The 56,939-nt window shown below is 42.1% G+C and carries 73 protein-coding genes (1 of these 73 running past the window's edge); 61 read left to right on the top strand and 12 right to left on the bottom strand.

Annotated features, from left to right (window positions below; all coding sequences use genetic code 11):
- Positions 1-394, top strand: the end of a protein-coding gene (locus FC07_RS10475; RefSeq protein WP_057905059.1) for a peptide chain release factor 3. It extends 1,199 nt beyond the left edge of the window; only the last 394 of its 1,593 coding nucleotides appear in the window; its start codon lies beyond the left edge, outside the window; it ends in the stop codon at positions 392-394.
- 66 nt (positions 395-460) lie between these two features.
- Positions 461-1,351: a DMT family transporter gene (locus tag FC07_RS10470; protein ID WP_057905058.1), complete on the top strand. Its 891-nt coding sequence runs from the start codon at positions 461-463 to the stop codon at positions 1,349-1,351.
- Between the two features lie 42 nt (positions 1,352-1,393).
- Here the strand turns inward: FC07_RS10470 and FC07_RS10465 are convergent, their stop codons facing one another.
- From FC07_RS10465 to FC07_RS10435, 7 genes are all read right to left on the bottom strand, one after another.
- Complete coding sequence (locus FC07_RS10465; protein WP_057905057.1) at positions 1,394-2,494, bottom strand: MucBP domain-containing protein; 1,101 nt, start codon at positions 2,492-2,494, stop codon at positions 1,394-1,396.
- A gap of 249 nt (positions 2,495-2,743) precedes the next feature.
- Positions 2,744-4,054 carry a tyrosine-type recombinase/integrase gene (locus FC07_RS10460; protein WP_155797774.1) on the bottom strand — a complete coding sequence of 437 codons (1,311 nt, stop codon included), beginning with the start codon at positions 4,052-4,054 and terminating at the stop codon, positions 2,744-2,746.
- Between the two features lie 454 nt (positions 4,055-4,508).
- Positions 4,509-4,697 (bottom strand): hypothetical protein, encoded by a 189-nt coding sequence (locus FC07_RS15915; protein ID WP_155797772.1) that lies wholly within the window; start codon positions 4,695-4,697, stop codon positions 4,509-4,511.
- Positions 4,698-4,794: 97 nt separating this feature from the next.
- Complete coding sequence (locus tag FC07_RS10450; protein WP_057905054.1) at positions 4,795-5,229, bottom strand: hypothetical protein; 435 nt, start codon at positions 5,227-5,229, stop codon at positions 4,795-4,797.
- 44 nt (positions 5,230-5,273) lie between these two features.
- Positions 5,274-6,176 carry a DUF5067 domain-containing protein gene (locus tag FC07_RS10445; RefSeq protein WP_057905053.1) on the bottom strand — a complete coding sequence of 301 codons (903 nt, stop codon included), beginning with the start codon at positions 6,174-6,176 and terminating at the stop codon, positions 5,274-5,276.
- A gap of 15 nt (positions 6,177-6,191) precedes the next feature.
- Positions 6,192-6,590, bottom strand: coding sequence for a hypothetical protein (locus FC07_RS10440; RefSeq protein WP_057905052.1), 399 nt, complete (start codon positions 6,588-6,590; stop codon positions 6,192-6,194).
- 5 nt (positions 6,591-6,595) lie between these two features.
- On the bottom strand, positions 6,596-6,931 hold the full coding sequence (locus FC07_RS10435) for a helix-turn-helix domain-containing protein (RefSeq protein ID WP_057905051.1): 336 nt from the start codon (positions 6,929-6,931) through the stop codon (positions 6,596-6,598).
- A gap of 142 nt (positions 6,932-7,073) precedes the next feature.
- Here FC07_RS10435 and FC07_RS10430 point away from each other — a divergent pair, with 142 nt between their 5' ends.
- Entirely contained in the window at positions 7,074-7,310 is a 237-nt protein-coding gene (locus FC07_RS10430) for a helix-turn-helix domain-containing protein (RefSeq protein WP_057905050.1), read from the top strand.
- Between the two features lie 12 nt (positions 7,311-7,322).
- A complete protein-coding gene (locus tag FC07_RS10425; RefSeq protein WP_057905049.1) occupies positions 7,323-7,565 on the top strand; it encodes a hypothetical protein in 243 nt (80 codons plus the stop codon).
- Positions 7,566-7,701: 136 nt separating this feature from the next.
- Here FC07_RS10425 and FC07_RS10420 read toward each other — a convergent pair whose 3' ends face one another.
- Positions 7,702-8,265 (bottom strand): hypothetical protein, encoded by a 564-nt coding sequence (locus FC07_RS10420; protein ID WP_057905048.1) that lies wholly within the window; start codon positions 8,263-8,265, stop codon positions 7,702-7,704.
- 87 nt (positions 8,266-8,352) lie between these two features.
- On the opposite strand from FC07_RS10420, the gene FC07_RS10415 reads away from it, so the two are divergent.
- Positions 8,353-8,598: a hypothetical protein gene (locus FC07_RS10415; protein WP_057905047.1), complete on the top strand. Its 246-nt coding sequence runs from the start codon at positions 8,353-8,355 to the stop codon at positions 8,596-8,598.
- A gap of 4 nt (positions 8,599-8,602) precedes the next feature.
- Here the strand turns inward: FC07_RS10415 and FC07_RS10410 are convergent, their stop codons facing one another.
- A complete protein-coding gene (locus tag FC07_RS10410; protein ID WP_057905046.1) occupies positions 8,603-9,145 on the bottom strand; it encodes a hypothetical protein in 543 nt (180 codons plus the stop codon).
- Entirely contained in the window at positions 9,142-9,378 is a 237-nt protein-coding gene (locus FC07_RS10405) for a helix-turn-helix domain-containing protein (protein WP_057905045.1), read from the bottom strand. Before FC07_RS10405 ends, FC07_RS10410 begins: the two co-directional genes overlap by 4 nt.
- Positions 9,379-9,526: 148 nt before the next feature.
- Here FC07_RS10405 and FC07_RS10400 point away from each other — a divergent pair, with 148 nt between their 5' ends.
- The 48 genes from FC07_RS10400 to FC07_RS10185 all read left to right on the top strand — a co-directional run bounded on the left by FC07_RS10400 (position 9,527) and on the right by FC07_RS10185 (position 44,662).
- Positions 9,527-9,733, top strand: coding sequence for a helix-turn-helix domain-containing protein (locus tag FC07_RS10400; RefSeq protein WP_057905044.1), 207 nt, complete (start codon positions 9,527-9,529; stop codon positions 9,731-9,733).
- Positions 9,733-10,038: a hypothetical protein gene (locus tag FC07_RS10395; protein ID WP_057905043.1), complete on the top strand. Its 306-nt coding sequence runs from the start codon at positions 9,733-9,735 to the stop codon at positions 10,036-10,038. The genes FC07_RS10400 and FC07_RS10395 overlap by 1 nt, the downstream gene beginning before the upstream one ends.
- A 63-nt stretch (positions 10,039-10,101) precedes the next feature.
- A complete protein-coding gene (locus FC07_RS10390) occupies positions 10,102-10,635 on the top strand; it encodes a hypothetical protein (protein ID WP_057905042.1) in 534 nt (177 codons plus the stop codon).
- A gap of 5 nt (positions 10,636-10,640) precedes the next feature.
- A complete protein-coding gene (locus FC07_RS10385) occupies positions 10,641-10,949 on the top strand; it encodes a hypothetical protein (protein ID WP_057905041.1) in 309 nt (102 codons plus the stop codon).
- Between the two features lie 42 nt (positions 10,950-10,991).
- Positions 10,992-11,219, top strand: a complete 228-nt coding sequence (locus tag FC07_RS10380) for a hypothetical protein (RefSeq protein ID WP_057905040.1) — start codon at positions 10,992-10,994, stop codon at positions 11,217-11,219.
- 98 nt (positions 11,220-11,317) lie between these two features.
- A complete protein-coding gene (locus FC07_RS10375) occupies positions 11,318-11,497 on the top strand; it encodes a hypothetical protein (RefSeq protein ID WP_057905039.1) in 180 nt (59 codons plus the stop codon).
- Positions 11,494-12,372 (top strand): YqaJ viral recombinase family nuclease, encoded by an 879-nt coding sequence (locus FC07_RS10370; RefSeq protein ID WP_057905038.1) that lies wholly within the window; start codon positions 11,494-11,496, stop codon positions 12,370-12,372. The genes FC07_RS10375 and FC07_RS10370 overlap by 4 nt, the downstream gene beginning before the upstream one ends.
- Positions 12,362-13,234: a recombinase RecT gene (locus FC07_RS10365; protein ID WP_083483286.1), complete on the top strand. Its 873-nt coding sequence runs from the start codon at positions 12,362-12,364 to the stop codon at positions 13,232-13,234. Before FC07_RS10370 ends, FC07_RS10365 begins: the two co-directional genes overlap by 11 nt.
- Positions 13,235-13,285: 51 nt before the next feature.
- On the top strand, positions 13,286-14,146 hold the full coding sequence (locus FC07_RS10360; RefSeq protein WP_057905037.1) for a DnaD domain-containing protein: 861 nt from the start codon (positions 13,286-13,288) through the stop codon (positions 14,144-14,146).
- Between the two features lie 26 nt (positions 14,147-14,172).
- A complete protein-coding gene (locus FC07_RS10355) occupies positions 14,173-14,376 on the top strand; it encodes a hypothetical protein (protein WP_057905036.1) in 204 nt (67 codons plus the stop codon).
- A gap of 11 nt (positions 14,377-14,387) precedes the next feature.
- Positions 14,388-14,651, top strand: a complete 264-nt coding sequence (locus tag FC07_RS10350) for a hypothetical protein (protein ID WP_057905035.1) — start codon at positions 14,388-14,390, stop codon at positions 14,649-14,651.
- Positions 14,648-14,854 carry a hypothetical protein gene (locus FC07_RS15910; protein ID WP_155797771.1) on the top strand — a complete coding sequence of 69 codons (207 nt, stop codon included), beginning with the start codon at positions 14,648-14,650 and terminating at the stop codon, positions 14,852-14,854. Before FC07_RS10350 ends, FC07_RS15910 begins: the two co-directional genes overlap by 4 nt.
- Positions 14,823-15,011 (top strand): hypothetical protein, encoded by a 189-nt coding sequence (locus FC07_RS10345; protein WP_057905034.1) that lies wholly within the window; start codon positions 14,823-14,825, stop codon positions 15,009-15,011. Before FC07_RS15910 ends, FC07_RS10345 begins: the two co-directional genes overlap by 32 nt.
- 12 nt (positions 15,012-15,023) lie before the next feature.
- Positions 15,024-15,347, top strand: coding sequence for a hypothetical protein (locus FC07_RS10340; protein ID WP_057905033.1), 324 nt, complete (start codon positions 15,024-15,026; stop codon positions 15,345-15,347).
- Complete coding sequence (locus tag FC07_RS10335) at positions 15,347-16,075, top strand: ORF6N domain-containing protein (RefSeq protein WP_057905032.1); 729 nt, start codon at positions 15,347-15,349, stop codon at positions 16,073-16,075. The genes FC07_RS10340 and FC07_RS10335 overlap by 1 nt, the downstream gene beginning before the upstream one ends.
- Entirely contained in the window at positions 16,072-16,209 is a 138-nt protein-coding gene (locus FC07_RS15905) for a hypothetical protein (RefSeq protein WP_155797770.1), read from the top strand. The genes FC07_RS10335 and FC07_RS15905 overlap by 4 nt, the downstream gene beginning before the upstream one ends.
- Positions 16,210-16,281: 72 nt before the next feature.
- Positions 16,282-16,707: an ArpU family phage packaging/lysis transcriptional regulator gene (locus FC07_RS10330; RefSeq protein ID WP_057905031.1), complete on the top strand. Its 426-nt coding sequence runs from the start codon at positions 16,282-16,284 to the stop codon at positions 16,705-16,707.
- Positions 16,708-16,864: 157 nt separating this feature from the next.
- Positions 16,865-17,818, top strand: a complete 954-nt coding sequence (locus FC07_RS10325; RefSeq protein ID WP_057905030.1) for a terminase small subunit — start codon at positions 16,865-16,867, stop codon at positions 17,816-17,818.
- The gene (locus tag FC07_RS10320) at positions 17,802-19,133 is read left to right on the top strand and encodes a PBSX family phage terminase large subunit (protein WP_057905029.1); all 1,332 of its coding nucleotides are present in this window, start codon (positions 17,802-17,804) and stop codon (positions 19,131-19,133) included. Before FC07_RS10325 ends, FC07_RS10320 begins: the two co-directional genes overlap by 17 nt.
- Before the next feature lie 12 nt (positions 19,134-19,145).
- Positions 19,146-20,699, top strand: a complete 1,554-nt coding sequence (locus FC07_RS10315; protein ID WP_162255876.1) for a phage portal protein — start codon at positions 19,146-19,148, stop codon at positions 20,697-20,699.
- Positions 20,696-22,153, top strand: a complete 1,458-nt coding sequence (locus FC07_RS10310; RefSeq protein ID WP_057905027.1) for a phage minor capsid protein — start codon at positions 20,696-20,698, stop codon at positions 22,151-22,153. The genes FC07_RS10315 and FC07_RS10310 overlap by 4 nt, the downstream gene beginning before the upstream one ends.
- 5 nt (positions 22,154-22,158) lie before the next feature.
- A complete protein-coding gene (locus tag FC07_RS10305; protein ID WP_057905026.1) occupies positions 22,159-22,416 on the top strand; it encodes a hypothetical protein in 258 nt (85 codons plus the stop codon).
- A gap of 64 nt (positions 22,417-22,480) precedes the next feature.
- A complete protein-coding gene (locus FC07_RS10300; RefSeq protein WP_057905025.1) occupies positions 22,481-23,092 on the top strand; it encodes a hypothetical protein in 612 nt (203 codons plus the stop codon).
- A gap of 13 nt (positions 23,093-23,105) precedes the next feature.
- The gene (locus FC07_RS10295; protein ID WP_083483283.1) at positions 23,106-24,140 is read left to right on the top strand and encodes a phage major capsid protein; all 1,035 of its coding nucleotides are present in this window, start codon (positions 23,106-23,108) and stop codon (positions 24,138-24,140) included.
- 77 nt (positions 24,141-24,217) lie between these two features.
- Positions 24,218-24,625: a head-tail connector protein gene (locus FC07_RS10290; RefSeq protein ID WP_057905024.1), complete on the top strand. Its 408-nt coding sequence runs from the start codon at positions 24,218-24,220 to the stop codon at positions 24,623-24,625.
- A complete protein-coding gene (locus tag FC07_RS10285) occupies positions 24,618-25,022 on the top strand; it encodes a putative minor capsid protein (RefSeq protein WP_057905023.1) in 405 nt (134 codons plus the stop codon). Before FC07_RS10290 ends, FC07_RS10285 begins: the two co-directional genes overlap by 8 nt.
- Complete coding sequence (locus FC07_RS10280; RefSeq protein ID WP_057905022.1) at positions 25,019-25,435, top strand: minor capsid protein; 417 nt, start codon at positions 25,019-25,021, stop codon at positions 25,433-25,435. The genes FC07_RS10285 and FC07_RS10280 overlap by 4 nt, the downstream gene beginning before the upstream one ends.
- A 6-nt stretch (positions 25,436-25,441) precedes the next feature.
- Positions 25,442-25,876 carry a hypothetical protein gene (locus FC07_RS10275; RefSeq protein WP_057905021.1) on the top strand — a complete coding sequence of 145 codons (435 nt, stop codon included), beginning with the start codon at positions 25,442-25,444 and terminating at the stop codon, positions 25,874-25,876.
- A gap of 11 nt (positions 25,877-25,887) precedes the next feature.
- Positions 25,888-26,733 (top strand): phage tail tube protein, encoded by an 846-nt coding sequence (locus FC07_RS10270; RefSeq protein WP_057905020.1) that lies wholly within the window; start codon positions 25,888-25,890, stop codon positions 26,731-26,733.
- A gap of 92 nt (positions 26,734-26,825) precedes the next feature.
- On the top strand, positions 26,826-27,098 hold the full coding sequence (locus FC07_RS10265) for a hypothetical protein (protein WP_057905019.1): 273 nt from the start codon (positions 26,826-26,828) through the stop codon (positions 27,096-27,098).
- Positions 27,099-27,181: 83 nt separating this feature from the next.
- Positions 27,182-27,775, top strand: coding sequence for a hypothetical protein (locus tag FC07_RS10260; RefSeq protein WP_057905018.1), 594 nt, complete (start codon positions 27,182-27,184; stop codon positions 27,773-27,775).
- 9 nt (positions 27,776-27,784) lie between these two features.
- Positions 27,785-28,456, top strand: a complete 672-nt coding sequence (locus FC07_RS10255) for a Gp15 family bacteriophage protein (RefSeq protein WP_057905017.1) — start codon at positions 27,785-27,787, stop codon at positions 28,454-28,456.
- A 14-nt stretch (positions 28,457-28,470) separates the two neighbouring features.
- Positions 28,471-35,070: a phage tail tape measure protein gene (locus FC07_RS10250; RefSeq protein ID WP_057905016.1), complete on the top strand. Its 6,600-nt coding sequence runs from the start codon at positions 28,471-28,473 to the stop codon at positions 35,068-35,070.
- Between the two features lie 5 nt (positions 35,071-35,075).
- Positions 35,076-35,897 (top strand): phage tail domain-containing protein, encoded by an 822-nt coding sequence (locus tag FC07_RS10245; RefSeq protein ID WP_057905015.1) that lies wholly within the window; start codon positions 35,076-35,078, stop codon positions 35,895-35,897.
- An 18-nt stretch (positions 35,898-35,915) separates the two neighbouring features.
- Positions 35,916-37,100, top strand: coding sequence for a prophage endopeptidase tail family protein (locus FC07_RS10240; protein WP_235807500.1), 1,185 nt, complete (start codon positions 35,916-35,918; stop codon positions 37,098-37,100).
- Positions 37,063-37,734, top strand: a complete 672-nt coding sequence (locus tag FC07_RS16090) for a collagen-like protein (RefSeq protein ID WP_057905013.1) — start codon at positions 37,063-37,065, stop codon at positions 37,732-37,734. Before FC07_RS10240 ends, FC07_RS16090 begins: the two co-directional genes overlap by 38 nt.
- 13 nt (positions 37,735-37,747) lie before the next feature.
- On the top strand, positions 37,748-38,014 hold the full coding sequence (locus FC07_RS10230) for a hypothetical protein (RefSeq protein ID WP_057905012.1): 267 nt from the start codon (positions 37,748-37,750) through the stop codon (positions 38,012-38,014).
- Positions 38,015-38,017: 3 nt separating this feature from the next.
- Positions 38,018-39,109 carry a phage baseplate upper protein gene (locus FC07_RS10225; protein ID WP_057905011.1) on the top strand — a complete coding sequence of 364 codons (1,092 nt, stop codon included), beginning with the start codon at positions 38,018-38,020 and terminating at the stop codon, positions 39,107-39,109.
- Between the two features lie 113 nt (positions 39,110-39,222).
- Positions 39,223-39,675: a hypothetical protein gene (locus FC07_RS10220; protein WP_057905010.1), complete on the top strand. Its 453-nt coding sequence runs from the start codon at positions 39,223-39,225 to the stop codon at positions 39,673-39,675.
- A 33-nt stretch (positions 39,676-39,708) separates the two neighbouring features.
- Complete coding sequence (locus FC07_RS10215) at positions 39,709-40,164, top strand: hypothetical protein (protein WP_057905009.1); 456 nt, start codon at positions 39,709-39,711, stop codon at positions 40,162-40,164.
- An 18-nt stretch (positions 40,165-40,182) separates the two neighbouring features.
- Positions 40,183-40,557 (top strand): hypothetical protein, encoded by a 375-nt coding sequence (locus tag FC07_RS10210; RefSeq protein WP_057905008.1) that lies wholly within the window; start codon positions 40,183-40,185, stop codon positions 40,555-40,557.
- A complete protein-coding gene (locus tag FC07_RS15660) occupies positions 40,557-40,688 on the top strand; it encodes an XkdX family protein (protein WP_083483281.1) in 132 nt (43 codons plus the stop codon). Before FC07_RS10210 ends, FC07_RS15660 begins: the two co-directional genes overlap by 1 nt.
- 229 nt (positions 40,689-40,917) lie before the next feature.
- Positions 40,918-41,175 carry a hypothetical protein gene (locus FC07_RS15900; RefSeq protein WP_155797769.1) on the top strand — a complete coding sequence of 86 codons (258 nt, stop codon included), beginning with the start codon at positions 40,918-40,920 and terminating at the stop codon, positions 41,173-41,175.
- A 50-nt stretch (positions 41,176-41,225) separates the two neighbouring features.
- Positions 41,226-41,507 carry a mechanosensitive ion channel gene (locus FC07_RS10205; RefSeq protein WP_155797768.1) on the top strand — a complete coding sequence of 94 codons (282 nt, stop codon included), beginning with the start codon at positions 41,226-41,228 and terminating at the stop codon, positions 41,505-41,507.
- Complete coding sequence (locus FC07_RS10200) at positions 41,504-41,734, top strand: phage holin (protein ID WP_057905006.1); 231 nt, start codon at positions 41,504-41,506, stop codon at positions 41,732-41,734. The genes FC07_RS10205 and FC07_RS10200 overlap by 4 nt, the downstream gene beginning before the upstream one ends.
- Positions 41,734-42,675: a GH25 family lysozyme gene (locus FC07_RS10195; RefSeq protein WP_057905005.1), complete on the top strand. Its 942-nt coding sequence runs from the start codon at positions 41,734-41,736 to the stop codon at positions 42,673-42,675. The genes FC07_RS10200 and FC07_RS10195 overlap by 1 nt, the downstream gene beginning before the upstream one ends.
- A gap of 187 nt (positions 42,676-42,862) precedes the next feature.
- A complete protein-coding gene (locus FC07_RS10190; protein ID WP_057905004.1) occupies positions 42,863-43,561 on the top strand; it encodes a hypothetical protein in 699 nt (232 codons plus the stop codon).
- A gap of 12 nt (positions 43,562-43,573) precedes the next feature.
- Positions 43,574-44,662, top strand: a complete 1,089-nt coding sequence (locus tag FC07_RS10185; protein WP_057905003.1) for an XRE family transcriptional regulator — start codon at positions 43,574-43,576, stop codon at positions 44,660-44,662.
- A gap of 480 nt (positions 44,663-45,142) precedes the next feature.
- On the opposite strand, the gene FC07_RS10180 is transcribed toward FC07_RS10185, so the two are convergent.
- Positions 45,143-45,436 (bottom strand): DUF1827 family protein, encoded by a 294-nt coding sequence (locus FC07_RS10180; RefSeq protein ID WP_057905002.1) that lies wholly within the window; start codon positions 45,434-45,436, stop codon positions 45,143-45,145.
- 136 nt (positions 45,437-45,572) lie between these two features.
- The gene (locus tag FC07_RS10175) at positions 45,573-47,813 is read right to left on the bottom strand and encodes an ATP-dependent Clp protease ATP-binding subunit (RefSeq protein ID WP_057905001.1); all 2,241 of its coding nucleotides are present in this window, start codon (positions 47,811-47,813) and stop codon (positions 45,573-45,575) included.
- 206 nt (positions 47,814-48,019) lie between these two features.
- Here FC07_RS10175 and FC07_RS10170 point away from each other — a divergent pair, with 206 nt between their 5' ends.
- The 8 genes from FC07_RS10170 (at position 48,020) to FC07_RS10135 (ending at position 56,488) form a co-directional block, all read left to right on the top strand.
- Positions 48,020-48,199: a hypothetical protein gene (locus tag FC07_RS10170; protein WP_057905000.1), complete on the top strand. Its 180-nt coding sequence runs from the start codon at positions 48,020-48,022 to the stop codon at positions 48,197-48,199.
- A 196-nt stretch (positions 48,200-48,395) separates the two neighbouring features.
- Complete coding sequence (locus FC07_RS10165) at positions 48,396-48,662, top strand: phosphocarrier protein HPr (protein ID WP_057904999.1); 267 nt, start codon at positions 48,396-48,398, stop codon at positions 48,660-48,662.
- A complete protein-coding gene (ptsP, locus tag FC07_RS10160) occupies positions 48,662-50,389 on the top strand; it encodes a phosphoenolpyruvate--protein phosphotransferase (RefSeq protein ID WP_057904998.1) in 1,728 nt (575 codons plus the stop codon). The genes FC07_RS10165 and ptsP overlap by 1 nt, the downstream gene beginning before the upstream one ends.
- A 204-nt stretch (positions 50,390-50,593) precedes the next feature.
- A complete protein-coding gene (locus FC07_RS10155) occupies positions 50,594-51,772 on the top strand; it encodes a glycosyltransferase family 4 protein (RefSeq protein ID WP_057904997.1) in 1,179 nt (392 codons plus the stop codon).
- A 31-nt stretch (positions 51,773-51,803) separates the two neighbouring features.
- Complete coding sequence (locus tag FC07_RS10150) at positions 51,804-52,835, top strand: glycosyltransferase family 4 protein (protein WP_057904996.1); 1,032 nt, start codon at positions 51,804-51,806, stop codon at positions 52,833-52,835.
- Entirely contained in the window at positions 52,832-53,848 is a 1,017-nt protein-coding gene (locus FC07_RS10145; protein WP_057904995.1) for a lysylphosphatidylglycerol synthase transmembrane domain-containing protein, read from the top strand. The genes FC07_RS10150 and FC07_RS10145 overlap by 4 nt, the downstream gene beginning before the upstream one ends.
- Before the next feature lie 102 nt (positions 53,849-53,950).
- Complete coding sequence (locus FC07_RS10140; protein ID WP_057904994.1) at positions 53,951-54,187, top strand: YkuJ family protein; 237 nt, start codon at positions 53,951-53,953, stop codon at positions 54,185-54,187.
- 186 nt (positions 54,188-54,373) lie between these two features.
- Positions 54,374-56,488, top strand: coding sequence for an LTA synthase family protein (locus FC07_RS10135; protein WP_057904993.1), 2,115 nt, complete (start codon positions 54,374-54,376; stop codon positions 56,486-56,488).
- Positions 56,489-56,939 lie beyond the last annotated feature (451 nt).

Here is a 56,939-nt window from a genome sequence, read left to right as displayed (position 1 = left end):
TGTGAAGGTCACCGCTAAAAACGTGATGAAACAGAAATCCTTCCACAAAGGAATGGATCAACTGGTACAAGAAGGTGCGATTCAATTATATCGTACGGTGCTGACCAACGATTACGTTCTTGGCGCAGTTGGGCAATTGCAGTTTGAAGTGTTCCAATTCCGAATGAAAAATGAGTACAATTCCGATGTTGTCATGGAACCCATGGGCTCTAAAATTGCCCGTTGGATCAAACCAGAACAATTAGACGAAAAAATGTCGTCTTCGCGTAACTTGTTGGTACGCGATCGCAGTGGCGCACCCTTATTCTTATTTGAAAACACCTTTGCCGAACGGTGGTTCCAACAAAAGTATCCAGATGTCGAACTAACGGCAAAATTATCAACAGAATTGTAGAAACAGAAGTTGGCGGTCAATTCAAACGAATTGGGCGCTTTCTTTTTGGAAAAGGGGGATGTAAGCATGCGGTTATCAAAAATGCAGGCTAATTTAATGCTATTGGCCTGTGCCGTGATTTGGGGTTTTGGTTATGTGGTGGTGAAAGCAGCAATCAATGCCCATGTGCCGGCTGGGTTAATGGTTGGAATTCGTGGGTTGATCTATATGGGGCTCGCCTACTTGTGCTTCCATCAGGCAATCAACCACATGAAGAAACGTGACTTTTGGGTGGGCTTTATTGCAGGAGCAGTGAATTTTGTCGCCTATTTGGTGCAAACGATTGGGTTACAATATACCACACCGAGTAATAATGCGTTTTTAACGGCGATCTATGTGGTGATCGTCCCGTTTATCATGTGGCTTTGGCAACGGCAACGCCCGGAACGGCGCAGTTACATTGCCATTGCATTGTGCTTATTAGGCATGGTGTTTCTGACAAACATGATCAAGGTGGGACTGCACTTTCAATTAGGCGATTTGCTAACGGTGGTTTCGGCCTTTATCTATGCTGCACAAATTGTTTATTTTGGCTCTAGTGCGGCCGATGCCAGCCCGTGGGTGATTTCATTTATGCTAGGGTTGACGCAGGCGGTCGGCGGGCTCGCTTGGTCCGTTTGTTTTGAAATTCCCACGTATCATGCGATTAACTGGCCGCAAGCCATCATGCCATTACTGGTACTGGGCGTACTGTCCTCATTTGGGGCGCAAACCTTACAAGTGGTGGGCCAACGGTTTACAGATCCGACACCAGCAGGCTTGATTTTAATGACAGAGGCCATGTTTGGTAGTTTCTTCTCAGTCTTGTTAGGCTTTGAACCGATCACTGCGAATTTGGTGATTGGTGGCGCACTGATTATTAGTGCCTTATTATTGACACAACTTGATTTTAAAAAAATACAGCTACCACGACGCTAAAAAGCTCACGTTCAATTGCAAGTTGCAATGAACGTGAGCTTTTTAGGTTAGCGGAATCGGTGCTTGTAATTCACCAGTAGGTGGCAGCAGTCGTAAATAAGTTTCTTCCAGCCAACTGTCGTCTTCGAGCTGGTACCAAACCGTGTTGTTTTCTAAAATAACGCCTTTTACGATATTGACGATCTGACCATTGGCCAATCGGGTTCGGAAATCACCATAAGGACGACTCCAAGTTTGGACACGTTTGCCAGGTACAAAATCCACTGCGCCACGGCGTTGACCAGGAATCAAAGCGGTTTGTTGGTAAAGGGGTTTTGCACTCGGCAAGGCCTTAGGATTAAAGCGCGGCTGTTGTTGGACGCGCTTGGTGGCACTTGTGGTGATCCACTGGCCACCAAGGTCATACCAAAGACTGCCATCAGCGGCACAAACCTTACGAAAAACTTGCCAAATGGATTGGGCCGGTAGTGGCGCTGGTAGTGGCGTATCATTAGGGGCTTTAAAGGTTTGTTTCGTGGCCAGTACTTGGATCCGAGTTTTCAAGTAGCGGGTTTGCCACCGGAAAGTTAAATTCCGATAAAGATACACCACTGCCTGAACTTCCTGATTGAATTGCCCGGTGCGATTCACTGACGCACGTAAAATACGATATTGTGGTAAATCAAGTGAGTCGGTGGTATAAGCATCGCCAGGGCGGCCTAATAAATATTGTGGTGCCTTTAATAAATGGTGCTGTTCATCATAATGATAAACGATCACAGGGGCTGCCAACTGTGTTGCATAGACCAGTTGAATATTGGCGCGCGCATGTAAAAAATAACGGTGGTAGTTGACTAGCCGTGCTAAATAATGATTTGGAAATTCAGGAATCGTTAACTGAAAGGCCTGACCAACTTGCCCAGCAATCAAATCCGACTTCTTTAGCGTTGCGCCGGTTTCGTCTAGGTAGGACACAACCACCAGCGCATCTTCTTGATAGGGCTGAATGTCTTTTGGAATATAAACAGGTGGCAGGTAAGCCCACTGTGCTTGATCGGTGGCAGGGCGCGGTTGCGCCTTAGTGGTCTGGGGTCGAGCTTGATTTGAGTGTGGCAACTGATTTGGATTGAGTAATTGGCGTAATCGCTTTAAAAAATGCCACATAACGCTCACCATTCCTTCGCTAAATAATAATAGTTCTTGTTATCTAGTTTAGCAGGAAAAGCTTAAAGTGCAATTAAGCTAGCCCTACTTTTGACAGGAAACGACAAGAAGGGGCAAGAATCCATACGAACAAAAGTGCCATTAATCAGCAATAATCAATGGCACTTATGGGATTTATTTTCTTGTAGTTTCTTTTGCTTTCTCAAAGCATGGCGGACAAATGGCGGACTGTATACCGAAAATGGCGGACTATAAATCTAAGAAGTTGATCACTTTGCGTTGTCCTTCTTTTGTGCCGGTATCATAGGCCATGGTCATTTCTAAATTTTTATGACCTAAAATATTAGATACGTCTTTTTGATCGTCAGCGCCTGGCATGGCGAACGTTGCGAAAGCGTGACGCATCAAATGCGGATAAATGTAAAATCCTAATTTTTTTGAGATTCGTTGGAAGCATTTGTTGATCCAGCCATAACCGGCCGGATTACCAAAATCGTTGACAAAGATAAAACTGTTAGGGCTACATTCATGCTGCGTACTCTCACAGACCTTTTTAGAGTATTGCATGGCGGCAGCTAATATGTTGGCAGTCTTTAGTGATATTGGCACAACGCGACGCGATAAGTCGGTTTTTGTTTTCTCTTGCCCCTCACTAACAGCTTTGGTACGGGTCATTTTGACAAATACATGATCTTGATGGACGCTTTCAAACTGCATTCCTAAAATTTCAGAATGGCGTAAGCCGTATAAACTTAGGTAAAATGCGCCCAGTTCAAGCGGTGATAGCATTACTCTGGCCAAAGCAATGGCTTTGTCGTAATTTCCCTTTGAGATTTCAATATTGCGCTTGTGCTGACCGCTGGGAATCTGCATACGCTTGATCTTGTTGACGGCTACTATTTCATTTTGCACGGCGTCGTTGATCAATACCGAAAACATATTGTGTACTGTGTGCAGTGTTGATGATGAGTAGCCAATCAAACCGTTTGGACGTTCAACAGTGGCCAGCCAATTAAGATAGTTTTGAAATTCTTGGTGATTAATATCAATCAGTCTGATGTTTTTGTATCTGGGTAAAATGTACGTCCGAAAAATAAACCCATAGGTTCTTTCAGAATCTTTGGCCCAGCGACCAGTGCTGATATTCTTTTTTGACCAGGCTTCATAGTACTCTTGTACAGTTACATTTTTGGCCTTCCCATTCATCAGTATGGCCTGCCGTAAAGTCTCGTCTGCCCAAATAGCGGCATCTTCCTTGGTCTCAAATCCTTGACGCTCAAAACGGTTTACCACGCCCATAATGGTGCGCTTAAATGCCACTCGGTAAACTCGTTTCTTGGTTGCAGTCTCGTATGAATGAATGCGAGAATCCGACTTTAATTTTGTGTCGTTGATGTATTTCAATTTTGATATGATCCTTTCTCTTTTAACCGGGCTAGGATTTTTTAGGAGAAAGTGGGCAACACCTCCTTTCAAAATAGGGCAACTAACGTTCTTTTTAAGAGCTAAAGCAAAGCCTGGTGTTTTCCAGACTTTTGTGTGGTATTCTGTAAGAAACAAATGTTCGATTAAGGAGTGAGTTTATATGTTTTGGTTTGTTCTTTCTGTAGTCATCAACGTTATCGTGACTCTTGTTATTGTTGTTTTTGCAATGAAGATAAATAGTGATTTTATAACTAAATTTTTATCTGAGACGGAAGATAGATTTGACCGCAAACTAAACTTAAGAGAATCTATGGTAAAACAGCACCAATAAATTGTTTACCTATATTTATAAGGAGATGTTTTACATGGACAACCACTCGGAACAAGAATTAAGCTTACTAACACAAATATTATTTGAATTGCAGAAGATTCATTTCATTCTTGAGGGAAAAGACTATCATAGCCGTGGCATTCCTGGCGTGGCAGCAGATTCTTATAAAGAATTGCTAAACCGTAAGAAATAAATTGATTATTTTTGTAACGAGGCGAGTGCCCTTATTCCGTGGCGGCGGAGTGAGGGCACTTTTGCTTATTTGAAAAACAGGCCACTTAAAATAATTGTGATTACGATACCTAGGAACCAAACCTTCATATCAGAGAACTTGGTATTTATTGATTCAAATTTAGTATCAATATGGGCCTCTAACAGATCAATTCGATGGTTCAGTTTATCAGTAGCTTGGTCCAGTTCTTGATGCGTTACATAATCTTTTTTCATAGGTGGTTCACCTCCATTGCTATTATGGCCTATATTTGTCCTTGATGAAAGGTCAATAAGCGTAGAAGGTTCATGATTCTTGGGGGCATTCGGTGACTCATTCATTGTGTTCCTCCTGTCTAACTGCGGTGTAGCAGACAGCATCATCTAATTTAACAGTCTCTTTGTCCTGGGTCTCATCTAAATCCCAAAGTTCCATGACAATGCGAAATTGTCGGGCCGTTTCGATGATGCGAATGAACGGCGTGGCCAGCTGCTGAATAGCGCTGGCATAATCACCAAAACGTTGGTCTTCAGTAATAGTTTCAGAGAGGAGTTTATAGTGAACATCGAAATGATAGAATAGGGTTTCACTGTAATCAAAAAACTTATATTTTAGCAGGTATCCCTTATCTGGCACAAGATTGAAGAGGGTCGCGTTTAGAATCATTCGAATATCACTAGGAAATCTTGGTGCTGTGTAGTACACAAGATGTTCATCGGAACGATCAATACGTACTGGATAAAATGCAGCAATCTTTTCTTTATACATAGTGCACCCCCAAACTTACCCATTTTTTCATTGCGCGCCCCCGGTTAGTCGTTTGGATTCCAAATAGTTAATGAACCTATTTTGTTGAGATTCTCATCTTTGGCTGTCATTTTAACAACGTTATCCGAATTGTCTAGTTCATAATCGATAGCACATTGAACCGTAGCACCAGGCTTAACTTTTTGTTGAGACGCTTCTTCCAAAGATGCGAACGGATCACTGTTATCTGGGTTGCCAGTATTTAAAGTTACGATAGATGTGTCATTTTCTTGAGTGATTTCACCGTTCATGAATTCATCTTCTGGTTCAATATTTTGATCAGATGATGTGTTCTTAAAGTCGTAGTAAATTACAAGATCAGTGCCACTTTCAAAGTGAGGCGTAGTTTCTGTTTTCGTTATTGTAATCGTGTAATCCGGAGTTACAATTGAATTTTTAGTAGTATGTGGTTGATTAGAAGCGTACTTATGCCAACGCTTAATTGTCTTGTTAAAGTTTGCAGGGTGAGGAGCGTTAATTTCAGGTCGAACTTTGTTATTTACCTTAGTTTGGGCTTTAGCATCTTTATTAAATTCTTCACCATTATTATTTTTCAAATCAATTATGGTGTCAGCTCCAAAGTCGTTAAACTTTTTGAGGTCTCTGGCAGCCGATTTGTTTGTTGATGTTGCATCCAAATTTTCGTTTTGCTTATTAATTTTTTCGAGAGCTGTCTGCAATTTTGTTGAGTATTCTGAATCTGAAATTTTGTTCTCGGCATTGTCTAACATGGCATTATAAGCATTTGCTTGTGCATCACTTGTATTAGCATATTTGTCGCGTAAGTCTTGCTTAGTTAATTTAACGGCAGTATCTTTTGTGCTACCAGAATTGTTAGCAGAATTACTGCAACCAGCAAGTGAAAGTGAAACAATGCCCACGCCTAATAACCCCATAAGCTTCTTCATAATTAACTCCTCCAATTAGTAAGCTAAATGCTTATATTTATAGCCGTACACGGCCCCAATGTCATGTAGATAGCTAACTTTAACCCCAAGTTCATTAGCGACTTCGTAATCGCTATCAATATTTTGCGCCGAATATTTTTCCAACGTTTCCGGCGATAGATGTTGTTTCATACCCCAAACGCGGGCTGTACGCTCCTGTTTAGCACAGCCCAGACCATCTTTGATGATATTCCCGACGGTTGTCTTATAGTGGCCGATTTCCTCGTATAAAATTGCAATCAGTTCATCTTCAGACCTATTTTTATCTAGGAAGATAGTAGTACCGTAAATAAAGCCGCCGAGTTTATCCGGCATATCAACGTATTTAATTTGTAGTTCAGGATAATCCTTCATGATCGAATCGATTCGATCCATACGCATCAATCCTTTTTGTTATCTTCGTCAATCTTTTGCTTTTGAAATTCGATAAAGTCATAAATGGCTCTGCGCTGTTCAGGAGACATTTTATTAATGTCTTCGTCTAAGTGAGCAGCAGCCAAAATATCTTCATGGCGATTATCTGTTCGACCAAGCAAGTAGTCCGTTGTGACGTTAAAGAGGTCAGCAAGTTTAACAAGATCATCATCTTTAATGGCGCGATTATCTGTTTCCCACATTCCAATCGTGCTTGGGCTGACATGGATGGCCTTAGATAATTCACTTTGGCTCATTTTTTTACTTTTTCTTAATTCAGCAATGCGCTGTCCTTGAGTCATATTTTCACCACCTGTGTATAAATTTAATATACTATCACTAATAGTGAAAGTTAAGCGTATAGCGGAATTTACACTAAAAGTGTTGACTTTCACTCTATGTGGTTATAATATATACACGTAGAGTGAAAGGAGGACGTGAATAATGGTTTCTTTAAAGACGGAAAGAGAAGCGCGCAACTTGACTCAAAAGGAAGCTGCAAAACAGATTGGTGTTAGCTATTCTACACTGACCAAACTTGAAAGCGGCTATCGAGGAGCTTCGCACAATACGATGGAAAAGTTCTCACTTTTTTATCATAAGTCAGTAGATTCTCTTTTTTTCTCATCGCTAAACACGGAGAGTGAAAATGCTAAAACTGATGAAAAAGTAGTCCAGTAAGGAGGCGAAGAAGTGAACAGGTTTATTTCGATCGATACTGCTCAGCATCAATTCACTGTTACACATGGTAAGCATGGCAGTTCCATTATTGTTGATGGGCAGGATTGCTCATCAGGCGTTATCAGTTGCCATGTTCGGGTGTCGGCAACGCATGCAGTGTTGAATATGCGGATTAACGTTGAATCATTTTTAGAAGGCAATCTGTACGGCAAAGCGTTACTTAATGATCCAAGTACCAATCAGGGTTCCGAATAATAGCAAGGAGGCGACACAGATGGCTGGTTACATTGCATTTGGTTTAATCATTTTTCTGTTTGGTATTTTAGTTGGAACAGTAGTTACCTATAACATTATTCACGGTAAAGACGAAGATTAGACAAATTGGAAAGCATCAATCTTGAAGTTGCTGAGCAATGATATGTAATGCAGCGATTAATTCGTTGTAGCCCTTTGGCATATCACCCTTTGAAGCTTCGGCATAAACAAGAGTGTTCCCAAATCCGAAGTTAACATTGAAGGTTTCGCTGAATGCATTCCCTTGTAAATCTGAGTAGTCAACGTGGAATTTTACAGTGTTTTCAAATGCTGCATCGATATTACTGCGAACGGACATTCCTGGTGCGAGTACGAAATCATGCAGTGAAGTCAAATTACGGGACTGATTGTTGGTATCAAGCTCGCCGGTATAGGTGATTAATTTTACTTTTGCGGCCGATTTACCAAAGTTTTTAATAATAAGAAACTTGTGAAATGACATGACACCTGTATTAAGCCCGGTTGAGTAAATCGTAACGTATGGTCTTTCAGCATTAAAATTTGATACTTCAAGTGCCTTTGCAGATTTTTCTGCCCGGCTGAAAGATTTTAAAGCAATCCAAATAGAGGCAAACGACACAGTCAATGAAGCAATGATACTGATAATTTCAATCCAATTTGAAATGGTTAATTGATTCATATTTTCACATCCCTTTTTACAATGATTATTGCATTTTAAGGATGGAAAATACATTTAGATTTCAAGGAACGAAAGGAGGTGAATCGCATGGACATGACAGAGCAGCTCGTTAAGTTACGCACTGATAGCGTACAGCAACGTGCCTGGGACATTATTTGTAGCAAGCTCAAGCACCGCATGTTAAACGGCCATAATACAGCGACCTTTAATTTTGATATTGATCAGTTCCCAGAAATCAAAGCTAATCTTCAAGCGGCTGACTATGAAGTGATTCAAGTCAATACGCATTCCAGCACAATTGTGTGGAATATGCCGTTTGTTGAAGAAGCTTAAGATACTAATCAGTGACTTCATCCAGATGCTTTTGATTACTCCCAGCATCTGTAAATGAGAATCCATACTTCTTAAGTTGATTAACGTATTTGCATTTTTCTAAATGTCCATTGGGTAAACGACGCCACTGAATATTTTGAGAATCTGTAAATAATAATTTTGGAACTGTGTGTTCACCATCATCGGAAGTACTAAATCGTTTTGTAAAGTCTATATTTAGCGTTAGTTTTGGAAGCACTTCAATATACTCATATCCATAGATTGCAGGATTAAATTTACAATTCGTCAGGTCTTCTTGAAGAGGCAGTTGTTTGTTGTTTGAAACTCCCATAACAAAGACATTATAAATTGGAACGTTACTAGCATTTTCAAGAATAAATACGGCGTGATCGTTCAAATAACCGTAAATAGTAACGTTGGATGCTTGTTCACGTTCAAGACGCTTATTGGTTTGTCTTTGAGTATGAATATTGAAAGCTAGAGCTGCCAGAGATACAAGAGCGGTTATATTAGGCGCCAAGATTGCGAATAACGACCAGCCTTTCATTTTTCCACCTCATTATATGGTGCGAAATCAAAGAAGTCGTGGACAGAAATATCTAATGCAGCACAAACCGCTCTCACGGTTGAAACGCGAGCATTTTTGGTAGTCCCGCTAATTAGATCAACAAGAGTGGTATTAGGGATGCCAGCCTTAACAGCTGTTCGATGAATAGTGGTATCACGGGCATTAATGAATTCCATAATTCTGGCGCCAATGATCTTCGTATCGTTTTCCAAAAAAATCAATCCTTTGAATTATTTACTACTTCAAAGATATACGAATAACCGAAAAAAAGTTTCGGATTTCCGTTGACACATTTCGGATTTCCGATATAATAAAACTATAAATTATCGGAAATCCGATAAGTGAAAAGAAGGTGATTTTTTGATTGGATCTAGAATTCATGATTTTCGGCTAGAACGTAAGATGTCACAAAAAGATTTGGCCAGTTTAACAGGAGTTGCTCAATCCACACTCAGTGACATTGAGCACAATCGTTACGAACCTAAATCTAGTATTATTGCAGCATTTGCTCGGGCGTTGAACACAACAACTGATGAGTTGATCGGCACGCAGGAGGTGGCTAAATAATGGACAGACAGCAATTGCTCAGTCTCTTGTCAAATGACCCGGACGTCATTGAAGCTGTACGAGAGATTGCGCGCGATACACGATCATCCCGTGAGACTATGGCGGTTAGAACCTTTAAACGGGATGTTGCCAAGTGGACCAAGGAGATGGCAGCGGAGACGCATACGAATTTCACTGCAATTCAAAATGGTCTGTACGGTGTTTTAAGAACCAAGCTGAAGCTTAAGTCAATGAACGGACTAACTGATGATCAAGTTCCAGAAGCACGTGAGTTGTTTAATCAGTATAAGCAGTTTATGGCTTAACTTAATTTTACGGGCATCCCTTGTGGATTGCTCACGGGGATGTCCTCAATTGGAGGAATCACTATGAGTTTTGAAATTGGCAGTTTGATCACACAGACATTTGTTCGGCACCATATTACACAGGCTGAAGTTGCCCATGCATTGCATCGCAGTAAGTCATCAATTAATTCATACGCAACAGGGGCCCGTGATACGCCAGAAGACGTTATGACGGACTTAGCGAAGTTTGTGGATGACTACGACTTTAGCGCATCCCTGGCTAACAAGCAGTATGGGACGTTAAAGGGCATGGATAGTCCAATCTATGGGCAACGGCCCAGTGAGCTTCATGATGTGCAAGAGGCGGAAGAATTAGAACGTCAGCAGTCCATTAGCTCAGTTGAGCTCAATCGAATATTGGCAAGTACGCAGCGGCCTTTAAATCCGGAACAATATGATCGGATACAGGAGTATGTTTTCCAAATGCTTGATGAAATCATTACGGAAATCAAGTTAGTAACAGTCTTAGCTAGAACGTTTTTGCATGAGTCGCTAACCAAACTGATTAGGGAACGGCATCGTGCCTGGGTAAAGGCAGGCTTAATGAAACGGGAGTGAGAAATATGGCATTAACAGTGATCAATGGCAGTTCTGAAAAGGAATTGAAGCTAACAGCGCATGAAAAAGAATTTGCGCAGTTTATAATCAGCGAATTTAAACGAACCTTGGATCAGTCTAAGGACTCAGAAGACAGAATTCTAAATCAAACTCAGTTGGAATCGGAATTAAAAAAAGAGGGTCTGCAAATAGGCCATGAAAAAATGGCTCGTTTGGTTAGGACACCAGGTTTCCCAAAATATCAAATCGGTAAATACAAGAACCCACTGTTTTCGTTACAGGCAGTCAAGAAGTGGATTCGTGAACAATATTAAAAATTAACCGGGCTAGGTAATTTTTGATAGGAGGAATGAGTTATGTGGATTACAGGTGGCGGCAAAGCGGCTTATATACCCGTACCAGTGTTGATTATTAGTTTGATGATGGCGTTAGGTGTTTACGGTTATATCCGCTATAAGCAGTTAAAAGTAGCCGATAAACGGGCCCAAGAGATTCGACCAACAGCCAAGCAGAATCGTGTGTTTGATAGTTGGGTCGATCAGTGTAAAGCAGATGATCGTAATCAAAACAAAAACGCTGCATAGAAAAAAGCCGCTGATGTTGGCGCATCAACGACTTCGGTGTTAATTATTTTCGACGATATTTAACACCTCAATTCTACCAGAAATGAGAGGTATTTCAAATGCAACAGTTATCTAAACATGATTTAAAAATCAGTGATCAGGCCGCAGAAGCGACGTTTAAAGATGAGACGGTTAATTATGATGAGGTTTATCGCCAGTCCCATAAACGGATTGATCAAGAACGGGCTTTTGGTCAATTGATTTTGCAACAGTTAGAAATTGAGGTAGATACAAAATGAAACAACATATTATCCCAACCAAAGAGTTTTCGCGCGAGGAATGGCTTTTAAGCCGTCGTGGTGGTATCGGTGGCTCAGATGTAGCCGCAATCTTAGGAATGTCTCCTTGGCGGTCGCCGTATCAAGTTTGGGCTGATAAAACAGGCCGTTTGCCCATTGATGATACTGGCAACGAGTTTACGCATTGGGGCAACATTATGGAACCGATTCTGGCACGCGAGTTTGAGGATGCGACTGGTAAAAAAGTTTATCGTCAGAACAAAACGTACTGTCATTCTAAATATGATTTTTTAAGAGCAAATATTGATCGTGATATTGCTGGCGAGCCTGGCTTTCTAGAGATTAAGACGGCCATGGAATATAAAACAAGTGAGTGGGTTGAAGACGAAGTGCCAGCTCCTTATTTACTGCAAGTTCAGCATTACATGAATGTTTTAGATCGCCCATATTGTTATTTTGCAACCTTGATTGGCGGTCACCGTTTCATCTATAAGCGAGTGGATCGTAATCAAGAAGTGATTGATCAGGTTCAGACCAAACTTGTCAGATGGTGGCATGATCATATTGAAAAGGACGTTCCGCCAGCAGTTGATGGCAGTGATTGGACTAAGCAGACATTGCAGCTGCTTTATCCGGATAAACACATTGAAGTTGAGATACCAGATTATCTTGAACAGCAGCTGAAAATTCGTAAAAAAGTTATTCAGCAAATCAATGAATTGACTGACGATAAAAAGCGAATTGAAAATCAAGTTAGATCGGCCATGCGTAATGGTGATACCGCTAAGCTTGGCCAGTTCAAGGTTTTATACCGCACTAATAAACGTGGTGTACGCACATTAAATATCAAGGAGGTTGCAACTTATGGCAACTAATTCTAATTTAAGTAATCAAATTACAGCAGCAAGTCGTAGAGCGAAAATACCTAGCGCCTCATCTTTAATTAAGCAAGAATTGGGCAAGGATGCCATTCAACGACGGTTTAGAGAGATTCTTAAAGACAAGGCACCTCAATTTATGTCGTCAATTGTAAATGTAGTGAACTCTAATGCGAAACTCCAATCAGTTAATGCAATGTCCGTCATTTCATCAGCAATGGTTGCTGCCACGATGGACCTGCCCATTGATCAGAATCTTGGATATATGTGGATCGTGCCATATGGCAGTAACGCAACCCCTCAAATGGGGTATAAAGGCTACATTCAATTAGCACTTCGTTCAGGACAGTATAAGGCGCTGAATGCCGAGGTTGTCTATGAAGGTGAATTAAAGTCCTGGAATAGATTCACTGAAGAAATCGAATTGAATCCGGAAGGCAAACGATCAGATGAAGTTGTTGGTTATTTTGGCTATTTCAGATTGGTCAATGGTTTTGAAAAGAAAGTCTATTGGACGACTGATGAGATCAATGAGCATCGTCAAAAATTCAGCAAAATGTCGAGTGGCCATAATCCGAGCGGTGTTTGGAAATCTAACTTTGATGCAATGGCCAAAAAGACTGTTATTCGCAATATGCTGTCAAAATGGGGCATCTTATCTGTTCAAATGCAGAATGCCATTACCAAAGATGAAATGCCACAAACGTTTGATGAAGATGGTAATCCAATGACGGATTATGAAGCTGCTAAAGAAGTACAGGCCACCGAGGGTAACGAGGAACCAACTCCTAAAGACACCAGCGACAAGCCTAAAGGTACCAGTCCTGAAGATAAATTTTTACAGAATAATCTTAAGTAATAACTTGATGTGGTGGGTGGGTAGGAATAAGTAACAGAAAGGGGTGAGAAAATGATTGACTACTTTAAGCAAATGAATGCTTTCTTCGAGAATGATGTTGCCGAGTTGTACCAGCTAAACAACTCCGAGGTTGCTCTATGGTGCGCGTTAGCACACATAAACAATAAAGCGAGGGGTTTACAAGAGTTCAGAGTTGCATCATCTGTTCTTACAAGAAAGTCAGGACTTAAAGAAGCTAATTTTTTCAAAACCCGAAATAGCCTCAATCAGAAAGGCTTAGTGATCGTTAAATCTGGTAAAGGTTCCACGGCTGCTACTTATCAAATGAAGGTCTTATATGATTTGTCTATATATAGTGTAGACAACAGTAGTGACAACGGTATGGGAAACAGTAACGACAACAGTATAGGGAACGGTAGTGGAAACAGTAGTGCATTATCACTTAACTTAACTACACCTAACTTAACTAATAATAACAACAACGACCACGAGCGTGCACGAACGTTCTGGACTAAAAATGTCCAGATCATGGAAAGCCCAATTGTGCTCGAAAATATCGACAAGTGGGTCCAAGACTTTGCTGGCAATGATGAGCTGGTTATTTTAGCGATGAAAACTATGCTGGATAACAACGTTCGTAGTTATAAATACATGTCAAAAATCTTGCAAGACTGGGAGTCTAAAGGCTTCAAGTCTGTTAGTGATGTCAATATTTACGAACAGCAACGGCAAGCTAAAAAGCAGGCCAAACGTTCTAATTTTCAGGCACAGCAACCAGTTCAAAAGGAAACACTACCAGATTGGGCGCAGCCTGGTTATACACCAGAGCAAGACCCTGCAAGCAAACCTGATGGTGGGTTAAAGGCTTCGTTGGCGGGGTTAAAGAAATTGAGGCAAGAACATGGAATTTAGCGAACAAACAAAGGAGTTGCTAACGCATGATTGAAACAAAATTGAATTTGAACAGTCCGGAACTATTGGAACTGAAAGAGCGGCTGAAAGCTGATTCCCGTGGAATTATTAATTTGAGAACGCTGGGACGTATTACTCCGGTACAGGCCGAATATGCACTTAGGGGCTTAAGCGTGGCAATTGATGAAATTGAAAGTTTAGATCGGCCCTACAATGCCGGTTGGAATTAGGGGGACGGAAAATGAGTATGACTGAAAAAGAGCGTGTTGCAGTGCAGCGGTATATCACCGAAGATCTGCTAACTGATCCGGTGCTGGGTTTAAGCGGCCAGCTTTCAGCGGATGAAGTGGCGATGGAAATCATTGGTTATACTGATCATGCCAATTGGGCTTGCATGTACGGACTGGCTACTGACCTAACTTTGGTAGGGCAAGCAATTTATACTAACCAAACTGCGTTTCGACAAATGGTCAGATATATATTCAAACTCGAAGGAAAATCATGATTAGATGGTATTTGCATCGCTGGAATCCAGCCGTTAGAGAGCAAGTTTATCTGTATGACGACGGTATTTGCCAGGCAGAGTACAGCAACACTGCGAAATTAAGGACTGCTTTTACTGATGAGCAGTTGCGGCACATGGATACCAGCGTTTACGAAAAGGAGGAAGCACAAAATGGAACAGCAAGTGACGTATCGCCAAGCTAAAAAGGCATTGTCTGAGTGGTTTGGCATTCAAAATCCAGAGCTAGATACCAGCAAATTTCCGATGTCGATGTCCAGTTTTAACGCATATCTTGGCCAATATACTGAAGAGCTGAAGAAGCAGATGAGTGCTGCACAGCATGATCATTTACCGTTTTGAGGGGGTGCAGGGATGAATAAACGAACGAGACGTAAGCAATTTGTTGCAACACTGGATTTCGATGTACAGGAAATACCGCTAAGCCGACACTATTTTTGCGATATGCGGCGCTTTAAGCAGGAGTTTAGGCCAAAGTACCCAAATGTTAACGGCAATATTAGATGGCGACTACGGTTGCGGCTAATTGGGAGAGAGCTGGCTCATTTAACGCCAGTCTTTAAGCCGGGAGAGTTTCCGGATGAAGTAACGGCATTGGAATTTTGTGGATCATCAAAGCGATATTACTTTGATAGCACGGGTGAGCTTGTCAGAATTGAGAAAGGTGGTACGCGGTAATGAAATTATCAGAAATTAAATATGCTGATCAGTTGATTTTGACTACTGAACAATTGGCCGAATTTTACGACACAACAGCTGACCGCATCAAACAGAATTTTGCTTACAACAAAGATAAATTTGAAGAAGGCAAGCACTACTTTTTATTAGAGGGTAGTGAATTGAAAAGGTTTAAGAACCAGGTAGGAAATTCCGACTTGGTCGCTGAACGTACGGCTCATCTATATCTTTGGACTAAGCGCGGGGCTAGCCGCCATTCGAAGATGCTTGGCACGGATCGTGCTTGGGATATGTATGATGCGCTAGAGGAAAACTATTTCAACCGTCCTCAATTTCGATTGCCAGAAACTCCGGAAGAAAAAATTCAAGTATTGCTAGAAAATAGTGGCAATGTTAACAAAAAACTCAAGCTAGTTGATAAGCGAGTAAAAGCTCTGGAAGATGATCAGTCATTGACACCTAGTGAATATAGTTATCTAAGCCGTCGTGTTAATCATAAAGTTGCAGAGTACGTTGAAATGCATAATATGAAGCTAAATCGTGAGCAACGGGCACGGCTATTTAAGGACATCAGTACCGGGATAAACGAGGTAGCGAATGTTCGAACACGTATTCAAGTTCGAAAGAAGAGTTTTGATGCGGTGTGTGATTTTATCGAAGCGTGGGTGCCATCGGTTGCAACAACGACTATCGTTAAGCAGCTTGGTGATAAGGTGGCTCAGGGATGAAATTAAAAATAAGTGACAGTTATTACTTAGTCGGTGCGGTAGCGGCTTTATGTGGCGCCGTGCTGATCAGTATGGTAATGGTGTTTCTAACAATCAAGGCGGTTCTAACATTGTTTATGTTCATTTTTTGGTAAAAGAAAAAGCCGACACGTTACCGTGCCAGCCCCTATCCACCATCAACATTATATCATAGGGGAGTGCTGAACGTGGGACTATTACCGGTCTTGAATACAAATAAAACAGAGGATAACGTGCGCAATTTCTTGATCAATGAGTTTCCACGGTTCGTGGTTAAGGCCGGTTACAGTATGGTTGATGTCAAATCACCTAGATTTTCGGCACTGCCTAAGTCGGAACCTGTTGGGAACGGCATTGAGGATGCACTGGTAGAACATGCTGACGCGCCCCGAATTGTGACGGCTGCCGTTAATGCCATTAGAAGATGCCCTGATAAATACCAGAAAATCCTCTATATGGCATACATATTGGAATTAACTGATGATGAAATCATTGAACAGGTACCATACGAGCGAAGTCAGTACTATCGGCTCAAGTCCGAGGCCTTACGATGGTTCGCTGATGCGTTTGAAAATACGTTCGACCTTCATGTGTATGTTCGAAAATCGGACTGAAATCGGACTGGGAGCGGACTTTTATGGGACTAACATCAGACTACAATGGGACTGTTTCGGTGGTATATTGATAAAGTAGAAAATAATAAAGTGTTTCCCGAGGACGTCTATGTGGGCGTCCTTTTTGTATCCAACGATGGAGGTGTGGTGATATGTAGTGGCTGCTAATCGAGAGCGAATTGAGCAGGCTAAAAAGGATTACTTAGCGGGGATGGCGTATAAGGATATTGCTGCTAAGTATGACGTGTCAACTGGTACTGTTCGGGCTTGGAAATCTCGGCACAATTGGGATGATAAACCTGCAACGCAACACGTTAAAAACGTTGCAACAAAAACGCAACGCGTTGCAGATAAAATGGTTGATGATTTAGCCAATAATGAGGATCTAACGGAAAAACAAAAGCTCTTCTGTATCCTTTACCTACAGTCTTTTAACGCCACTAAAGCATATCGTAAAGCCTACAATTGCAGCTGGAAAACAGCCAATACAAATGGCCCGAGGATGCTGGTGAATGCTGGTGTGCAAAATGAAATTGAACGCTTAAAAAAGGCTCGCCAAAAAGCAGAAGCGATTACTGCTGAAGATATCATTCATGAGTTAAAGAAGCAGGCCTTTGTTGATATTGGTGATTACGTTACAGTCAAACGGGTAAAGCACAAGCGCTGGACCAAACATTTCATTAAAGGCGGTCCCTTCATTTCAGAATACGGTAAGCATTATGAATGGCTACCGTTTATTGATCCTGATACTGGGGAACAAGGCGTCTATTATGAGAACGTGGTTGAGTTCACTGGTGAAGGCGATACATCCCTGTTGAAGTCCATTCGGATTGATGAAGGGGATGCTGTTGTTGAAACGTATGATAAGCAGCGTGCACTGCTTGAATTGCTGAAACGTTATCCGAACAGTGATGATATTGTCAAAGAACAGCTGCTGAAATTGAAATCTGATAAGCGTCAATCTGAGGCTAAGGCTCGTATTCTTGAGCATCAAGCCGATGCACTTGAAGGTGCCGGCGAAGACAATCCAATCATTGCAGCCATTTCTCAAGCGTTAGCACAGCGTCAAGAATCACAGGAAGGGGATAAACATAGTGAAAACGAATCTTAAGGAAGTTGAGTATTCGCCTAAGCAAGCATCCTTCCTAGCATCCCCGTTTGATCACTTATTTGACGTTAATGAGGGTGCAATTCGTAGCGGCAAGACAGCGGCCGATGATGCTAGGCTTGCTATGTTTTATATGTTGTCTCCTGATGAGAATCATCTTGTTAGCGCCTACAACCAAGCATTGGCGTATACGCTGTTTATTGAGGGTGATGGACTTGGATTAGCGTATATTTTTGATGGTTGCTGTGAGTTGCGTCGAGACCGCGGTGGTGATCACTTGGCCATCGATTTACCAAGTGGCCATAAACGGATTTATTTTAAAGGTGGCGGTAAGTCTAACTCGGCCAATGCAATTCGTGGGATGTCGCTTGGTTCAGTCGCTTATTCTGAAATTGATTTGATGAATAAAGAGTTCATTGACGAGTCATTTCGCCGAACGATTAAGGCAAAGTATCGGTATCATCTCGCTGATTTAAATCCGCCGGCGCCTAATCATCCCGTTATTGATCTCTTTGATGATTACAAGGCACATTGGTTGCACTGGGATATGCGTGATAATCCGACAATGACTGAGCAACGTTTGACCGAGGTCGAAGCTGAACTAAAGGCTAATCCATATCGATATAAACGTGACTGGTTAGGCCTAAGGGTAATGCCTGAAGGTGCAATCTATGTAATGTTTGATCACGAGACGATGATTGATGCTACTTTGCACGGTCAGATTGTTGAAATGTATTTTGCCGGCGATGCTGGCCAGAATGATGCAACAACACTTAGCTGCAATATCATTACCAATGTCAGGGATGAAAACGGACAAATGGGTTACAGATTAAACAGAGTTGCTAATTTCTATCATTCAGGATCTGCAACACAGGAAGCACGTGCTATGTCTACGTATGCGGTTGAGTTACGCCGATTCATTCTATGGTGTGAACGTCAATACCAAGTACATCATTCAACTGTCATTATTGACCCTGCAGCCAAGTCATTGCGTGCTGAGCTGGAAAAGATAGGAATCATGACTGAGACGGCCAATAACAATGCGCATGAGCATTTACGCAGTACACAAGGTATTGAGGTGGGGATTGAGCGTTGTCAAAACGTCATTGAGCAAGGGATGTTCCGACTAGTAGAAACGCCGGATAGCGGCATTCCTGATTTGAGCTATGATCATCGTAACTTTTTAAAGGAACTGGGTATGTACGTACGTGATCCACAGTCCAAGAAGCCAGTCGATGCGTTTAACCATGCCATGGATGAATTTCGTTATTCGGTGAATTACTTCTATGCGAACTATCTAACCTATGTCAATTGGTAAGGAGGGATGTTAGTGGGTCTTTGGAAAAATATGTGGCTTAAATTAAAGGGGGTGTTTGGTCGTATGGGTATTGTCGAAAAACTTGAATCAACGAATGATCATAAGCGCATCATGTCGGATAGCAAGGACTACGCTAACATTCAGCAGTGGTTGGCTATCTATCAAGGTCGTGCCAAATGGATTGTTGAACACAGTTATCTTAATTCGGCTAGCCATAAGCGTGGCCGGCAATTGTTGTCGTTAAATATGCCACAGATTGCGGTTAAGAAGATGGCCACGCTGACATTCAGTCAGAAGGTTGTCCTCACTGCCACTAAAAAGCTTAATGCACCACAACCAACATCCCCAGATGATATGAAGCAGGCCAGCAATGTATTTGTTCATCAGGTCTTCGAAGAGAACCACTTCTATGATAACTTTGAACGTTATCTAGAATATATGTTCGCTGAAGGTGGGATGTGCATTCGCTTGTACACGTATCGGGGCCAAGTCAAGATTCGTTTTGCAACAGCTGATGTATTCTTCCCAATTAGTTCGGATGCTAACGGCGTGACAGAGTGTGTCATTGCGTCTAACTTCCAAAGTAATAACAGTTATTACACGCTGTTAGAATGGCACACAGAGGACGACACGGCCTATGTGGTGAGCAATGAGTTGTATGAGTCAACTACTGCTGATGATCTTGGTCACAAGGTGCCACTGACAAAGCTATATAGTGATTTGGCCGAAGAAACACGTTACTCAAAAACAGAATACAGCGGCCCGACGTTCATCTATCTTAAGCCTAACTTGGCTAACAACCTTAATCTTTCATCCCCGTTAGGTATTCCAATTTATGCCAATGCGTTAGACACGTTGCGGATATTGGATGAGACTTATGATGCATTAATGCGGGAGATTCAGCTGAGCAAGAAGACGTTAATGGTTCCCGATTCAATGATGAAGCGTGGGGTTGATCGTATGACCGGCCAACCACAATTTTATTTTGATGAGGCTGAAGAAGTTTATCGAATGTTCCATTATGACAGCATCAGCGGGTCTAGCAATGAGACCATCAAGGATGTCACACAATCGCTTCGGGCGGAATCCTATCTGAACACCATTAACACAACGCTTAAGTTGTTTGCATCCCAGGTTGGTTTTAGCGCGGGCACCTTTAGCTATGACGCTGGTGGTGATGGGATGAAGACCGCAACCGAAGTGGTCAGTGAGAACTCGGATACGTATCAGACTAAGAATAGCCATGAAACGATTATCGAAGAGGCGCTAAAGCAGTTGGTGATTCGCATCCTTGAATTAGCCAAAGCTGACCCTGAGGTGAACTACTCTGATGAGACTGATGTAGATGTTACGGTTAACTTTGACGATAGCATTGCTAAGGACCGTAGTGAGAACCTGTCCTATTACATGACCGCCAGTGGTGGCAAGCCGTTAATGGACCAGATTGCTGCCATTAAGCGGGTGAATAATGTGACGGACGTAGAAGCCCAAGAAATCTACGATAAGATTCAGGCGCAGCAACCCGACCAAGGGACATTAGAGGACATCGGCGGTGGGGCTGAATGACATTAAGTCCGTTAGACCTAGATAAGCTGTCAGTTGAGTACACTTATTTGTATGCTGACATTGCTGATATGATCTTCCGTCACATGGTAGACCAGCTACAGGATATTAATGAGATTGATGATGACGACTTTGAGGGATGGCGAACAGGTAAGATTGTAGCAGCGAATCAGTTGCGTGAATATGCGCAGCGTGTGCTGGCTAAGGTAGGACATGGTTCAGATGCTAAGTTGAAGCAAAATCTCAGCAAGGCCACCTTAGATAACGCAGAACAGTCAGAGGAGTGGCTGAAACAGTTAGCCAAGACTGGTAAGTTGAACAACCCAGCATCCCTCAAAGAAGATCGTGCTGTCAGACAGATTGTTAGTGATCAGCAGAAGGAACTAGAGCGCTATATGGCCATGGCTCGACGCAATATGACCCAAAATCAGTATGAAATGATGATGGACATTGTAAATCGGGCCGAAGTCGCTGCTCGTGGTGGTCAATCTTATATTGACGCTGCCGTTAAAGCAGCTGATGAATATGCTGAACAGGGACTGCCAGCGTTGGTTGATCGTGCAGGTAAGCATTGGTCGCCAGATGTGTATATGCGGACCGTTATTAATAGCCAGGTCAATCAATCGGCTAATGCCGTTGAGCTGGCACGTATGAGCAGCTATGGGTCATTAGTGCGTATTTCCCAACACGTTGGCGCACGACCTCACTGTGCACCGTATCAAGGGCGTGTTTACAGCATGGATGGTAGCAAGAATAGTGGTGACTATCCGCCATTTAGCGATACCAGTTATGGTGACCCAGCCGGTATTCTAGGTATCAACTGCAAGCATTATTTAATACCAACTGTTGACGGTGTAGGCGGCCCTGACCCGATTCCAGATGATGAGCACAATACTTTTGTTTACCGCCAAACGCAAGAACAGCGTCGACTTGAGCGGAATATTCGAGCGGCTAAGCGTGAGGATTACGTTGCTAACCATATTGGTGGTGACCGAAAGGCAACAAGAACAACCGTTCTAAACGCGCAAGCCCAAATGCGTGACTTTATTGGCCGTAGTGGGATGCCTCGTGAGTATAGTCGTGAGCAGATCAGTAAAGGGCTAGCCCAGCAACGTACTCGTATCACGATTAATCAAGATAGTCAGCAACGTCACATTAAAGGGACAAAGCAGTATGAAGAACGTTTGAAGCAGGATTTGGCTAAAGGTCGCAATAAAGGCCCCAGTTATCTTAATTCAGACGTAAATCTTGATCAGCTACAGAAAGTTATCTATCAACAAGCGGATCCAAGTAAAATAACGGGACAATTTCAATTTGTTGATGCTGGTGGGCCAATTGGTTACTATAAGGATGTAGAAGGTAACTTAGTCGAAACAACACGATTAAAGATTCATCATAGTAATAAAGGCGCGCATATTGTACCTGCACCACCTGGGGTACCCAAGAAAAGGAAGTGATAATAATGGAATTAGCTGAATGTATGCAATATCTTCAGCATCATGTTAAGGCAACACTTAAAGATGGCACCATCAAACATTGGTGGTTACTAGACTATGAGGAAGATATTGTAGGAGATGATAATCCCGAATTTAATGGCAAAGACCTTATTATCTATTGGACAGGCAGCAGTAAAGCACCAGATGGCTCAGTTGTTATGGGTGGTAATGGTTATCCAGTTGATTGGATCAAAAGCTTAGAAATTGAAGATGATCGTGAGTAACGGCCCTAAGCACGGCCGAAGAAAAAAGGCTTATTTTTTATGCCCAAATTAGGAGGGATGTAACGTGTGGATTAAAAACCGAATCGGAATGAAATTATTTGAAAGCAATGATGGCGGCGGTGCTGGTGAAGGTGGTACTGGCGCTGCAGGGACAGAAGGAAATACTGGCGCCCAAAACACACCGCCTGCAACGCCACCAGTTGATGTCACGCAAGTAGCTGCAAACGCCAAGTCGGACATGCTCAAATCTTTAGGCTTTGAAGACGAAGACAGCTTAAAGGCAATTATTGAGGCTCACAACAAACAAGTTGAAGCGAACAAAGGTGAACTGGAGAAGACCCAGGGTGATTTAACCAAGGCAACGAAGGCCAATGCTGATTTAACCACCAATAATACAGAACTCAAGGCTACTGTAGCCGCACTGAAGGCTGGGGTTACCAATGAACATCTATCGGATGCTATGATCTTGGCCAAGGCTTACATTGCCAACAAGGACAATCCAGCTAAGACGTTCGATGAAGCGATTGCTGCAATCGTTAAGTCAAACCCTGGTTACACCGGTAGCACGCAAGTGCCAGCCGCAGCAGTGAATGATAATTTAGGCGGTACTGGTGGCCAACAACAGACGACCATGACGGATGTTGAAAAATTAAACGAACACCGCATTACACACTAAGGAGGAAATATAAATGGCAGATCCAAACTTTGATCCAGATAACGTAACAATTGAAAGTGCGCGTACTGGTGAAATTCCTAATGTTATTTCAGACCAGATTATCACTGATGTAAAAACTGGCTCGCAATTAATGCGGTTGGCCAAAGCACAACCCATGACGAAAGAGCGTGAAAAATTCACATTTATGTCTGGTGTCGGGGCTTACTGGGTTGATGAAGGTCAGAAGATCCAAACGTCTAAACCAACCTTTATGGAGGCTTGGATGGAAGCACACAAGATGGCTGTTATTATCCCGACCACTAAAGAAAATTTAAAGTATAGCGTGACCAACTTTTTTAACATGATGAAGGCTGAAATTGCTGAAGCATTTTATAAGAAGTTCGATCAATCCGCATTATTTGGTGGTTCAGATACACCTTTCCGTCAAAGCGTGATTGGTTCAGCGTTGTTGACGAAGCAAACACTGACAGAAACGGATAACAAATATGATGATGTATCGGATGCCATGGCCTTTCTTGAAGCACAGGACCTGGATGCTAATGGGATTGCTGCACCACGTTCGGAACGTGTGAAATATCGTTCCAGTAAAGATGGTAATGGTCAACCTATCTTCAACGATGCGCACAGTAACACAGTGGCCGACGTGTTAGGATTACCAATTGCTTGGGCTGCTAAAGGCTCCTGGGATAAAACAGCCGCCAGTGAAATCCTAGCCGATTGGAACAGCGTTTATTACGGTATCTTATCTGGAATTGAATATGAAATCTTAACTGAAGCTACTTTGACCACAGTCCTTGGTGAAGATGGTTTACCAATCAACTTGGCTGAACGTGATATGGCTGCTATTAAGGCAACTTTTACCCCAGCCTTTATGGTGATTCGGGATGAAGCTGTAGCAGCTATTACGCCAGCGACAACCACTGGTAAGGCCAATGCAAACCCAGCCCGTCGTAAAGTAACCAAGAAGGGTGATCCAGCAGCACCTCAATCAAGCGCCGCACCTGCTAGCTCTGCTGCACCAGATTCAAGTTCTGCACCGGCAAAATAACGGCCCCGTCAGCCATAGCAGCGCAGGCGACTGATGAAGGGGCGCTGATCACCGCAAAGTAACAAGGAGGGATGACAATGGCAGAGCCGTTAATTGAGCGTAAATACTACGACAATGTATTCCACGGCCTGGATCCAGGCAAAATGGACTGGGACCGTTTAGAATATCGTGCTGAATTGAAGTTGAATGAGTACACGCAGCATTATTTTAGCCAGCACACATTAGCTGATTTGCGCTACGAGTCAGACCGTGAAGCTGTGAAGCAGGCGTTGTGCTTGCAAATCGAGTATTTTATCACACTTGGCGATATCAATGAACTTGGCCGGCAAGCTGGGGCCATTAAAACAGCGTCTGCGGGTAAGTTTAGCTATTCGAAGGATAGTGGCTCCCGACCAAGCCGAGCTACTGCCACGAACTCGCTAGAGGCTATCAACGCATTGCGTGATACTGGTTTGCTATTTAGAGGAGTTGGACAATTTGGATGATATTGAAGCAATGCCATTAGAGATGTTGATTCATAGCATCAAGGTCAAGCCGTATCAATCGCTGGCGAAGTCCAACTGGCAAACTGGCGATTATGCGCCTGCGGGGACGGCCGTGGCGACTGCTGACAGTGATGAGATCACGATTCAGCATGTTTTGATTCAACCGGATACCAAGAAGGTGTTGGCGAACGCTTCGAATAATACTAATGTGTACACGAGTGTTAATGTGCATACGTTGTTTATTGATCGTGTTAACTCTGACCCAGCCCAGGCATTACAACTACAAGATGCAGTGACTTGGTTAGAGACTGGTCAAACGTTTAAGGTATCTGAAGTAGTCCCGATTTATACGTTTAACCCAACGCAACCACATCATTGGGAGGTGACGCTGGAATGATCATTAATGTTGCTGTGGATTTTGGTGCACTTACAGCGTCGTTTAATCCCTTAACGGTGGCTAATGTTGCGGCGGATGCTGTATTGGTAGTGTCAGAAGAGTATGTGCCGCAATTAACGGGTGACCTGGCAAAGAGTCATACTAAAACGCAAGATACCAATGCTGTTTATTTACATTGGGACCGTCCTTATGCTCGCTATGTCTACGCTGGCAAAACAATGGTTTATCCAGTAGGTACGCCATACGGTTGGCAGGCTAAAAAGGGCGTCAAGAAGGTAGCGACTGAACAAGGCTTGAACTACACCAAGACCTATCACCCAAATGCCAGTGCACGATGGGACCAGGTAGCTTTGGCCAGTAAATCAGGTGCTGCTTACGTTAATCACCAAGTAACTGCGACAATTGTGAGGTGAGCATAATTGAATACGAAAACGTTAGACGTGGACCAGGCGGTATTGCAATACCTAACGGATCACGTCTCTTTGTATGCACCGATTCGTAAAGCTGGTGTCTATGAGAACGGCAATACGATCACTTATATCATGTCGCCTACTGGTGGTCGGCAACGGTATTTGAATGGGCGTGTGAAGCGTTCTTATTCGTTTACGATTGACGCCAAGCATCTCAGTGAACCAATCGCAACGGATACGCTTAGCCAGATGATGACCGTCATGGAACGAGCAACAGGCTTTGCCATTAGCAGCCGGAACAAGTCGTTCCAATTTCAACGCGCTGAAATGATTGCAACACCGGCCGATGTGGCCAATGTACAAGACATGGATGATCAGCAGACCACATCTGATATTTATTCTGTGGTTCGTGCGGTCTTTCGTGTCGACATCATTATTAATTAGGAGGAACCAACATGGTTGATACACAAACAAAGTACGGCCCTACGGATAACGTCGATTTCCGAGGGAATATTGCACCAAACTTTCTGGATGAATACTGGGTGGGCCTTAAGCCGCTACAACTTGGTGACCCAATCTTATGGGCTTACCTCGGGGATGGGATTACTGGTGTCACACCCAAATACACCGATAAAAAGAAAACCGCTGCCTATCAAGATGGTGGTGGTAATGAACAAACCACCGTAACTGGTGTTACTGAAAGTTATGACATTACCGGTGATCGTTCTATCGGTGGTATGGCCCAAGATTTGATTGCATCACTGAAGTCTAAGGTAGGTTCTCAGCGTGAAATGTGGTTCCGGAAGAATCATTATATTCAGAACAATGATAATTCTTTGACTTTAGCCACTACCGAAAGCGGCTTATCCACCATGAGTGATATTGATGATGGTGGTGGTACTGCCGATGATAATGGGAGTTTCAAAGCGACTGCTACGTATTTGCAAGCGCAAGACTCCAAAACGGATTTGGCAGGACTTAATGAAGTCCTAACCCAGACACCTTGTCAGAACTCAGGTATTTTAGGCGTGCCATTACGTCAACCACAAGAAGACGGCACCATTAAAACATATGAACCGGTTGCTGCAGCATCTGCTTCTCTTGATGGTGATGTTGCTAACAGCCGTCCTGCAACACTTAAAGAATTGCAAGGTCGTTTAGGCATGACTGCTGTTGCCGCTATGCAATCGGTAGGTAGCTCAATACCCGATCCAAGTGTGACTCAAAGCAATGATGGGTCTAATCCACCAGCCGACAGTACAGGCACCACTGGAGATACTAAAACGGACCCAAAACAGTAGCCCCAACGGACGTGCAGGCAGCACCAACCGATGAAGGGGCCATTGTTACTGCTAAGTAGTTATTTGGTTGAATACGAAAGGAAGTCATTATTATGGCAAAAGTTTTACGGATTTATAAGAAAGGTACAACTGATGTAGCGTTTACTGGGGATGATACAACGGTTACAATTACTGGCCTAACAGCTGGGACGGTCGTAGCCGCCGGTGATTACCAGATTTCACGCTACGACGCTGATACTAAAGAGGAATCAGCGATGGTGGATGTGCCTGGCTTTACAGTCAATACACCACCTGAAGATCCTGATAAAGTCAATGCAGCACCAACTGATGATGGCGCTACTGTAACTTCCGACGCCTCTAAGTAGTAACACATAACACATAAGCACTAGCTAGGCCGGGTGACCGGCCAATACATAGCACCACAATAACAATCTAGGAGGAATCAACCATGCAACCCATTAAATTAGAAGTACCTGCAACACGCATTAAATTCAACATCGGTGGTCAAATCTACACCATGTCACTGGCTGATAAGAGTATGGCCAGTGTTACTGGCGACTTACAGATCATTGAAAGTAACGAAATTGCTAACCAACAGAAAATGGCTGAAATGGCTGCTCAGCTCACCAAGCAAAAGGATGACCTGCATCAGCGGGCCATTAAGGCTGAAGAAGCGGTACAAAATGGGGATGCTGAAACCAATGCTTATCCGTATCAGGAGATGATGAAAGACTCTCATGAGTTGGATAATAAGTGCCGGCAGGCCATCTATCAGGCTGAGAAAGAGGCCAATGAATACGCTATTCAACACTACTCACCATTTTTGGATAAGGCCTTTGGTGCTGGTTCCGGAACAAAACTATTTAACCAGCTGCATCAATCCACTAATGCCCTAGCTAAGTTGGTCACTGAAATTGTGATTCAACTGAAAAATCAAACGAATATTACGGATCATCGAACTGCATATCTCAGTAAAATTGCTAAGCTCAAGGCGGTAAAGGAAGAACAAGAATCTGAAAAGCAGCGCGACAATAACAAGTAAGGACTGATAATGATGAATCTCACAGCACTAGACGATGACACAATTACTTATAAGGGCCAGCTGTACCATCTTGACCTGGATTATCGGCTGGTGTTGGAATACTTTAGCTTAATGCGTGATAAGGGCCTAACCGTACCAGAAAAGCTCGAATTAGCGCTAAAAATGCTAGTTACAGATTCAACTAGTCAGCTTTCATTGCTGGATCAAGATGCATTGTTACAACTGATATTCAGCACTTATATTTATACCAATAATGACCAGCGTCGATCAGAGTTAATGCCTAGTAAAAAACAGGTATTCGACTTTGATCAGGACGCTGGTTTAATTTATGCCGCCTTTTTGCAACAATATCAGATTGACTTAAAGACAGATGCGTTAACGTGGCAGGCCTTTAATGCCATGTTGGACGGTTTGAATGACGATACTTTTTTCCGGAAGGTGGTCAATTATCGGGTGATGGACATTCCTAAAGATGCGCCGGATGACGCCAGTGATGATGCCAAGCGACAGACCAAGAAGTACCAGGACTATATCCGACAGATGAAGTTGCTGTACAGCTTGGATCCGTTGAAAAAGGAAGGTAAGCTAACGGACGCTGAAGTTGGCGCAATCGTGGCGCCTTTGGATATGCCACATAAGATGTTGAAGATTAAGGAGCTCCGTGAAGCCGGACGCTATTAGGAGGTGAGTAAGACATGGCAGAAGATAACGTTGTAACAATCAAGGTTGAGGCGTTGACTAAGGATGCGCTGAAGGGCGCTAATGATTTAGCTAAAGCCTTTGAGAAGATTGGCAACACCACCAGCTCTGGCGCTGGCAAGGGACTTGATGAGTTAGGTGAGAAGTCCAAAGAGGCTACTGAATCTACGGAGAAGTTAACCGAAGCAGAAAAGAAACAAACTGAGGCGACTAAGAAATCTGGGGATGAGTCTAAGAAGTCCGCTAGTCAAACAGAAGACGTCGCCGAAGCGACCAAGAAGTTAGCCGATAACGAGGAGCAACAAGCAAATCAGGCTAAAAAAGGCGCGGATAGCACCAAGAAACAAGCTGACGCCACTAAGAAACTAGGCGATGAGTCTAAGACCGCTACTGACAGCACCAAAAAATTAACTGATGCTGAAAAAGGTGAAGGTGATCAGGGGCAACGCAATACCAATAGCACTGAAAAGCAAGCCCAGGCATTGGCCAAAACGCGTACTGAACTTACCTCACAGGTTACGGCTTATCGAAACGTTGCTACCGCTCAAGAAACGCTGGGGCTTAGATTATCTAGCCAAGTTACCAAGCTGGCTAGTTTGCGCACGGAATTAACCTTAAACAGTGCCAAGATGAAAGAACAACAATCAACCATTGTCAAACTCACCGAAGAGCATGGTGCAGAGTCCCAAGCGGTGGCAAAAGCTAAAGGTAAGTATGCGGAACTTGTATCGGAACAAACTAAACTGGTAGCCGAATCCAGAAACCTTGAAAAGGCAGTTGGTGGATTATCGCCAGAAATGGCAATGGCCGCTGACAAGGTAACGCTGTTAGGTACGCGGATGAAGGACGTTGGCACCAAGATGGGTGAAGTTGGCTCTAAGGCCACCATGACCATGACAGTGCCAATCGTCACAGCCGCCGGCGCGGCTACTAAAGCCTTTATTGATTTCGATAGCCAGATCAAGGCCATGGGTGCATTGCTTGATGATGGGCATACCAGTGCAGCTCAAATGAGCAAGCAGCTGGATAGCTTAGGTGCGGCCAGCAAGAAGTGGTCCACTGAATATGGTATTTCCACCACGAACATCAACAACGGGATGACCGAATTACTGAAGAAAGGTTATTCTTACAACCAAGTATTAGGCGCTATGGGGTCAATCCTCAATGCGTCTAAAGCTTCCGGAGAAGACTTTAATTCAGTGATGAAGGTTTCCACCGCCACGCTAGAACAGTTTGGTCTGAAGTCGAATAATACGGCCAAAATGATTCAGAACACGCAGCGAGTAACCGACAGTTTAAGCTATGTGGCTAACAAAACGTCAGCAGGCTTCGGTGACATGGGTGAAGCCATGGAATACGTTGGGCCAGTAGCGCATGGCTTGAATATGAGCCTGGAACAAACTTCTGCGGCCATTGGCTTAATGTCTAACCAAGGGATTGAAGGCCAGAAAGCTGGGACTGCGTTACGTGGTGCATTAGATCAATTAATGAATCCAACCGCACAGAACACAGCGGCCTTCAAGAAAATGGGCGTTAGCGTTGAAGATTTTAAGAAAGGCACACTGACGTTGCCTGATATGTTGGACAAGATTAAGAACAATACCAAGGGCTGGACGGCTGAAAATCGGCAGGCCGCTTTATCACAGGCTTTTGGTGCCGAAGCTCAGGCTGGAATGAACATCTTAATTCAAGAAGGTGGCGACAAGTTGCGTGATTTAACTGCGCAAACTAAAGGCGCTACTGGATACACAAAGAAACTGGCTGACACTATGAACAACACAGCTAAGGCCAATGTGGATAAATTTCAACAGTCACTGCATGTGTTAGCAATTGATGCCGGTCAGCAGCTGCTACCGCTAGCCACTGATCTATTGAATGATGCTAAGAAGCTGGTTGATTGGTTCAACAGTCTGGATAAAGGCACCCAGAAGATGATTATCAACGCGGCCTTAACAGCTGCCGCAATGGGGCCTGTTTTGTCAATGACGAGTAAGCTGACAGTTACTATGGATGGGCTAATTGAAAATGGGCCTAAACTGTTAACTTGGTTAGCACAATTGAGCCCAGGCTTCAAAGGAGCTACTACTGCCGGAACACCGTTAGCAGCTTTGCTTGAAAATGTAGGTCTAAAGTCAGCGCCTAAAGCAGCTGGTGCCATTGGAGAAGTGGCTGAAGGCGCCGCTGGTGCAACACCTGAACTATTGGGGTTAGGTGGTTCGTTTAGCGCAGCAGTTTCTGGATTAGGGTCATTAGCGTTAGCGGCTGCACCTGCGGTTTTGGCCATTGGTGGTGTTTCAATTGCCGGCTATGAATTATACAAGTCGGCGCAAAAGCATGAGGCTGCTGTCGAAAAGACGAAGAAGTCAGTTGATGAATTCGGCGTTGATATTAGTGCCAGCTCACAAAAGGCCATTAAGTCATACAATGATTTACATCAAACGGCCGTTAATGATATGGCGCAGCTAGATACTGCTACAGTTAGTCAGTCACAAAAGATTTCTGCTGATGTTGTTAGTAAATACGGTCAGATGGCAGACAAAGTGATTGCTAAGTTTGAAGAGACCAAAACAAAAGGCCAAACAGCGCTTAATGAATTGGCCGCATCATTTGGACCTGCTGGGTCTGCATGGCTATCCAATGTCACAACTTCAATGAATGCACAAACTAATAACACCGTTTCTAAGTTGCAAAAGGCTAAGAAAATGATGTCGGATTTGCTTGCATCAGTTGGTGGTGATTTCAGCAAACTGACCAATGAACAGAAGACGCAACTGCAAGATGCTGAAAACACCATTGATCAAGAGACTTCTGTATTCGGATTGGCTTACAAAGACCAGTTGAAACTACAGCAAGCCTACGCTGATCAGCATGGTGATTTGACCGAAAAAATGCTAAAAGCTGACTTGAAGAAGTCAAAAGATTCATATAATGATACGACTGCTGCGGCTAAAAAAAGTTACAGCAGTCAACTCAAGACATTAAAAGACGCCCGTAAAAACCAGGAAATTACTGATGAACAATATAATCAAGCCAAATCTTTATTAGATGCTAAGCGTAATGAACAGGAAACAAAGGCTGGCCTGGAATGGGTCAACACACAAAAGTCTATTTACGATCATTACAATAACAACGGTAAAGAGAGTCTGCGACTGCATAAGTCTATGGATGATGAATTTACCCGTGAAATTACCGATGCAAATGGTAAGAAGGAAAAGCTTTACTGGGATGACGTTACTCAAAGCGAGGTTAGTGCGGCCGAGTGGATTGAAAATCACAAAAAGGACAACGCCAAATACATTGAAGACCAAGAAAAAGCCCACGGTACGATCAAAAAGCAACTAGAACAGTTTCAAACTGATCAAAAGAAAGCCTACCAACAAATGGGGCTTACTGATATAGCCGCTGAAGCCCAGGCAAAGGTTGATGCGGATAACTTAGCTGCTCAAATGACAAAAACTGGGTCTGAAGTTAGCAAAGCAGCTGCCGGCATCCACGATTCCTTTATTAAAGGCTTAAAAAATGGAACAGTTGGTAATCCCACTCAAATTGCAAAACAGTGGGGTCTTGATATTACCAATGCTACTCAAAAGGTTGATCTCGGTAAGTACGGTACCAAGACAGCTCAAGACTTTTGGAATGATTTTAGTTCCGGTTCTCAAACGGGCTATGAAGAAGCAAAGGTTTATTTTGAATCGCAGCTACAAGGCTGGCAAGGTGAAAATGACAAGTTAAAAGATATTGGCAAGTCTGGTATTGCTCAATTGAAAGCTGGCTTAAATGCAGGGGTTGTTACTTTAGCCCAATTGAAACCAGTATTTGGCAACCAGATTTTAAGCCTGTTCCCTAAAGACTTGTCTAAAGCCAGTGACCAAGAAATTGCGACCCTAAAGTCTGGCTTGGAATCTGGAACGGTCTCTCTCAAAGTTTTAAAGAACCGATTTGGGGATGCTATTTATGATTTATTTCCTAGTGATCTGTCTTCGTTGAGCAAGCAAGAAATTAAAACTTTACAAGATGGCTTGCGTAATGGCACAATCAGCACCGCTGATTTACAGAAGAAGTACGGCAAGGATGTTACTAAAATCTTTCCAGACGATTTATCGTCCCTAAGCAAGTCCGAATTGAAGTCAATTCACGATGGCCTGCAAAATGGGTCAATCCAACCTGAAGAGTTGAAAAAGAAATATGGACCGCAGTTTGAGAAAATCTTTAAAACCGATTTGACGAAACTTGGTAAAGCGAATATTACAACTTTAGCCAATGGCCTAAAGGCCGGTTTGCCAGAAGCGCAGTCAGCAATGGCCACTATTTCAAAAATGGTTGGAACTAAGGCCACGGTCAACTTAAAAGGTGTTGGTAAGGTTAACATTGCCAGCTTGGTTAAAGGATTAGAATCCGGAAAAATATCAGTAAGCCAATTTGATAAGGCTCTAACAGATCTCATCAAAAAACAACTTAAAGGCGATAACAGTAAATCAGGTAAGAGTTCCATTGATAGCTATAATAGTGGGATGAAGAGTAAAAAAGGTGAAGCACAAGGTGCAGCAGATACCGTTCGCAATGCAGCTACACAACATCTAACACCAGATGGTCAACCCTATAGCCATGGTAAGAAACATGGTAGTGATTTTAGTGCCGGTATTTTAGCTGAAAATGGGTTAGCTTCTGGTAATGCAACCACTGTTAGAAACAATGCAGCACATGCATTAACGCCGACTGATGAACCTCATCAACACGGTAGTACAACGTCTAAAAGATACGGACAAGGGATTTATGATTACAGTTACTTACCAATCAATATAGCAGGAGCAATTGTTGCGGGTGTGAACTCCAACTATAACGAAGGCATCAAAACATCGAATGATCTATCTAATAAGCTAGGCGGAAAAGGTAATGTTTCTAATAATACCGTTTCAACCAAATCAGGACGCGTTTCAGGATTCGGTGGCGCATTTGGCGGTTATGCCCACGGAACCGTTGGTACTTTATCAGCTCCGGAAACGGCGATTGTTGGTGATGGGTATATGCCTGAATTAATTGACTACGGTAATGGTGCATTGGCAATGTCGCCATCTATTCCAACGATGACACAACTACCTGAAGGTGCACGTGTGTTCTCTGGATCTCAAACGAAACAAATATCAGATATGATGGGCAAGGTTGGCATGCCACTTTACGCGAAAGGAACTGGTGCAAGTGTAATAGACTGGATCACCAATTTATTTGGGGATGCCTACAAGTTCATGACACATCCATTTGAAAACTGGAATAAGTTTGTCGATAAATCATTTAATATGAGTGATTTTTCAGGTTCTGCAGGTACAGCAAATGGACAGGCAGCTAAGGGATTTGAAAAGAAACAAACAAATTGGCTAAAGACGCTGATTGACTTACTGATGTCTGAGGGTTCCAGCGGTTCTGGTTCACGTGGTGAATTTGTTAGAAAGGTCAAGGCTCAGGAAGGTAAACCGTATGTTTGGGGTGCCACGGGGCCAAACTCATTTGACTGTTCCGGCCTGATTATGTGGGCCTTGAAACAGGTTGGGGTCACCTATCCTCACTTTTCTGGCGCGCAATTCGCCCGCTCACAATCTATCTCTGAAAAAGAGGCCAAGACTGGGGACTTAGCATTTTACGGACCTGGTGGGATTGAGCACGTGGCCATGTTTATTGGTGGCAACAAGACTTTTGCCGCGCGGGACCCCGCTACCGGTGTGGGTTATTCAGCGTTGCATAATAACTTGCCATTTGCCGGTTTGCGGCGCATTAAAGAACTGAATGATGGTTCAAAAGGTGGCAAGTACAACGAGAGCATGATCAAAGAGGCTGCCGAAGCAATGCACGTTCATGTCACGTCGAGCGACATTGCACGGATTCAGCGCTTGATTCAAGGCGAATCTGGTGGGGTTAGCCAGTATGGAATTGATGATCATGATGGTACTGGCCCTGCCAAAGGGATTCTACAGTTTAAAGATTCAACCTTCCGTGCTTATTCAGTTGGTGGTAACAGTATGGACCCTATGTCAGCGCTCAAAGCTTTCTTTAACGATAGTAATTGGCGTAGCGACATTGCCTACCATGGTTGGGGACCAACTGGACATCGGCGAATGGCTGAAGGGATGCATGTGACTCGACCAACACAGGCGTTGATTGGTGAAGTGCCTGGGCAAGACGAATTTGTCATTAACCCTTGGCGACCATCAGCGATTAGTTTGACCAATGGGCTACTGGAGCGCATGCAACAAGTTCAGCCGGCGGCCGTGCCTCAGTTGAAATTACCTGGGGCCGAAGTAGATCCGACTGGTACTGTGATTAGCACGGTAACACCGGAAGCGGCTTCCGGATTTCGCGCAGTACAAGCGACAGCGCCAACTGGTGTAACAAATAGTAGCAACACATCAAGTAATTCAGCAACTGGCCAAGCTGTGACGGATAAGCTGACCAGTGCACTGAATGCGTTTAGTGAAGCTTTATCCGGCGATGTAACGGTCAATATGACGTTGGATAGTGGTGTGATTGCTAGTGAAACGTTTCCGAAGATGCAGTTATTATTGAATAAGTCAGTACGAATCCAACAAACAAGAAATGGGTGGTGATGATAATGGGAACAGTAATCGTGCAACGGTCTGATGGGATAACCTACGACTTAAACAAATTAGGCATGCGCGTGATCCAATTTGAGCCCCCTAGTGCCAATTATCAACACACCAGTGAGGCCATTGGAACTTATGGCGTCGTTGATACAGGGACCACAGTTGGTGCCTTACAAATACCATTTAAGCTGGACGTTTTCGCAGAAGATCGTTATGACGTGATTTTGCAACGTCGGGCTTTTTTTGAAGTTTTTAGTAGCATGGATCCGTTCTATATTTACGATTGCCGGCAGTTAGCTTTGCGCTGGAAGGTTAAAGCCGAACAGCAGCCGTTTGGCTTTTACGACAATTTTTATATGGGTGGTGACATTAGTTTTAATCTAATCTGCAATGATGGCTACGCTGAAACAGCGGCCACATCGTTGAATGCTTTTGATGGTAGTAACACTGGGTGGGGTTTTGGTATGGGCCTACCTGATAATGTGGCACTACCGTACAGTTGGCACAATCAAGCAACGTTTAAGGTGCTGAATCCTAGCAGTATTCCATTACTGGCCGAGGAGCGACCGGTGCATATTACTTTTAAAGGCAAGGCTAGTAAGTTAACAATTGAAAACACAACGACGAGCCAGACGTTTGTCTACAATGCGGCTATTGACGACACGTTTGAGTTATTTGGTGCATGGCCACTGCTGAACAATACGCCGGATTTTGCCAATGGTAATCATGCCATGATTGATCTGGCTAAAGGCTGGAATACATTTAAGTTAAGCGGGTATCAAGGGGACTGTGACGTCTCGATTGATACCCGTTTTTATTACAACGGATAGGAGGGATGTAAATTGATTGTGATTAAGGATTTGTTAGGCAATGAGGCGCCGCTGATTAAAAATGGCAGTCAGCAATTGAACGTTGATCTAATGCAACCGACTCAGCTACAGTTTACTGCCTATGAATGGCCAGAAAACTTAACTGGATTTTCGATGATTAGTGAACTCTGCCTATTTCAATTGGATGGTGAATGGTATCGGGAAACAGATCATTCATATGTGAAAATTGGGAATATTCAGACCTGCCAAATTACAGCGTTGAGCGTTTTGCATGATCTAGCATTTAAACGTATCAAAAATGATTTCTCGAATAATACGAAAGATGATACCAATCAGACAGTGACATTGAAATTGGATGACATGATGAAAAAGTTAGTGGAGAATACAAAATTTACGTATACGATTCACGATGATTACGGCAATCACTCACACTACTTTTCAGATGCTGTAACAGGTACTGCATTAGATATACTGTCAAACACTATCCCTGGCGCGTTTGATGTTGAGTATGCTTTCAGTAATTATCATATCGACATTTACCATAAAATTGGAAAAACAAAATCATTTGTTTTCTTGGAAGGCGCAAATGTAGGACCAATTACACGGCATTACGATGATACAACAATCACGACGACCATTCATGCTGACGGTAAAACAGACGATAAAACACAGAAACCCACAATCGATGTTGATTATGAATCCCCGGCAGTTAAGCAATATGGATATCCAGAAATTGCTGCCGAAGAATATAGTAATGAAAACTGTACTGATAAAAATCAATTATTGACCGAAGCAAAGACTAAGCTACAAGATTACCCACTATTACAATTGAGTATGGATTACCACCAGTTTAGAAAAGGTTCAATTGGTTCAAGATTTAATGAGAGTGTATCTGTAGGCAATAGTGGTTTTATTCGATCTCGGTCAGGATTAGATGTAGAGTCTCGGATTACAGCTATGGTGCTTTTTCCTGGAACTAGTAAGACTCCGCAGGTAACAATTGGCAATGTTATTGGAAATTTTGCCGCTACAATTGCAAGACTAAAGTCTAATAAGGCCAGTGATAACGTTTTGAAGATTATCAACAAACAGGCTACTCAATTACAACAACAAATTAATTTGCTTCAAAGTATGAATGCAAATATGTGGGAAGTAGGTGAAATCGATGACGAAGGTAGTCCAGTATCCGGACAAGTCGAATAACCCAGCATTTGCTTTTACAATTGCTGACGACACTGCGATTTTGCATTACACGGAGTCACTACAAAATTTTGTCAGTACTCACGGACCATTTATCTTCAATGCAATCAAGGATTTAATACCGACATTACAGGGTGAGCCTGGTGCGGCCGGAAAAAATGGTGCTGATGGCAAATCAGCGTATGATTTAGCCGTTGATAATGGCTTTAATGGTACGGAAACCCAGTGGCTGGCTAGCCTGAAGGGCGCTAAAGGTGACACTGGTGCAGTTGGACCTCAAGGACCAACCGGAGCCACTGGTCCGCAGGGTCCGGCCGGTAAAGATGCAGTTAGCCAAATCTTAGATACGCGATCAACTAATCAATTGCCTGGCTGGTATCATACTAATAACCCTAAAAAAGTTGTCACTGAATTTAAACAGACAGCTGCTATTGGGATTACACAAGCGCTAATGCCATCTGGTCAAACACTTGGTACTTATTGTAGTTTGACAACTGAGACTCCTTGGAGTGATTCTAGTGGCGGATCAGTATTTCAGACAGCCAAGTTGATTAATCAAACGCGTCCGGTTGTGCTTATCCGTGTTGGCACGTCCGACACAGCCTGGTCGGCTTGGGAGCTAATGACTACGTGGTAAGGGGGGTCAAATAATGTTAAAACTACACACTGACGATTTTTCAAATGCACTTGACCGTGATTTCAGAAAAGAACTCATTGAAAATTTTAAATGGCTAGAAGATTATTGCGACAATCCAGGCTATCTTACTGACTATGCAAAGAAGAATGATCTTAGCAATCTTGCGACCAAGCAAGATATTACCGATCTTAAAGCGATGATTCAGCGCGTTACTTTGGGTACTGATGAGCCAACAATTGAAGCCAAAGTTGAAGCAGCATTAAAAGAAAGGGGGCTTTAAAGAATGGAAGTGTTAACTTATCGCATTGGAAAGGATAAGCGTAGCCTGGTTGGCCCAAGCGATTCTATTACGTCAGATCATGTGCTTAATTGGTCTGGCTCTCAAGATAATCTGTGGGTGCAAGGCCGTCAATATGAAGAAGGCTTACGACAGGTATTGGTTAATGTGCTTAATAGCGATGGCACTGTTTATAACCTAACGGGATTTAATTATATTTTTGAAGGATTCACGCCAGATGGAACACACCGTATTTATGATTCCAAGCATGGCATTGCAGTAGACCCGGTTAATGGACAGTTTCGATTTGATTTCCCAAAGCAGGCATTTGCCACGGCTGGCAGTTATAAGCAAGCATTTTTCCGGCTTATGAAGGACGGCCAAAGTGTTACAACTCTTGAATTCGATATGACCGTGCTATCAGATATGGTTATTTCTGGAATTGTGCCAAGCACGTATATTTCTCCATTGGACGATATTTTGGAGCAATACTATAAGAAATATACAGATGCTGATGCTGATATTTTAGCAATTAAGACAAAATGGGAAAAGACTATTGGCGATGCCTTTGACAAATGGACGAGTGATTATAAATCTATTGAAAACACCGTCACCAATTTGCAAACGCAACTGCAAGTTTTAACGGCAGAAATCAAGTCAGATCAGATTGTGACTATCCCAATGATGCAAGGCTGGATAGATAAAATCGCAAATATAATTGCAAATATGCATGTGTTGACAACCCTTAAAGTCGGGCGCATGACATTGGCAGATAGTGACAATATTTACCCAACTATCCATGCATACATTTATCAGTATGGCGCTGGTGTTGCACAAGCAAATATTGACATTGGCGGTGGTTCAACAGTTTACGACATTCCCGTGCGAGCTGAGCGGCTAACGCCAACATCTATTAATATTTATATTGATTCAGAGGCCGCTAAAAAATTATTTAGCGGTTTTTCTATGGTCGATAATCCGGAAGTTAGTGTCGATGGCAGCTTTGCTTATATCACATCGGGATCTTATGGATTGGCAATTGAGGCTAAAGGGTCGGCAGTTACAGGATTCACAGTTGATTCGGCATTTAAAATTTAGGAGGTAAAATAATGACAAATCGCAAAATTAATTTAGAAATTCTGGGGGGGGGAGCTAGCGCCCTCTGATGACACGGTTTTAGCTTCCTTTCAAAATGAAGGGGGGCTTTTTTGATGGCAGATTTAATTACAAAAGGAATGCCAGATTGGCAAAAACCAATTAACGATTTTGCAGCCAAAAATGCAATTGTTGTTAGTCCATGGAGTACAACAGGCATCACGTATACAAATGGCTTTGGGCCAGATAGCGACACAGCAAATGCATTGCACTATCGCACCGTAGATCAAGGCTCACAGCGAACTATCCAATTTGCTGGATGGATTAAAAATCCAGCCTTAGTGAAGAGCCAAAAAATTACATTCGCTAGTATTCCCGTTAGCCTATTTAAAGGATATACAGGGTTGATTCAGCAATATGAACGCTACGCACAAGCCTGGAGTGACTTACAGGTGGCTGTTGGTATTGACCCAGCAACGGGTGAATTTAGCTTTCAAAATCGAGCTACACGAGATACTGGTGCCTTTGGAGCTGGTGGACTGGAAATCAATTATTCCGTTACTTGGTAGCAATCTGGCATTCCTAACTAAGGAGTGCTAAAAATGACAAAATACGAAATTGTAAAAGGACAACCTGATTGGCAAACACCAATCAATAATTTTATGGCAGATAACATTATCACAGATACCGGTTGGCAATCGGCTGGTGTGACGTATTTAAATGGGTTTACAAAAGATGCTGTTGATCCTGTTGAGTATAGGGTGCTTAGCTTTGGGCCAGTAGTAATGTTTTGGCTAAAAGGATATATCAAGGGCGTTAAAAATTTCTCGACACCAACGGCAGTGTGCAAGCTCCCGACAAATATGACAAATTTTATTGATGATGTTAATTATTATGTTGGATCAGTTCTCGGGCGGTGGACATTTGGCGGCTCTAACGTGGCTATTCGTGTTGATTTTGCATCGGATGGTTCGCTGTCAGTGTGGCCAATGGGGGCACCAGCAAGCATGTCAGATAATGTTTATTTGGATTCAGCTTACATTTGCACCAAACTTTAGAAAGAAGGTAGTAAAAAAATGACACAAACAGCAGTATATATGTATGATCCAAGCACATTCGTATTTACTGGGTCTAAGTTGGTAGATGATGGATACCAAGTACAAGAAGGCGAAACTACGTTACAGCCAACTGATGGGTTGTATCAACCGATCAAGTTTTCTAACGGCACTTGGGTAGGAACGCCGCAAGCTGACTGGGAAACACAACAAAAAGCTGACTACGAGGCTTATATCAAGGCACACCCAGAAGAGGCTCCAAAACCAAGTGCAGACCAGCAGGCGCTAGCCCAATTAGCCTTGGTAGTGGCGCAAAATAAAACTGATCAAGACAAAGCTAACGCTCAATTACTACTAGCCACCGCAACATCACAAATTAATGGAGGTACAAAATAATGGCAGATATGGTTAAAAACTATTACAAATTAGGGCTTTACACAAACGACAATTTAAAGGTGTTTGTTCAGGCGGGTTATATTACTACTGCTGATTTCCAAGATCTAACGGGTGGCGTTTACAGTGCATAGTAAGGGAGTGTAATCAATGGGTGCGTTTTGGAAAATTTTCAGTATTTTCTTTTTTGCGATGGGGTTTTTAGTTTTAGCTGTTTTATTTCTTGTTTAAGATATAAAATGAGTTTCAATTTAAAGTTAATGAACTAAAAGCAAAAATAACTGATATTCCAACTGTTTTCGTGAATGGTTGGGAAAAACATTATGTAGCGTATTACAATATAATTTTGTAGAACTTTCAATTTTGAAATTGAACATTGAAATAGTTACTAATGAAGATCGTTTAATTTTTGGAGATTTTGCCATCATACCTAATAATTTGAACGATTTTGATATAAATGGAATCTATCCAGCTTTTGTTCAAACATCAAATGAATGGGTAACGGTAAGTGTTGAAGATGGCAAAATTAGTTTTATAAACAATAGAAAAATATTAAACGGTAGTACGATTTTAATTCGTGAAACTTGGATAAAACAGAATACTATTGATAAGCACTCTTAGCGGAGTGTTTTTATTTTGTACGAAAGAAGATGAGGTGATTGGGGCCACATATGATTTTGGGCTATACCTTTCAAGAGATTGGTTCTCTTTGTACGATGGCGGGAGTCACCGGTGCTTTTATCGGATTTGTGTTTAAGCTTGCTACGGCTGATATGGTCCGTAGCATCAAGAATTTAACTGACACGCTGAAGCATCAGGATGATCGCATCTCCCACATTGATGAGAGACTGGATGAACATGAAAGGCGATTAGAAACACACGATAGATTGTTAGATCGTCACGATGAAAAATTTAAAACATTGTTTAATCAACGGAACAAGGAGGCTGAATAATGGATTGGAAAGCACGAGTCAAAAACAAAACGTTTTGGGTAGCATTAGTGCCAGCAGTGCTGTTGTTGTTGCAAGTTATCGCGGTGCCGTTTGGGTATAAGCTTGATATTGTTATTTTGAGCAAACAACTTTTGGGCATCATTAATGCGGTATTCGGCGTGTTGGTGATTCTAGGTATTATTGCTGATCCAACAACAACTGGTATTACAGATAAGGGGGCAAAATAATGGGTTTAAAATTCATTGATGTGTCATCAAACAATTCCATCGCAACTGCCGGGATGGATGGCGTAGATGGTGTAATTGTTAAAGTCTCTCAAGGAACCGGCTATGTCAATCCTGATGGCGATCCACAGTATCAATTAGCTAAATCGAAGAAACGGCTATTAGGTTTTTACCATTACGCCGGCGGTGGCGATCCTGTTGCTGAAGCTAATTATTTTTACGCAAATGCTAAGAACTACTTCTATGAGGCTGTTCCGTGTCTAGACTGGGAGGAGTTCCAAAATTCTGCATGGGGAAGCACAACTTGGTGTGAACGGTTTATGAGCAGAATTCACGACTTAACTGGCGTATGGCCATTGCTGTATACCGGAGACGAGGGCGTCGATCAAAATACAAGATTAGCAGCTAAATGTGGGCTATGGTTCGCCGGCTATCCTGATAATCGTGCCAATTGGAACGTTCCTGGATTTAATTACAATATCAGTCCATGGAAGTCATACACTTTATGGCAATTTACATCATCTGGCGGTGTATTGGATCGTGAAATTGCCGCTGTTGATGCAGCTGGTTGGAAGAAAATTGCTAATCCTGGCAAAAAGGCCGCTGCTAAACCAGTACCGAAACCGGCAGCTAAACCAACTATTTCCAAAAAGGAAACAGTTGCCAAGGGCTGGAAGGACGCACTGGGTGATACCTGGTACAACGAAAAAGGTAAATTCAAGCTGGCACAAGATATCAACCTGCGTTATGGTGCAAAAACAACGTCCTCATTGATTGCTACGCTTAAATCGGGCTCAACAATTGAGTACGACGCGTTTAGCCATCACAATGGGTATGTCTGGTTGCGTCAGCCGCGTGGCAATGGTAAGTACGGCTATCTAGCCAGTGGCACTAGTAACGGTGTCAAACGCACATCATCCTGGGGGCTTTTCTCTGAAATTTAATAGTATAGCTTCAAATGACGCTCGTATCTCTGATGAGGTGCGGGCGCTTTTTTTGTTCGCCTTTTAATGATTAAATCAATTAATAAAATTAGTTAAAATAACTATTATTGCACGTATTGCACAATTTGTTGAAAAAACCGTATAAAAGTTGTAATATATAGGAAACTAATAAAGAACGGAATGATTAATGATGGAATCAGATGAAACATTCACAATTCAAAAAGTTTCGGCGCAACAATTGTTGATGAAAGAATTTTCGATGGTACAGCGTGTTATTTTAGGTAATGTTATTCAGGTAGGTTATCAAAGCTGTAATGACTTTATGCAGAGCAGTAAAATACCTTTATTTTTGAAAATGGAACGAGCTAGTAAACTCATTCCAGAAATTAAAAATATGGCAGTGGAATATGCTTTAATGCAAGCTTGCAATAAACAGTTAATTCCGCTAAAGTGGAGTCTTGAACAGACAAATAATATCGCATTGAAGTACTTAAAGTTGAAGTCGTTAGATGGAAAATGCATTTTTACGGTTAATCAAACCAGTTGTGCCGGGAAAAGAAGTAGGCATGCAAAATTTCGTGAGGAACTAGATTTACCATTTCAGTCTTCATTGAATTTATTTCCAAATGATGATACACATCAATTTATTGTGGAACCAGATTTTGCTTATTACTGTGAAATAAATCATGGCTATCGTTCGGAAACGCCCCTATTTGCAGTTGTTGGTAAACCTGCTGCTCAAAATGGATGGTTAGGTCAATTATCGTTATTGGGACAAATTCAATTGCTTCCTAAATCGGAGGCAGATGATACACGGACAGCGGCTGAGGATTTACGTAATTTTAATCTTTCGGATTTCCAGGACTTCATGGAAGAACATAAGTAAGGATGATCATTTATGGCAGTTATATCCATGTCTAGGGGATTTAACCCTAAAAAGTTATTATATTTAAGGGAATTGAATGATGTAACTCTAAAACAAGTAGCAGAAAGTACTTTTTTGAGTGTTCAGTACATCTCTCAGTTTGAGCATGGTGACAGGCGTCCTAACTTTGAACAGATTATTAGATTAGCAAACTTTTTTAATGTGGAACATACTTTTTTTCTAAACGACGTTAGTATTCCTGAAAATACAGGGGCGACTTTTTATCGGAAGTTACAAAAAGTTCCTAAGAAAAAATATGTTCAGGCAGAAAGGCAAACCAAGTGGTTTTCTATTGTTGATCAGTTACTTAGTACTGAATTAAGAGTTGGGCATGGTCAACTGCCTGATTTTGCCAACAAAAGTAATCATGTTGAAATGTTAGATGAACAATATATTGAAGATATGGCAACCAGTGTTCGAAAGCATTTTAAATTTGGTGTAGGGCCTATTAGAAATGTGACTTTACTCGTGGAGCGACTGGGAATACGGGTTCAGTTTTCTGATTTATCATCAGAGCATATTGATGCATTAACCGATCAACTAGATAATCATTTCTATATCACTGTTAATACTTCAAGAAGGCCTAGTGTTAGAATTCGATTTGATTTAGCTCATGAATTAGGACATATATTATTACATTCACATTATCCTCAATCAGAAGTATCAAAAAAGGCTAACCATAAGTTTATTGAGGCGGAGGCAAATCATTTTGCAGGAGCGTTATTGATGCCAGCGGAAGGATTAGCAATGGATATGGCCGCAACGAACATGGAATATCTGGTGAGCCTAAAACGTCATTGGAAAGTTTCTATACAAGCGATGATTTATCGTGGATGTCAGATTGGTTTAATAACTGATCAGCAAGCGTTGTTTTTAAGACAAACTATTGCGAGAAAGGGTTGGCGTGTTTCTGAACCTTATGATGATTCAATTGAAGTTGAGCAACCGTCCTTCTTGAGGAGTGCATTAGAGTATAAGGCCACTAATTCGGAAGAATTAATAGATTATGTTTATCATATTATTGGTAGAAAAAAGGATTCCGAGCTTAAATTAGTGAAGTAGGCTAAGTTTATAATAAAAACACAATTATTGATTTTGATCGCTTTTTTAATCCAATACCATCTAAATATAACTCATATAATGGTAGAGACCTGCCTGTTTAGTTTTTAGGCGATTTCGATGCACCTGTAGTAGCATTGTGCTTGTAGGAGGCGATACTATGTTGTTTTTTTATAAATTACTAATTTTTGCACTGATGACTGTGTCAAGTCTCGGTGTCCTATTCGCTGTGATTCTTATCAACATCAAGATGCACTCTGGCGTTTGATAAGAAGCCTCAAGTACATTTTGGATGCCTGAGGCTCATCCAATCAGTAAGTAATATATAAAGAGACTACCGCACAATTGTGGTAGCCTTTTTATATGTGTGCTTTTTCTTCTAAAAAAGACCTAGCCCAGATGTCAATGGCGGAAAAATGGCGGAATTTTTTCTAGTTATCTTGGTATGTCGGCATTTGAGCGTGTTCAAAGCTTAAAGTGCAATTAAGAAGCGACACGGTTGACACTCGGCGTGACAATTTCAGCCAAACGTTCCGTTAACACCAGATCACAGTTTTCTCGAGTAGTATGGCATAATTCAGCCAAAACAAAGTCAATGACTTCAGGCGCGATGTTTTGGGTTTGACTGATCAATAGGACTTCTTTTTGTGTCGGTGTTTCGGTAAACACCACATTGATGGCATCAAGTTGATAAGTCGTGATGGTTTTAGCAGCAGTTGCGGTAGCCATATTTTGAATAAAGCTTTGATAGCGGTCGGTTGTATTGGTTAATTGCATAAAATCAATTCCCTTCTGAAAAGAATGCTTGTTTCTCGTTTCACTATCTTCATTATAGTAAAAGCGCTGTCAAGATGGTAGCGCTTTACTCTAAAAACACAAAAAAAGATGAGGCAATCAGCCTCATCTTAAAATGCTATTTAGTTGGTTCAGGTTTGGTTTCTGTTGGCGCAGCTTTTGGTTTTGCACCAATGACGATTTGATCTTTGAGCACGTCTGCTTGTAAATCCTGAACATCAGGATGATCCAAGTAGAAGTCTGCCACGCGATCTTCGATTTGCTCTTGGATCACACGCCGTAATGGCCGTGCGCCCATCGCAGGATTAAAGCCTAATTCAACTAATTTTTCCCGAGCCGCTTTCGTAACAGCAATCGTTAAGTTTTGGTCAGCAATCATCTTGTTGACATCGTTTAACATTAAGTCCACGATCTTCAACAAATTATCCTTGGTTAAGCTATTGAATTCAACAATATCGTCGAAACGGTTTAAGAATTCTGGTTTAAAGTAGTTGGATAACTGATCCAAAATGGAATGGGTATTACCACTAGCAGCGGCCCCAAACCCAACATTGGCTTCGGCGTCACCTTGGCCAGCGTTAGACGTCATAATAATAATGGTGTCTTTGAAGCTAACAGTTCGGCCTTGAGCATCGGTTAAACGACCATCATCTAAGATCTGCAAGAACATATGCATGACATCAGGATGGGCCTTTTCAACTTCGTCTAATAAGACTAAACTATAAGGATTCCGGCGCACTTTTTCAGTTAATTGGCCGGCTTCTTCATAGCCAACATAGCCAGGAGGCGAACCGATCAATTTAGACACTGAGTGTTTCTCCATGTATTCACTCATATCAAAGCGAATCATCGCTTCCTCAGAACCGAAAAGCTCTTTTGCTAATTGCTTCGCTAATTCTGTTTTCCCAACACCAGTTGGGCCTACAAATAGGAAGGAACCAATTGGTCGGCCGGACTTATTAAACCCGATCCGATTGCGGCGAATCGCCCGTGCCACTTTATCAACAGCTTGTGTTTGACCAATGACTTGGCTATCCAAATCAGTTGCCAAAGTCTTTAATTGTTGTTGTTCTTTAGAACGTAGATCCCCAACTGGGATGTTGGTTTTTTCTTCAACAATCTTTTCCAAGTCTTTTTCAGTGACAGTCGGTGTCTTTTCGGCATCCGCACCGGAGTCTTTCATTTTGGTCAATTTCTCCAGTTGATCACGGTAATAAGCGGCCTTTTCATAATCTTCTTGTTTCAAGGCTTGTTGCTTCTGTGCCTCAGCCTGATCCATTTTTTCTTTGATCACTTTAGGATCAACGGTGTCAATGGTCAAGTTCTTCTTAGAGCCCGCTTCATCGATCAAATCAATGGCTTTATCTGGTAAGAACCGGTCTTGAATGTAGCGGTTGGAAAGGGTCGCAGCGGCTTCAATGGCGTCGTCTGTAAACGTCACGTGATGATAGTCTTCATACTTCTTCTGCAAGCCTTTTAAGATCTGAACTGTTTCAGCAACCGTTGGTTCGTCCACCCGAACGGGTTGGAAACGCCGTTCAAGCGCAGAATCCTTTTCAATCTTACGATATTCATTTAAAGTCGTTGCACCTAATAATTGGAAATCACCACGAGCAAGGGCTGGTTTCAAAACGTTCCCAGCGTCCATCCCGCCTTCAGCGTTTCCGGCACCCATGATTTCATGAATTTCGTCAATAAATAGAATCACATGTTCATTTTTACGAACTTCATCCATTAATTGTTGCATCCGTTGTTCAAACTGGCCACGAATACCAGTTCCTTGAACCAAGGAAACAACGTCTAAGCGAATGACTTCTTTATCTTGTAATTTAGCAGGTACTTCACCGGCTACAATTTTTTGTGCTAATCCTTCAACAACGGCTGTTTTACCAACACCGGCTTCACCAATCAAAACAGGGTTGTTCTTAGTCCGACGGTTTAGAATCTCGATCACACGTGAGATTTCTTTGTCCCGTCCAATGACAGGGTCGACTTTGCCTTGTTTTGCCAAATTGGTTAAATTGATCCCAAATTGTGCTAACAAGCCTTTGCCACCATTGTTACGACCACCACGACCGTTGCCGCTGCCCATTTGTGTTTGTGGGCCTTGTTCAAAATTCATTTGACCGTTATCAGGTGGTGTTCCTTGGCCCATGGCGCGGAAAATTTCATCAAGGTTACCAAAGCCAAATGGATCCACACTCGCATTGGTAGGTCGACCACCATTACTTGGTTGTCCTTGCTGTTGTTTTAACAATTGATAGCAATTTTGACAAAGGTCGATTTGCTGCCGGGAACCATTCACGTTGGTATATAAATGAATGGTTGCTTCGTTTTTATGACAGTTTTGACATAGCATGTGTAATTCACAACCTTTCTAGGAAAACAACTTCCTTGTAAAGATCAAAGCTTTGTTTGACTTTCTTTGACCTTTTACGTGCATTATACAAACTAATATTCTGGGATGCAAGCATTTAGGTCTGCTTTTTAGCAGTTTTTTTTGAGAGTGCTAAAATTAAGATGTGGTACGATTGATAGGGAACTTTTGCGAAATGAGGTGAGTAGATGACGGATTATCAAGCAGCACTTGAAGCATTAGTGGCAGGTCAGCAGAAGACCATCGAAGTGCCGGCCGAAGACTTTATGGCGTTTCGGCAAGCCTGGTTAGATTTTCCCAAACATCAAAGTATTGTTGGGGCCGCACACCGCGGTGGTGCGATCACATACCATTATGAACAAAATTAGACTTAGCCTAAACTTATCATTTGAAGTCGTCTAGACTAATTTACTAAAATCAGTAGTAAGCGCTTGTCGAACTGGCAGAAAAATGATATTCTGTTAAAATGAAAGGGCAACTTATTGAGTAAATTGTCATTTCACGTCGGGTGAAAAGGAAAACCCTAATACTTAACTATATATTCTAAAGGAGCATGATTATATTATGGAAAAACGCGATTTTCATATCACTGCAGGAACTGGGATCCATGCACGTCCCGCAACACTTTTAGTACAAGCTGCCAGCAAATTTAACGCTGACATTAACCTTGAATATAAAGGCAAATCAGTTAACTTGAAGTCTATCATGGGTGTGATGTCACTTGGTGTTGGCCAAGGCGCTGATGTTACGATCTCCGCAGAAGGTGCTGATGAAGCAGATGCACTTGCAGCCATCGCTGATACGATGAAGAAAGAAGGATTATCAGACTAATGACGAAAGTGTTAAAAGGGATTGCCGCCTCTGACGGCATTGCACGAGCAAAAGCCTATTTGCTTGTTCAGCCTGATTTATCATTTTCTAAAAAGTCCATCACGGATGCTGATGCTGAAACAGCACGTTTAAAAGATGCCGTTGATGCTTCAACCAAAGAATTACAAATGATTCGTGATACAGCAGCCAAAAGCCTGGGCGAAGAAGAAGCCCAGGTTTTTGATGCTCATATGATGATCTTGGCTGATCCAGAATTTGTTGGTGCGGTTGAAACCGGCATCAAAAATGATAAGGTCAACGCTGAACAAGTCTTACATGACGTATCAGCTAACTTTGTTGCAATGTTTGAAGCCATGACGGATAACCCATATATGCAAGAACGTGCTGCCGATGTACGCGACGTTACTAAGCGGATCATGAGCCATTTGTTAGGGGTTACCTTACCTAACCCAGCTTTGATTCATGATGAAGTCGTCATCATTGCTCACGATTTAACGCCAAGTGATACCGCACAGTTAAATCGTAAGTACGTTAAAGGGTTTGTCACAGACCTTGGTGGTCGGACAAGCCATTCTGCAATTATGGCACGTTCATTAGAGATCCCAGCAATTGTTGGGAGTGAAACAGCGACAACTGACGTTGCCGCTGATCAAATGGTCATTGTTGACGGGTTAACCGGTGATGCCATTATTGATCCTAGTGACGCTGATGTGGCTAAGTATGACAAAGCAGCCCAAGATTTTGCTGAACAAAAGGCAGAATGGGAAAAACTGAAAAACGAACAAACAGTTACCAAAGATGGTAAAGCTTTAATTACAGCTGCTAATATCGGTACGCCTGATGATGTACAAGGCGCAACAGATAATGGTGCTGAAGCTGTTGGTTTGTTCCGTTCAGAATTCTTGTATATGAATGCTTCCGAATTGCCATCTGAAGATGATCAGTTTGAAGCTTACAAGAGTGCTTTAGAAGGGATGAATGGGAAACAAGTCGTTGTTCGGACAATGGATATTGGTGGCGACAAACACTTGCCATACTTGCCATTACCTGAAGAAATGAACCCATTCTTAGGCTACCGGGCAATCCGGATCAGCTTAGATCAACAAGAAATTTTCCGCACGCAATTACGTGCGTTACTACGTGCTTCTAACTACGGTAAGTTGGCCATCATGTTCCCAATGATTGCAACGGTTAAAGAATTTAAAGATGCACGTGCTATTTTTGATGATGAAAAGGCGAAGCTAGTTGCTGCAGGTACATCAGTTGCTGACGATATTGAAGTCGGCATGATGATGGAAATTCCAGCAGCTGCAATGATTGCTGACAAGTTGGCCAAGTATGCTGATTTCTTCAGTATTGGGACCAACGACTTGATCCAGTATTCAATGGCTGCAGATCGTGGGAATGAACACGTTTCATACCTCTATCAACCTTATAACCCATCAATCTTACGTTTGATCAAGCAAATCATTGATGCAGCACACGCAGAAGGCAAGTGGGCCGGTATGTGTGGTGAAGCTGCTGGGGATACCATTATGGTACCTGTTTTAGTCGGCTTAGGCTTAGACGAATACTCAATGAGCGCAACTTCTATTTTGAAAGTTCGCAGCTTAATGCGTAAATTAGACACAACTGAAATGAAACAATTAGCTGATCGTGCTTTAGCAGATGCTGAAACCAACGACGATGTGATCGCCATGGTGAAGGCAGCAACGCAGCAAGATTAGTGATTGTTGTGGGAGAGCTTCTCAGATGAGAGGCTCTTTTTTTGAATCAATGAAGGAAGTTCAGCCTAAAGAGGGATTGCGATTAAGAGGCGGCCTGTTAGAATAGAATTATTATTTGCGCTTTAGGAACGGGCCAACTATAATTAATCTGATACTGTTTCCAAAATTTGAAGTCAATAAAACTGGTAAAGGGAGGTACCGCACGTGAATATTGGGCTTTTTACAGACACCTATTTTCCGCAGGTCAGCGGTGTGGCCACCTCAATTAAAACCCTCAAAGAAGAATTAGAACGGGAAGGTCATACCGTTTATATCTTTACAACCACTGATCCAGATGTTGATAAGGATCAATTTGAACCCAACATCTTCCGGTTTGCCAGTGTGCCGTTTATTTCCTTTAAAGAACGACGCATTGCAATTCGTGGTTTATTTCGAGCGTATCAAGTGGCACGTGATTTAGAACTCGATATCGTGCACACACAAACGGAATTTTCAATGGGGTATATTGGTAAATTCGTGGCTAAAAACTTACATATTCCTTGTGTTCATACGTACCATACCATGTACCAGGATTATTTACATTATATTTTAAATGGTAAATTAGTGCGGCCTTATCATGTGAAGCAGGCAATGCGGGCGTACTTACACAATATGCATGGGATTGTTGCCCCTAGTTCGCGGGTTGTAAAAACGTTGCGTAGCTATGGGGTGAAAACGCCAATGGAAGTCATTCCAACGGGTATTAATTTATGTCAATATGATCATCCCGTTTTAGATGATCCACGGGTAGCGTTGCAAATTGCACCGACGACCAATGTTTTATTATCACTGAGTCGCATCGCTTTTGAAAAGAAGATCGATGAGGTCATTGCAGCCTTACCAGCTATTTTAGCAGTTGTACCGAACACGGTTTTAGTCATCGTAGGGGATGGTCCGGCTCGAGAAACGTTGCAAAATCAAGCGAAATCGTTGGGGATTTGGGAACACGTTATTTTTACAGGTGAAGTTCCCAATGAACATGTTGCCGCTTATTATCATATGGCAGACCTGTTCTTGTCTGCCTCTGAATCAGAGTCACAAGGGCTCACTTATATTGAAGCAATGGCCAGTGGGCTAAAAAGTGTTGCGGCTGCCAGCCCTTATACTAATGATTTGTTGGATGATCCTGCAATTGGAACGACCTTTACATCAGAACCTGAAATGGTGCAGCAAGTGACACGCTATTTAGCCCATCCACAAGTATTTAACGACCCGAGCCCAAGGCTGCGTAAGTTAGAATTGATTTCAGCACCGCATTTTGGTCATCGTGTGATCCAGTTTTATCGAACGGCGCAAATCTATTACGAAACACTTAATCGAGATTCAACCAAACTCAGTGATTAGGGGTTTTAGTTCGGATGAAGGAGCTTCATTTATGGTTACAATAAACATGTTTTCAAGTGCGACAAAGGTAAAAGGCCAAGGGGTTGGCAGTGCCTATTTAGAACTGATTCGCCTATTGAAAACTCACTTTGAAAATGAATTTACCGTGACGATCAACCAATATCGAACAACCGATATTAGCCATTACCACACGATTGACCCTAAGTTCTTTCTGTCGACGTTCTCCAAAAAACGCGGCCGTAAAATTGGTTATGTTCATTTTCTGCCTGAAACAATGGAAGGTAGTCTTAAAATTCCCCAACCGTTTAAGGGGATTTTTTATCGCTATTTGATTGCTTTTTACAAGCGGATGGATCATCTTGTGGTAGTTAATCCTAGTTTTATTCCGAAACTAGAAGCCTATCACATTCCCAAAGAACGCATCACTTACATTCCGAATTTTGTTTCAAAACGCCAGTTTTTTGAAGAAACACCAGCGCAGATCCAGGCGTTGCGGCAACAACATGATTTTGCGCAACAGGATTTTATTGTTTTAGGTGCAGGACAGATTCAAGAACGTAAAGGGGTCGATGATTTTGTGAAGCTTGCTCAGCAAAATCCGCAGATCCAGTTTGTTTGGGCAGGTGGTTTTTCGTTTGGTAAAATGACGGAAGGCTATCAGCGTTATCAAAAAATTGTGGCAGATCCGCCTGCAAATTTGACCTTTACGGGCATTGTTTCTCGAGATGAACTGATGGCTTACTATAATATGGCAGACCTTTTTTTGTTGCCATCTTATAATGAACTGTTTCCCATGTCTGTTTTGGAAAGCTTTGCTTGTGGGACCCCGGTGATGTTGCGGGATCTTGACTTGTATCGCGGTATTTTAGACGGGTATTACCAGCCTGCTCAGGATTTTGCGGCGATGAATCAGGCTTTGCGGCATTTACAGGCCACGCCTGCAGCGTTAGCGCAATTAAAACAGCAGGCAGATTTGGCAGCTGATGAGTATTCCGAGGCCCATTTAGCAAAAATTTGGGAAGCTTTTTATCAAACCCAAAGCCACTTAAAGGGGTCACGATGACACGTAAAAACTTTTGGATGTTAATTGTGATGCTAGCGGTAGGCATGGGGATTATGGGGTATGAGCTACGCCAGACAAATTTGCGTGTCTTAGTGCATAGTCTGCTGCATCTCAAACTAGGTTGGTTAGCGGCAGCCGTGGGGTGCATGTGCTTATATTGGTTATTTGAAGCACTGGTTGTTCGGCTGTTATTGCATAAACGTGTTGGGCACTTTTCCTTTAAAAATGCGTTGCGCATTCCACTGATCGAACAATTGTTTAATTCGATCACACCATTTTCATCTGGTGGCCAGCCAGCACAACTAGTAGCCTTAATGAAGTCCGGTGTTGAAGGCGGTCGTGCCAGTTCACTATTGCTTATGAAGTTTGTGGTTTTTCAAACGGCCGTGTTGGTGAACTTTATTTTTGCATTACTGTTTGGCTTTCACTGGTTAGCAGGAAAATTTACGTATTTAAGCTGGTTAGTGATCTTTGGTTTTGTGATGCACATTACAGTCATTAGTGCGTTGCTGATGATCATGTACTGGTATCGGTTGACCAAGCGCTTGGTACAACTATTACTACGGCCATTGCGATTGTTTTTAGCACCAGCGCGTGTGGATCGTTGGCAGACTCAAATGGCTGAGAAAATTGACACCTTTTATGCAGAAAGTTTGCGGATCAAGCGTGATCGTAAAATGTTATGCCAAGCCATCGGTTTAACACTGGTTCAACTTTTTTTCTATTATAGTGTGCCCTATTTTGTGTTATTAGCACTTGGGGCGTCTGCTAATTTTTTGCAAGTGCTGGTGTTGCACATTATGATCGTGATGATTATTTCGCTATTTCCGATTCCAGGTGGTTCTGGCGGGGCAGAATTAAGCTTTAAGACGCTGTTTACATCGTTTTTAGCGACAAACAGTCAATTGGTCTTAGCTTTGATTTTGTGGCGGTTGATCACGTACTATATGGGAATGTTTATTGGGATGTTTGCCTTGATCGTGAAACCCGATCCCCTTGAAACAGACAAATAACTTTTTTATGAGAAAGTTACAAGAAGTCGCACGAAAATCCACTATTTGGCGTTGTTTTCTGGTATGATATTTAATTGAGAACTGGATGAAGGGAGTCTCATTATGAAAAGCTCACAACTCGTTGCGATTATCCATCGTTTGGAAGCGATGCAAGAAGATGCAACTGATAACGAAGAACAAACCCGCCGCTTTGAAAAAGATGGTGCTGAACGTGGCCTAGTCACTTATGATCCAAAGACTGAGACTTATGAATTGGAAGCATTAGCCAATCATCAAAAATTTGAATTCGATGATATTGATTTAATCGCCATGGAAATTTATGATTTATTGGACGATTAAGCCAAATCATTCCTTATTGTCGCAAAAGCGTGTCCGTTAGAGGCCTGCTTTTACGACTTTTTTTTAACAATTATAAATATTTTGTGAAGGTTCAAGTGGTTAATTGTTTTTTACTTGAAAATTCAGTATCATTTAGAGGACTTATGAATGATAAGTAGAGATATTAGATCACGGAGGCATATTTATATGAGGCAGGTCATAAAGCAAGTGCAGCGGGGCTTAAATACTCGGCTAGGCTTCTTTATTCTCACGGTAGTACTATTTAGCGTTAAGTCTTACCTTGCATATCGCACAGAATTTAATTTAGGTGTTAAAGGCAGTATGCAGGAGTTGCTGTTAGCCGTCAATCCGCTACCAGCAGCACTGTTACTATTAGGACTGGCACTGTACTTACGCGGACGTAAATCCTATTGGGTCATGATCATCATTGATGCGATCATGTCTACTTGGCTATTTGCGAACATTTTATATTACCGTGAATTTTCAGATTTCCTTAGCTTTTCCTTAATGAAAGGCTCCAGCTCAGTTTCAAACAACTTAGGCAAAAGTATTGCAGGGATTATTCATCCCGTTGACTTTTTAGTCTTTTTGGATGTTGTTGTTTTAATTTTACTGATTGCCTTTAAGGTGATTCGAATTGATGTCAACCGATTTAAAAAACGGTATGCGGCAACAATTAGTCTGTTAGGGGTTTTGCTATTTGGGGCAAACTTGACCTTGGCAGAAACTGACCGTTCCGGTTTATTAACGCGGACATTTGATAATAACTATATTGTGAAATATTTGGGCTTAGAAGCCTACACCGTTTATGATGGGGTTAAAACCACACAGAATAATGCGACAAAGGCACATGCAGACAGTTCAGACTTGGCGAGTGTTAAAAACTACCTGTCTAAGAATCGTGTGTCACCGAACATTCAATATAGTGGGGTTGCAAAAGGCAAAAACGTATTTATCATTCATTTAGAGAGCTTGCAACAATTCATGATCGACTATAAATGGGATGGCCAAGAGGTCATGCCTAATTTAGACAAACTGTATCACGAAAATGACACGCTGAGTTTTGATAACTTTTATAATCAAGTCGGCCAAGGTAAAACAGCCGATGCAGAATTAATGTTGGAAAATAGTTTATTCGGGTTACCAGAAGGCTCTGCCATGGTAACGGACGGCACTACTAATACCTTCCAGGCTGCTCCAGCCATTTTAAGCCAAAAGGGTTACACCACAGCATCATTTCATGGGGATGTTCCAAGTTTCTGGAACCGTGATAATACTTATAAGTCTTGGGGATATGACTACTTCTTTAGTAAGTCGTATTACGCCAATGCGGATAAGGCGAAGTATAATCTTGGGTATGGAATGAAGGATAAGATTTTCCTGAAAGATTCTGCAAAATATATTGAACAATTGCCACAACCTTTCTATGCAAAACTGATTACAGTCACAAACCACTATCCTTATTTGATTGATAGTAAAAATGAAAGCATTAAGAAATTTGATACAGGAGATTCCACCGTGGACCCTTATGTACAAACGGCACGTTATTTAGATCAGTCTGTGGGTGAATTTCTGAGTTGGTTGAAGAAAACCGGACTTGATAAAAATAGTATGATCGTCTTGTATGGGGACCACTATGGAATCTCTAACAACCACAAGCCAGCTATTGCAAAATTATTAGGTAAAAAGAAAGTGACAAATTATGATTTAGCAAACTTCCAAAAAGTACCTTTTATGATTCATATGCCAGGCCTAAAGGGTGGGATTAATCATACCTATGGTGGTGAAATCGATGTTTTACCGACATTACTAAATCTGTTAGGTGTTAAAAATAATGATACGATCCAGTTTGGTCAAGATCTTCTAGCGACGAATCGGAATCAAACCGTTGCCTTTCGGAATGGGGATTTTGTCTCACCAACTTATACCAAGTATGGTGGGGATGTTTATGATAGTAAAACGGGGAAGGAACTGAAACATCTCACAACGACCCAGAAGGCAGCTGTTGCTACATTGCAAAATCATGTCACAACAGAACTGTCGGCTTCTGATAAAGTTGTCAATGGTGACCTATTGCGGTTCTATCAACCAAAGGGCTTTAAAAAGGTGATTAAGAGTGCTTACAACTATAAGAAGTCAGCAGGCTTAAAAGAACTTAAAAAAGCACAAAAGAAGGAGCCGACAAGTCTAAAGGCTAAAAATAAAGGCAAGTCACTTTTGAGTGAATATACAACTGATGCGCCAGAACTAAAGAGTAGTAACAGTAGCACAAGTACAAGCGACAGTAGTAGCAGTAAGTAATCACAAAATAGTTTTCTAATCGCAAAATGATTGGAAGACTATTTTTTTGCAATTATAATGGAAATGAATAAATAAACAGCAACTTTACACTTGCATTTTGCAGGTAATGTTCGTGTATTAACTTTAAAATGCCTGAATCAAACCAGTGGTAAAACGCTAACGTTCGCATTGGAAATTGTCCGGAATAAATTTTGAAATAAGCATTGACGGGGTTCATGAAAGTTGGTATGATATTAATTGTTGTTTGAGAGCAAAGCAGTTCTTCAAAAAGAAATAAATGTTTTGCTTGACAGTAACTAAGTGATTTGATAAACTTATAAAGTTGTCAAATGAATAAAACGAATCAATAAATGCATAAACATTCATTGATTCAAAAAGTTCTTGACAAGGATGTAACTTATCTGATATACTTAAAAAGCTGTTTATCAGCTTTGGTAGACCTTTGAAAACT

The sequence above is a fragment of the Loigolactobacillus bifermentans DSM 20003 genome, assembly GCF_001434575.1.
Taxonomy (GTDB): domain Bacteria; phylum Bacillota; class Bacilli; order Lactobacillales; family Lactobacillaceae; genus Loigolactobacillus; species Loigolactobacillus bifermentans.
This window is presented reverse-complemented; position numbering and strand designations above follow the sequence as displayed.

Bases quoted from the DNA above. Each gene is read 5' to 3' on its own strand.
- FC07_RS10470 (WP_057905058.1), top strand. From the start codon at position 461: ATGCGGTTATCAAAAATGCAGGCTAATTTAATGCTATTGGCCTGTGCC.
- FC07_RS10465 (WP_057905057.1), bottom strand. From the start codon at position 2,494: ATGTGGCATTTTTTAAAGCGATTACGCCAATTACTCAATCCAAATCAG.
- FC07_RS15915 (WP_155797772.1), bottom strand. From the start codon at position 4,697: ATGAAAAAAGATTATGTAACGCATCAAGAACTGGACCAAGCTACTGAT.
- FC07_RS10450 (WP_057905054.1), bottom strand. From the start codon at position 5,229: ATGTATAAAGAAAAGATTGCTGCATTTTATCCAGTACGTATTGATCGT.
- FC07_RS10445 (WP_057905053.1), bottom strand. From the start codon at position 6,176: ATGAAGAAGCTTATGGGGTTATTAGGCGTGGGCATTGTTTCACTTTCA.
- FC07_RS10440 (WP_057905052.1), bottom strand. From the start codon at position 6,590: ATGGATCGAATCGATTCGATCATGAAGGATTATCCTGAACTACAAATT.
- FC07_RS10435 (WP_057905051.1), bottom strand. From the start codon at position 6,931: ATGACTCAAGGACAGCGCATTGCTGAATTAAGAAAAAGTAAAAAAATG.
- FC07_RS10430 (WP_057905050.1), top strand. From the start codon at position 7,074: ATGGTTTCTTTAAAGACGGAAAGAGAAGCGCGCAACTTGACTCAAAAG.
- FC07_RS10420 (WP_057905048.1), bottom strand. From the start codon at position 8,265: ATGAATCAATTAACCATTTCAAATTGGATTGAAATTATCAGTATCATT.
- FC07_RS10415 (WP_057905047.1), top strand. From the start codon at position 8,353: ATGGACATGACAGAGCAGCTCGTTAAGTTACGCACTGATAGCGTACAG.
- FC07_RS10410 (WP_057905046.1), bottom strand. From the start codon at position 9,145: ATGAAAGGCTGGTCGTTATTCGCAATCTTGGCGCCTAATATAACCGCT.
- FC07_RS10395 (WP_057905043.1), top strand. From the start codon at position 9,733: ATGGACAGACAGCAATTGCTCAGTCTCTTGTCAAATGACCCGGACGTC.
- FC07_RS10390 (WP_057905042.1), top strand. From the start codon at position 10,102: ATGAGTTTTGAAATTGGCAGTTTGATCACACAGACATTTGTTCGGCAC.
- FC07_RS10385 (WP_057905041.1), top strand. From the start codon at position 10,641: ATGGCATTAACAGTGATCAATGGCAGTTCTGAAAAGGAATTGAAGCTA.
- FC07_RS10380 (WP_057905040.1), top strand. From the start codon at position 10,992: ATGTGGATTACAGGTGGCGGCAAAGCGGCTTATATACCCGTACCAGTG.
- FC07_RS10375 (WP_057905039.1), top strand. From the start codon at position 11,318: ATGCAACAGTTATCTAAACATGATTTAAAAATCAGTGATCAGGCCGCA.
- FC07_RS10370 (WP_057905038.1), top strand. From the start codon at position 11,494: ATGAAACAACATATTATCCCAACCAAAGAGTTTTCGCGCGAGGAATGG.
- FC07_RS10365 (WP_083483286.1), top strand. From the start codon at position 12,362: ATGGCAACTAATTCTAATTTAAGTAATCAAATTACAGCAGCAAGTCGT.
- FC07_RS10360 (WP_057905037.1), top strand. From the start codon at position 13,286: ATGATTGACTACTTTAAGCAAATGAATGCTTTCTTCGAGAATGATGTT.
- FC07_RS10355 (WP_057905036.1), top strand. From the start codon at position 14,173: ATGATTGAAACAAAATTGAATTTGAACAGTCCGGAACTATTGGAACTG.
- FC07_RS10350 (WP_057905035.1), top strand. From the start codon at position 14,388: ATGAGTATGACTGAAAAAGAGCGTGTTGCAGTGCAGCGGTATATCACC.
- FC07_RS15910 (WP_155797771.1), top strand. From the start codon at position 14,648: ATGATTAGATGGTATTTGCATCGCTGGAATCCAGCCGTTAGAGAGCAA.
- FC07_RS10345 (WP_057905034.1), top strand. From the start codon at position 14,823: ATGGAACAGCAAGTGACGTATCGCCAAGCTAAAAAGGCATTGTCTGAG.
- FC07_RS10340 (WP_057905033.1), top strand. From the start codon at position 15,024: ATGAATAAACGAACGAGACGTAAGCAATTTGTTGCAACACTGGATTTC.
- FC07_RS10335 (WP_057905032.1), top strand. From the start codon at position 15,347: ATGAAATTATCAGAAATTAAATATGCTGATCAGTTGATTTTGACTACT.
- FC07_RS15905 (WP_155797770.1), top strand. From the start codon at position 16,072: ATGAAATTAAAAATAAGTGACAGTTATTACTTAGTCGGTGCGGTAGCG.
- FC07_RS10310 (WP_057905027.1), top strand. From the start codon at position 20,696: ATGACATTAAGTCCGTTAGACCTAGATAAGCTGTCAGTTGAGTACACT.
- FC07_RS10305 (WP_057905026.1), top strand. From the start codon at position 22,159: ATGGAATTAGCTGAATGTATGCAATATCTTCAGCATCATGTTAAGGCA.
- FC07_RS10295 (WP_083483283.1), top strand. From the start codon at position 23,106: ATGGCAGATCCAAACTTTGATCCAGATAACGTAACAATTGAAAGTGCG.
- FC07_RS10290 (WP_057905024.1), top strand. From the start codon at position 24,218: ATGGCAGAGCCGTTAATTGAGCGTAAATACTACGACAATGTATTCCAC.
- FC07_RS10280 (WP_057905022.1), top strand. From the start codon at position 25,019: ATGATCATTAATGTTGCTGTGGATTTTGGTGCACTTACAGCGTCGTTT.
- FC07_RS10270 (WP_057905020.1), top strand. From the start codon at position 25,888: ATGGTTGATACACAAACAAAGTACGGCCCTACGGATAACGTCGATTTC.
- FC07_RS10265 (WP_057905019.1), top strand. From the start codon at position 26,826: ATGGCAAAAGTTTTACGGATTTATAAGAAAGGTACAACTGATGTAGCG.
- FC07_RS10260 (WP_057905018.1), top strand. From the start codon at position 27,182: ATGCAACCCATTAAATTAGAAGTACCTGCAACACGCATTAAATTCAAC.
- FC07_RS10255 (WP_057905017.1), top strand. From the start codon at position 27,785: ATGATGAATCTCACAGCACTAGACGATGACACAATTACTTATAAGGGC.
- FC07_RS10250 (WP_057905016.1), top strand. From the start codon at position 28,471: ATGGCAGAAGATAACGTTGTAACAATCAAGGTTGAGGCGTTGACTAAG.
- FC07_RS10245 (WP_057905015.1), top strand. From the start codon at position 35,076: ATGGGAACAGTAATCGTGCAACGGTCTGATGGGATAACCTACGACTTA.
- FC07_RS16090 (WP_057905013.1), top strand. From the start codon at position 37,063: ATGACGAAGGTAGTCCAGTATCCGGACAAGTCGAATAACCCAGCATTT.
- FC07_RS10230 (WP_057905012.1), top strand. From the start codon at position 37,748: ATGTTAAAACTACACACTGACGATTTTTCAAATGCACTTGACCGTGAT.
- FC07_RS10225 (WP_057905011.1), top strand. From the start codon at position 38,018: ATGGAAGTGTTAACTTATCGCATTGGAAAGGATAAGCGTAGCCTGGTT.
- FC07_RS10220 (WP_057905010.1), top strand. From the start codon at position 39,223: ATGGCAGATTTAATTACAAAAGGAATGCCAGATTGGCAAAAACCAATT.
- FC07_RS10215 (WP_057905009.1), top strand. From the start codon at position 39,709: ATGACAAAATACGAAATTGTAAAAGGACAACCTGATTGGCAAACACCA.
- FC07_RS10210 (WP_057905008.1), top strand. From the start codon at position 40,183: ATGACACAAACAGCAGTATATATGTATGATCCAAGCACATTCGTATTT.
- FC07_RS15660 (WP_083483281.1), top strand. From the start codon at position 40,557: ATGGCAGATATGGTTAAAAACTATTACAAATTAGGGCTTTACACAAAC.
- FC07_RS10205 (WP_155797768.1), top strand. From the start codon at position 41,226: ATGATTTTGGGCTATACCTTTCAAGAGATTGGTTCTCTTTGTACGATG.
- FC07_RS10195 (WP_057905005.1), top strand. From the start codon at position 41,734: ATGGGTTTAAAATTCATTGATGTGTCATCAAACAATTCCATCGCAACT.
- FC07_RS10190 (WP_057905004.1), top strand. From the start codon at position 42,863: ATGATGGAATCAGATGAAACATTCACAATTCAAAAAGTTTCGGCGCAA.
- FC07_RS10185 (WP_057905003.1), top strand. From the start codon at position 43,574: ATGGCAGTTATATCCATGTCTAGGGGATTTAACCCTAAAAAGTTATTA.
- FC07_RS10180 (WP_057905002.1), bottom strand. From the start codon at position 45,436: ATGCAATTAACCAATACAACCGACCGCTATCAAAGCTTTATTCAAAAT.
- FC07_RS10175 (WP_057905001.1), bottom strand. From the start codon at position 47,813: ATGCTATGTCAAAACTGTCATAAAAACGAAGCAACCATTCATTTATAT.
- FC07_RS10170 (WP_057905000.1), top strand. From the start codon at position 48,020: ATGACGGATTATCAAGCAGCACTTGAAGCATTAGTGGCAGGTCAGCAG.
- FC07_RS10165 (WP_057904999.1), top strand. From the start codon at position 48,396: ATGGAAAAACGCGATTTTCATATCACTGCAGGAACTGGGATCCATGCA.
- ptsP (WP_057904998.1), top strand. From the start codon at position 48,662: ATGACGAAAGTGTTAAAAGGGATTGCCGCCTCTGACGGCATTGCACGA.
- FC07_RS10150 (WP_057904996.1), top strand. From the start codon at position 51,804: ATGGTTACAATAAACATGTTTTCAAGTGCGACAAAGGTAAAAGGCCAA.
- FC07_RS10145 (WP_057904995.1), top strand. From the start codon at position 52,832: ATGACACGTAAAAACTTTTGGATGTTAATTGTGATGCTAGCGGTAGGC.
- FC07_RS10140 (WP_057904994.1), top strand. From the start codon at position 53,951: ATGAAAAGCTCACAACTCGTTGCGATTATCCATCGTTTGGAAGCGATG.
- FC07_RS10135 (WP_057904993.1), top strand. From the start codon at position 54,374: ATGAGGCAGGTCATAAAGCAAGTGCAGCGGGGCTTAAATACTCGGCTA.